The organism is Rhodococcus sp. BP-160 (assembly GCF_019836205.1).
Lineage (GTDB): Bacteria > Actinomycetota > Actinomycetes > Mycobacteriales > Mycobacteriaceae > Rhodococcoides.
The window spans coordinates 1-57,671 of record NZ_JABUEK010000001.1 but is presented as its reverse complement, the minus strand read 5'-3'; the positions used below and the strand labels follow the sequence as shown (position 1 = coordinate 57,671).

Below are 57,671 nucleotides of genomic sequence, written 5' to 3'. Positions count from 1 at the left end.
TGAAAGAGATCGGCACGGTGACCAGCGCATTCGGCACCGTTGCGGGTACGAAGCCCACCACGGCGAGGATGGCTGCCTGCGCCGCGATGGACCACCGGATCGGCCGGTGCACTCGGCGTTCGGCGCGTCCCGTCTTGATGACGTTGGCGATCGAGACACCGACCACGAACGCGAGGATCGGCCAGAGGTGTTGGGCCGCGTCCCGCCAGTGCGTCCGCGACACCTCGATCGCCAGGAAGATGACGTTGCCCGTCTGCGCGTTGGCGAAGACGCCGCCTCGGCTGACGTAGGTGTAGGCATCGAGGAACCCGCTCGCGGCGGTGACGAGGAGCGCGAAGCGCAGACTCGAGGCCGTCGCGGTCACCGGTCGTCCCTCGCGACGATGCGCCAGGCGTCGACCTTCGCCGCCGTGCTCAGGGCGGCATGGGCAGGGCTGGTGGACGGCAGACGGAACGTCTCGACGGGCCGGGACAGCGCCACGTGGCGAGCGAACAGCCGCGCCGCCGCGGCGCCGTTGAACACGATGCAGTCCAGGGTGGGGTGGGCCGTGAGCAGCGCGTCGATGTCGTTCGGCACCACCGTGTCGCTCTCGATGGCCGAGTCGAGACTGCCCTCGCGAGTGCACAGTTCGAGAACGTCCCACACCGCGACGCCCGCGGCCGTGAGTGCGCGCACGCGCTCCGCGTAACCGGCATCCCCGGGTAGGTGGAAGAGATGAGTCATGATGGGCCAGAACGCATTCCGCGGATGGGCGTAGTACTGCTCGGCCGTCAGCGACGCGACCCCCGGCATGGAACCGAGCACCAGCGTGTGAGGCGAGTCGCCGACGAGCGGGGCGAAGCCGTGCACCACCGTCATGCTGCGACACCGGCGACGACGAACAGCACCGACGCACCCAGTCCTGCGATCACGCGGACGTGGTTCCACCGGGTCCACCGAGTGAGGTACTCGGGCCACACGTCCTCCGCGGCAGCGAGCCGATCGTTGAGCGGCACGTTGACGGCGACGGTCACGCCGAGGCAGCCCGCGACGTAGAGCGCCGCCGCCGCTGCGACGAGAACGGCGGGTGTGCCAGGCTCGAGGAACGCGGTGACGGCGGCGAGGACCGATGCCGCCGCGGTACCGAACAGCAGGACCATGAAGACGGGAGCGACGATGACCACGTTCACGCGCGTCATCACCGCCGTGGCGGCGGACGCGGGCTGTACGCCCAGCGCCGGCATCACGGCGATGGAGAAGGCCAGCAGGACGCCGGCCACCGCAGCGGAACCGACACCCGCCGCGACGACGGCGGCGGAGAGCAGAACGGACACGACGGAGCCTTTCGATGATGCGGCGGTTCTGTCGTCCCATCAGATCACGGTGCCCACCGCCGGGGTCGTCCGATGATCGTCACGAGTGCCTTCTTCGCCGACTACGCGCGCCAGTCGGACCAGAAGCTCGACGTGCTCGGCGGCATCTGGGACTGGTGTGTGCTCCCGTCCCTCGCGCAGCCCGTCGAGGCCTACCTGGTGGTCCTGCTGCAGCGTGGCCCCGACGACGTGTCGGGTGAGCGGGTACGGGTGGAGATCACGGACGGCGAGGACGAGCCTCTGCACGTGTTCGAACTGCCCGTCGCCGGTCACCTCGAGGGGGAGCAGCAGGCTGTGGCGTTCCCGATCTCCTTCGCATGCCGACGGGTGGGGCGCCACGTGCTGCGCCTGACGACGGGGGCGGCCGATCCGGGATTCGCGCTCTCGCTGGACGTTCGATCGATGGCCTGAGCGGCTGCGGGGGAGATGTCCTGGTGCCCTCGGTGAGACTCGAACTCACACTGCACGGGTTTTGAATCCGTTTCCTCTGCCAATTGGGATACGAGGGCGAACCGCTCGCGGGGCGAGCTGGTGCGGTCACCGAGTGTAGAAGATCGGTGCCGGATGCGGTGCACCGGTACCCTGACGACGGCCCGGGCGCAGCGTCGAGAACGGCGCCGCCGCGGGGGAGCAGTGCATCGAGGGAGGGCGAGTCAGCGTGAACACACCGGCACCGTCGCAGCCACGTCGTGTGGTGGTCGCGGAGGACGAGTCACTCATTCGGCTGGACCTCGTGGAGATGTTGCGCGAGGAGGGGTACGACGTCGTCGGCGAGGCCGCGGACGGTCAGGAAGCGGTGGACCTCGTCCGCGCCCTGGTTCCGGATCTGGTGATCATGGACGTGAAGATGCCGCGTCGAGACGGTATCGACGCGGCCTCCGAGATCGCCGCGGCTCGGTTGGCTCCGGTCGTGATCCTTACGGCCTTCAGCCAGCGCGAACTCGTCGAGAGGGCCCGCGACGCCGGCGCCATGGCGTATCTGGTGAAGCCCTTCACGAAGGCGGACCTGGTGCCCGCCGTGGAACTGGCCGCCAGCCGGTTCACCGAGATCTCCGCGCTGGAGACCGAGATCGCGGATCTCCACGACCGCCTCGACACGCGCAAACTCATCGAGCGCGCCAAGGGTCTGCTGATGACGTCCCAGTCGCTCTCCGAGCCGGAGGCCTTCACGTGGATCCAGCGGGCCGCGATGGACCGCCGCACCACCATGAAAGCGGTCGCCTCCGTCGTCATCGAGACGCTCGGAGACGCCCCCGTCGCGTGACACCGAGTGCCGTGATCCGGCCTCGAAGACTGTGCCAGGCTACGGCTGCGTTAAAACTGGCTGCGTAGACGTCACAGTAAGGTCACAGGGCTTGTTCCACGGGTCGCGAACCGTCGGGGAGCGATAGGTTCTCCTTCACGAGCGTCACGGTATCGGGTGCGTGACGCACATATTTCTAGGAGACGACAGATGGCAAGACGAACCATCGTTCGGACGGCTGCGGTGGTGAGCGTCGCTTCGCTCGCCCTGTTCGGCTGTTCCTCGAGCGACGATTCGAGTTCCGGCAGCGAAACCAGCGCTGCCGGCGGCTCTTCCGCAGCTGCGGAGGCCACCGTGGACACCGACTGCACACCCGAGCAGGCAACTGCCGGCGCGACGCCGGTGACCACTCCGCTCAAGCTCGGCACACTGCTTCCCGAGACCGGTAGCCTCGCCTTCCTCGGCCCGCCCGAGGTCGCCGGCGTGCAGCTCGCCGTCAACGACGTCAACGGCGCCGGTGGCGTTCTCGACCAGCCGATGGAGCTCATCCCCGGCGACTCGGGCGACACCACCACGGACACCGCGAACAGCACCGTCGACCGCGAGCTCGCGGCCGGCGTCAGTGTCATCCTGGGTGCAGCGTCGTCCTCGGTGTCCCTCAAGGTCATCGACAAGATCGCCAGCGCCGGCGTCGTGCAGATCTCGCCGGCCAACACCTCCGACCAGTTCGTCTGCTACGCGGACAAGGGCCAGTACTTCCGCACGGCACCGACCGATGTGCTTCAGGCACAGGCGCTCTCGCAGCTCATCGCCGAGGACGGCGGCCAGCGCGTCTCCATCCTCGCGCTCAACGACCCGTACGGTACGGGCCTGGCGAGCAACACTGTCACCAACCTCGAGGACGCCGGCATCGCGTCCGACCAGATCCAGAAGATCATCTACGACCCCAACGCGCAGTCGTTCAACGCCGAGGTGGACCAGGTGAAGAACTTCAACCCGGACGCCGTCGCCATCATCGGCTTCGAGGAGTCGGCGAAGATCATCACCCGTATGCACGAGATCGGCATCGGACCGTCGGACGGCACCGCCGTCTACGGCGTCGACGGCAACATGGGCAACGCCCTCGGCGAGTCGGTCGGACCCGGCCTGCTCGACACCATGCGTGGCACCACGCCGCTAACCGACGTGGGCGCCGGTTTCCAGGACCGTCTCAAGGCCGTCAACCCGGCTCTGGTCGACTTCAACTACGCCGGTGAGTCCTACGACGCCGTCGTGATCTCCGCCCTGGCCGCGGAGCAGGCGAAGTCCACCGCGGGTGTCGACATCGCGGCGAACATCAACTCCGTCACCAAGGACGGAACGAAGTGCACCACGTTCCAGGAGTGCCTGCCGCTGGTGAAGGCCGGAACCGACATCGACTACGACGGTGTCACCGGTGAGCTCGCGTTCACCGACGGCGGCGAGCCGTCCGTCGGCTCGTACGGCAAGCTGGTCTTCGGACCGGACAACAAGCTCACCACCGAGGACTACATCGTCGTCGGCGGCTGATCTGCAGTAGCCCGGAACGGGCCCGACTCCACTGGAGTCGGGCCCGTTCTGCTGTCGTGCTCGGGGCTCCCCGTCCGCGAGTACGTCGACAGTGTTGTGAATACGGCTCGTTGCACGGCACTTCGGACGTACTCGCCGAGGGTGAGGGGCCGCAGACAGCGAGAAGGGCGCCCCGAGCGAACTCGGAGCGCCCCTGTCGGTGTGCGCGGGTACTACTTCTTCTCTTTGCTCCCCGCCAACGTGCCGAGGTACAGCTCGATGACCTTGGGGTCGTTCATCAGGTTCGTGCCGGTGTCGGTGTACGCATTCTTGCCCTGATCCAGCACGTAGCCGCGGTCACAGATCTGAAGGCACCGGCGAGCATTCTGCTCCACCATGATGATGGAGACGCCTGCCGCGTTGATCTTCTTGCAGCGAATGAACACCTCGTCCTGGAACATGGGGGACAGGCCCGCCGACGGCTCGTCGAGCAGCAGCACGGACGGTTCCATCATCAGCGCGCGGCCCATGGCGACCATCTGCCGCTCGCCACCGGACAGTGCGCCCGCCTTGATCTTGCGACGCTCCGACAGCAGCGGGAAAAGCTCGCTCACGAAGTCGAACCGTTCCTGGAACTTCTTCGGCCGCAGGTAGATCCCCATCTCGAGGTTCTCCTCGATGGTGAGCGAGGGAAACACGTTCTGGGTCTGCGGAACGTAACCGACGCCCTTCGTCACGAGCACGTGTGCCTCGGCGGAGGTGATGGTGTCGCCGCGCAGCGTGACGGATCCGCTGCGGATCGGGATGAGACCGAAGAGTGCCTTGAGCAACGTCGACTTGCCGGCACCGTTGGGGCCGATGATGCCGACGATCTCGCCGTCGTTCAGATAGAAGTTGCAGTCCTTCAGGATGTTCACGCCGGGGATGTATCCGGCCACCAGGTCGTCGGCACGCACGAGCGCGTCGGTGGCCAGGCGGCGGTGTTCGTCCGGTGTCGCCGCGAATTCTGCTGCGGTGAGCCCGGTTCCCCCGGATGTGGTCGCTCCGGATTCGGTCATGTCATGGTCCTCTTGTCCGTCCCGATCTCGGGTTCGGCCTCGGAGAGATCTCCGCCCGACTCGAGTGTCTCGACCTCGGCCTGCTCGAGCGCCTCGGCCAGTTCTGCCGTGGCGCCCACAGGATTTCCGTCGGCGTCGAACTCGAGCGCCTGATCGTGGTGGCTTCCCAGGTACGCGTCGACGACGGCCTCGTTGTCCGCCAACTGCGCGGGCGCGGACTCGGCGATGACGCTGCCCTGAGCCATGACCACGACCCAGTCACTGATGTCGCGGATCACGTCCATGTCGTGCTCGACGAAGACGACGGTCATGCCGTCGTCGCGCAGCGACTTGATGTGGCCCAGAAGGCTCTGCGTCAGTGCGGGATTGACGCCGGCCATGGGCTCGTCGAGCATGACGACGGCGGGATCGGTCATGAGCGCTCGCGCCATCTCGAGCAGCTTGCGCTGTCCGCCGGAGAGGGATCCCGCGAGGTCCTCGGACTTCGCGTCGAGTTTGAATCGCGCGAGCAGTTCCCGCGCACGCTCGGTCACCTCCCGCTCCTGCGCCTTCCACGTCCACGGCATGAGCGTGTTGAAGATCCGCTCACCCTTCTGTCCCGTGGCACCGAGCCGGACGTTGTCCAGCACGGTCAGCTTCGACAGTGCCTTCGTCAGCTGGAATGTCCGCACCACACCGTGGCGCGCCACCTGGTGCGGCGTCATCCTGCCCAGCGACTTGCCGTCCATCGACCAGGACCCGGTGTCCGGCTGGTCGAACCCGGTGAGCAGGTTGAACAAGGTCGTCTTGCCGGCGCCGTTCGGGCCGATCAGGCCGGTGATGCAGCCACGCTGGATCTCGAGGTGTGCCACGTCGACGGCCTTGAGGCCACCGAAGGTCCGGGACACGCCGTCGACCACCATGGTCGGGTCGGGCTTGGCGACGCCGGGGGTGTTCGCGACGTCGGCGAACAACGCCGCGCGCACCTCGGCGCTGAGCGGCTTGCGTGCCGCGATGGTGTTACTTGGCATCGAGCTGTACCTCCCGCTTGTTGCCCAGCAGTCCCTGCGGGCGGAAGATCATCAGCACCGCGATGAGGATGCCGAGGAGGACGAATCGTGTGGCGCCGACCTGCTGTTCGGTCATCGGAATGAGCGGGTCGTCGCCGGCGGCGGCCTGACGCAGCAGCACGTCGGGGATCGACAGGAAGAACCAGAAGAGCATGGCTCCGACGACCGGACCGAAGACCGTGGCCGCACCGCCGAGGATCAGTGCGCCGAAGGCGAAGAAGGTCTGCGCCGTCGAGTAGAAGTCGGGGTTGATCGACTTGGTCTGCAGAGCGTTGAACACGCCGCCCATACCGCCGATGACGCCACCGAGGACGAGGGCCTGCATCTTGTATACGAAGACGTTCTTACCCAGCGAGCGGGCGGCGTCCTCGTCCTCGCGCACCGCCTTGAGGACGCGTCCCCAGGGGCTGTGCGTGAGCAGGTACACGAGTCCGCACAGGATCAGCACCAGTGACCATCCGACCACCATCGCCCACAGGTCGTCGCCGTAGAACTTCACGCCGACGAACGAGTACTGCTTGCCCGAGTCGAACGGGCTGAGGTTGGTGAACGGATCGGCGAAACCGAAGAGGCCGTTGGTCGATCCGGTGACACCGTTCGACGCGGTGGACCGGAAGACCAGTCGCAGGATCTCCGACGCCGCGATGGTGACGATGGCGAGATAGTCCGCCCGCAGGCGCAGGGTGGGGATACCGAGCACGAGCGCGAGGAGACCGGCTGCCGCGAGTCCGACGAGGATGCCGAGCCACAGCGGCTGTTCGTACGTGATGGTCATGATGCCGACGCCGTATCCGCCCAGCAGGGCGAAGCCGATCTGACCGAAGTTGAGTAGTCCTGCGTAGCCGAAGTGCAGGTTCAGTCCGATGGCGAGAAGTGCGTAGAAGATCGCGGAGGGCCCGACGAGCTGGGCCAGCGATACCTGGATTGCTCCGATGATGTCCATGGTCAGCCGATCCTTTGCCGCGAGCCCAGGATGCCTTGCGGCCGGACGATGAGGATGACGATCAAGACGAGCAATCCTCCGATGTATTTGAGGTCGGGGTTGATCACGAGCGTCGACCACTGCACCAGCAGACCGACGATGACACAGCCGAGCAGGGCGCCGTACGCCGTACCGAGGCCACCGAGGGTGATGCCGGCGAACATGAGCAGGAGGAGCTTGAAGCCCATCTCCCACTGGACGCGTCCGCCGAGCTCGGAGAGCCCGAACAGCACGCCGCCCAGAGCGGCGAGACCGCCGCCCATGCACCAGACGAAGGTCACGACGCGCTCGACGTTGATGCCGGACGACGCGGCGAGATCGCGGTTGTCGGCGACGGCGCGCATGGCCTTGCCGATACGGGTCTTCTGCAGCATGAGCGCGACGAGCACGAGCACCACGACGCTGATGACGATGCAGGCGAGGTTGACGTCGGTGATGGCGAACGGCCCCCACTCACGCTGCACCTGCGCCTGGTAGTCCTTGTACGGCTCGGCGCGGTCGGAGAAGAAGATGAGGATCAGGTACCGCAGGGCGATCGCGAGACCGATCGAGACGACGAGTTGGCCGATGAGGCCCGTCTTGCGTCTGCGCAGCGGTCTCCAGAGTCCGGCGTTGTTCGCCCAGCCGACCGCCACACCGACGATCACCGCCAGGACGGTCGCCGGGATCAGCTGGATCCCGAGCTTCTGGTTGAAGACCCATGCCGCGACGGCGCCGAGCGTGACCAACTCGCCGTGGGCGAAGTTGGTGAGCCCGGTGGTGCCGAAGATGAGGCTCAGACCGATCGCGGCGAGCGCGATGACCAGTCCGAAGCGCAGCCCGTCGATGGTGGTGCGCAGAAACTTCTCGTAGAACGGGACGACCGTGGCGCTGCGTTCCTCACCGAAACTGAAGATGACGGTGTTGGCGCGACCTGCCTCCACGGTGCGTTCGACGTCGCCCTGCACGGAGACACCGTCGGGCAGGGTCTCGGGGTCGACGCGGAACGTGTAACTGCCGGGTGAGACCGGAAGTGTCCATCGCCCACCGGTTTCCGACGTGGTGCGAGCCACCTCGGACTCTCCGGAGTCGAGGGCCACGACGTCGACGCCGACGAGGCGTTCACCGGCGTTGTTCAGGCTGCCGCTGACGTTCACCGCGTCGGCGGGTGGAGCGGAGTCGGACTCGGAGCCGCTCGCGGGTGGGGAGCTCGAGCTCGGAGTGGGGGACGGAGTGGGTTCCTGGGCCAGGGCCGTTCCACCGAAGGTGGCTGCGGCGATGAGGCCGAGGAGTACGACGACGAGCGCGCGGACGAGGGCGGCGGTGGCCGTCGTTCGTCCGGGCCGTCGAGGACTCGAGGGGGGCACGGGGGTCCTCTCGGACGGTCGACTAACGCCGAGGAATCTCGGCTCTGCTTGCAATTGTCGGACTCTATCGGGCTCCGGGTATCGAGAACGGCCGCTTCGATTTCTTCGATGTTTCAGTCTTGTTTCGAAGCGGTCGACCGCCGACCACGCCCGTGTCGGTACGCCTCCCTAGACTGACCTGCGTGAGTCCAGTAACCGAGTCCTCGCCCCTCCTGATGCTGATCGACGGTCACTCGGTGGCGTACCGCGCCTTCTACGCCCTGCCCGCCGAGAACTTCAAGACCACCAGCGGGCAGACCACCAACGCGGTGTACGGGTTCACCTCCATGCTCATCAATCTGCTGCGGGACGAGTCGCCCACGCACGTCGGCGCGGCCTTCGACGTCTCTCGTCAGACCTTCCGGGCGGACAAGTTCCCGGAGTACAAGGCCAATCGCATCAAGACGCCCGACGAGTTCGCGGGCCAGATCGACATCACCAAGGACGTCCTCGGAGCACTGGGCATCCCGGTGATGGCCGAGCCGGGCTTCGAGGCGGACGACATCATCGCCACCCTCACCACGCAGGCGGTCGCGGCGGGGTACCGGGTGCTGGTGGTCACCGGCGACCGGGACTCGCTGCAGTTGGTCAACGACCAGGTGACCGTCCTCTACCCGCGCAAGGGCGTCTCCGACCTGACGCGGTTCACGCCGGCGGAGGTCGAGAGCAAGTACGGACTCACCCCGGCCCAGTACCCGGACTTCGCGGCCCTGCGCGGAGACCCCAGCGACAATCTTCCCGGCATCCCGGGGGTGGGGGAGAAGACCGCCACCAAGTGGATCCGGGAGTACGGCAGCCTCGAGGACCTGGTCGACAAGGTCGACACCGTGCGCGGCAAGGTCGGCGACGCGCTGCGCGCCAATCTCTCCAGCGTCGTCCTCAATCGTCAACTCACCGAGATGGTGCGCGACGTCCCTCTGCCGTACACACCGGATCAGCTGCAGCTGGCGCCGTGGGACCGCGAGCGCGTGCACGCGCTGTTCGACGATCTCGAGTTCCGTGTGTTGCGCGATCGGCTCTTCGCCACCCTCTCGTCGACCGAGCCGGAGGCGGAGGAGGGCTTCGAGGTGCGGGGCCGCGCGCTCGAACCGGGCGAGCTCGCCGAGTGGCTCGAGGCGCACACGCAGGACGGTGTCCGCACCGGGCTCTCCGTCGTGGGGACGCGGTCCCCGTTCGACGGTGACGCGTCGGCCGTCGCGTTCGCGTCGGCGGACGGGGAGGGTGCCTACGTCGAGACCATCGGGCTCACCGCCGAGGACGAGCAGGCGCTCGCGGCCTGGTTCGCGGACGAGTCGCGGCCCAAGGCTCTCCACGAGGCCAAGTGGGCGTTGCATGCGCTGCGCGGTCGCGGATGGCCCGTCGCGGGGCTGACCAGCGACACCGCACTCGCGGCCTACCTGGTCCGCCCGGGGCAGCGGAGCTTCGCGCTCGACGACCTGTCGCTGCGGTACCTCAAGCGCGAGTTGCGCATCGAGGACGCCGGCGACGCCCAGCTGTCCCTGCTCGACAGCGAGGACGAGACGCAGGCAGCGGTGGCCGAGGGGGAGATCCTGCGAGCGCAGGCGGTGCTGGATCTCGCGGACGCGCTGGACCGTGAGCTCGACGAGATCGAGTCCGCGCCGCTGCTCTCGGACATGGAGCTGCCGCTGCTCGGCGTGCTCGCCACCGTCGAGAACACCGGTATCGCGATCGATCTCGATCATCTGCACGACCTGCAGAGCCAGTTCGCCGGGGAGGTGAGCGTCGCCGCCGAGGCGGCCTACGCGGTGATCGGCAAGCAGATCAACCTCGGGTCACCCAAGCAGTTGCAGGTGGTCCTGTTCGACGAGCTCGACATGCCCAAGACCAAGCGCACCAAGACCGGCTACACCACCGATGCCGAAGCGCTGCAGTCGATGTTCGAGAAGACCGAGCATCCCTTCCTCCGGCACCTACTCGATCACCGGGACGCCACGCGGCTCAAGGTGACGGTCGACGGTCTGCTCAAGTCGGTCAGCGACGACGGGCGCATCCACACCACGTTCAACCAGACCATCGCCGCGACGGGTCGGCTGTCCTCCACCGAGCCCAACCTGCAGAACATTCCGGTCAAGACGTCCGCGGGCCGTCGCATCAGGGAGGGCTTCGTCGTCGGCGAGGGTTACGACTCGCTGATGACGGCGGACTACAGCCAGATCGAGATGCGGATCATGGCGCACGTCTCCAAGGACGAGGGGCTCATCGAGGCCTTCAACACCGGCGAGGATCTGCACAGCTTCGTCGGGTCGCGCGCTTTCGGGGTGCCCATCGACGAGGTGACGCCGGAGTTGCGCCGCCGGGTCAAGGCGATGTCGTACGGACTGGCGTACGGGCTCAGTGCCTACGGCCTCTCCCAGCAGCTCAAGATCTCCACCGAGGAGGCCAAGGAGCAGATGGAGGCGTACTTCTCCCGGTTCGGTGGGGTGCGCGACTATCTGCACGAGGTCGTGGAGGCGGCGCGCAAGGTCGGCTACACCTCGACTCTCTACGGACGTCGCCGCTACCTGCCGGATCTGACGAGCGACAATCGTCAGCGCCGCGAGGTCGCCGAGCGCGCGGCCCTCAACGCCCCCATCCAGGGCACCGCGGCCGACATCATCAAGGTCGCGATGATCGACGTCCAGCTCGGACTGGTCGAAACCGGGCTCACCTCGCGGATGCTCCTCCAGGTGCACGACGAACTGGTGCTCGAGGTCGTCGAGTCCGAACGCGCCGAGGTCGAGGCGTTGGTCCGAGACAAGATGGCGCACGCCATCGAGCTGTCGGTGCCGCTCGACGTCTCCGTGGGAACGGGTCGCACCTGGGACGACGCCGCACACTGAGGCGACCACACGACGACGACGGCGGGCGACGGAATCTCTTCCGTCGCCCGCCGTCGTGGTGCGGGTGTCAGCCCGCGGTGGTCACTCGGCCGCGGCCTGCTGCTCCGCGATCTGCTTGCGGACGTCGTCCATGTCCAGGCCCTTGATCTGGCCGACCAGGTCCTCGAGCGCCGCCTGCGGAAGTGCGCCGGGTTGCGCGAAGACGAGGACGCCCTCGCGGAACGCCATGAGCGTGGGGATCGAGCGGATGTTCGCGGCGGCGGCGAGTCCCTGCTCCGCCTCGGTGTCGACCTTGCCGAACACGACGTCGGGGTGCTGCTCCGAGGACTTCTCGAACGTCGGGGCGAACTGCTTGCACGGTCCGCACCAGTCGGCCCAGAAGTCGACCAGAACGACGTCGTTACCGGTGACGGTCTCGTCGAAGTTCTGCTGGGTGAGGGTCTGCGTTGCCACGAGGATCCTTTCGTCGTGAGTGCCGACCCACCTCGTGTGGGCTCCGGCATGGTGTTCTGTTCACCGTCAACAGGCGGACCCGCGCCGTCATTCCCGAATTCGATCAGACCGAGACGGGCGCCGCCCGGAAGGTGCGCCGGTAGGACTGCGGTGTGGTGCGGCGTAGCCGCAGGAAGTGCTGGCGCAACACCGCCGCGGAACCGAATCCCACGGTGTCCGCGACGGCGTCCACCGACAGGTCACTGGACTCGAGGAGTCGCTGCGCCTCGAGAACGCGCTGATCGCTGATCCAGCGTGCCGGGGTCGTGCCCGTCTCCGCCTGGAATCGGCGAGCGAAGGTGCGGGGCGACATCGAGACGCGTGCTGCCAGGACGTCCACGGTGAGGTCCTCGCGCAGGTTCTCGGCGATCCAGTCGATGAGCGGGGCGAGGGTGTCCGAGTCGCAGGTGGGGACGGGCACCGCGACGTACTGGGCCTGGCCGCCGTCACGGTGCGGGGGCACCACCATGCGTCGTGCGATGCCGTTGGCCACCGCGGCGCCCTGTGTGGACCGCACGATGTGCAGGCACAGGTCGATGCCGGCAGCGGTTCCCGCGCTGGTGTAGACGTTGCCGTCCTGGACGTAGAGCACGTTCGAGTCGACCGTGGCGCCGGGAAAGCGCTCGGCCAGGCGCGCCGCATGGCGCCAGTGGGTCGTGCACCGACGTCCGTCCAGCAGTCCCGCCTCGCCGAGAACGAAGGCGCCGGTGCACAGGCTCGCGACGCGCGCGCCTCTCGCCACGGCAGCGCGCAACTTCTCGGCCAGCGGCTCGAGGTCGTGGCCGTCACCGGTGCCGCAGGCGAACGTGCCGTCCGGCGCCGTCGCGGTACCACCCGCGGACATGATGATCAGATCCGCGTCGTCGAGTCGATCGAGGTCGTACGGGACGTCGATGGAGTAGCCGAACCGAGTGCGGATCGGGTCGGGGACGGCCGCGATCAGCGAGAAGTCGTAGACCGGCAGTCCGTCGTCCGACCGGTCGAATCCGAAGACCTCGCACGCGACACCCAGTTCGAACGCCTCGGTCAACGGCAGGAGCGGGACGACCACCTTCGTCAGCATGTCGCCCAGTATGGCAGGAAAACGACGAAATATGTCATTACTGCCACTGTTGGTGGAATCCGCTGCGACGGAGTATTTCTCGCATGACCTTCTTCCTCGTTCTCGCGACAGTCCTGCTCCTCCTCACTGTCCTCGCCGCCCTCGCACTCGCGGATCGGACACCCGACACCCATGCCGAGGTGACCCGCCACGGCGACTACCGTTTCTGATCGTGCTCGTACTGCAGTTCCTGGCCACCGCAGCGGTGTGGGGCGCGAGCTTCCTGTTCATGAAGGTGGGCCTCGAGGGGCTGAGCTTCGTCCAGGTGGTGCTGGCGCGACTCGTCCTCGGTGCGGCCACACTGTTCATCCTGTTGCGTCCCATGCATGTTCGACTCCCGCGGCGAGGAGTCGTGTGGCTCCACTCGACGTTCCTCGCGGTGGTGCAGTGCATCCTCCCGTGGCTGCTGTTCGCGTGGGCGGAGCAGGAGATCGACTCGGCGACGGCATCCATCGTCAACGCGACCACGCCGCTCATGACGACGGTGCTGGCCTTCGCCGTTCTTCCCGCCGAACGGCCGACTCTGCTGCGCGCCGCGGGCCTCCTGATCGGCTTCGCCGGCATCGTCGTGGTGTTCGCGCCGTGGGAGAGCGGTCTGAGTGGTAGCCCGCGTGCGCAGCTGGCGTGCCTCGGCGCCACCGCGTCCTACGGTGTCGCGCTGGTGTACCTGCGTCGGTTCGTCATCCCGCTGGGTGTGCCGTCGTTGGCGGTGGCGACGATGCAGATCGGTCTCGCCGCGATGATGATGCTGGTCGCGGCACCCGTGGTGGCGAGCGACGCGGTGCGTCTCGACGTGCCCGTCGTCGCGTCGATGCTCGCGCTCGGCTGTGCCGGCACCGGGCTGGCCTTCCTGTGGAACACCAACGTCGTGACGGGATGGGGACCGTCCGCCGCGTCGACCGTGACGTACCTCAGTCCCGTCGTCGGCATCGCGCTCGGCGCCCTCGTGCTCGACGAGTCGGTCACCGCGAACGCGGTGCTCGGTACCGCGCTCATCATCGTCGGGGTGGTGGTCACGACGAGGCGCCGAGCCGCCTCGGTGGCCGCGCCGCCTGTCACCCGATGAGCCAGTCGGCTCTCGCGTCGCCGTCCCAGCGACGGACGGCCGACACCTCGGCGTCGACGTCCTGAAGATCGGTCACGAGATGCGATGCCGCGGAACCGATGTCCTCGGGACGCGCGCGCATCGCCAGGGTGACGTGCGGAGTCCAGTGCCCGGGTTCGAGATGCGGGGGAATGCCGGGCGAGTCGGCGAGCGCCTCGTACACCCGCGCGTGCAGATCCAGGAGAGCCGCGGTCGGCACGACGGAGCGGGCCAGGACCGCCCGCGATCCGCCGAAGACCACCAGTCCGCCGAGGCGTACCGACTCGGGGAACCGCCACGACCCGGCGTCTCGTCCGTCGGCGATCAGAGCGGCGAGCCGGCGCTCGGCGACGTCGTCGATCCTCGACGCGACCGCGATGGTGACGTGCGGACGGTTGGACGCCCCCGCGTGCCGAGCTTGACTCGGCAGGCCCAGCTCGGCGAGGTAGTTCCACTCGCGCCGGATCGCATCGTCGCTGCGCTCGTCCAGGAGGAGTTCCACCGACTGCACCATGATGGGTAATGATGGCGGCCATGACGAGTGCAGCGCATCCCGGGGCCTCACAGTCCGACGACTCCGGTGCCGGTTCGCGCCGCGCACCGCACCGAATCGGTGTCCTGCACGGCGACGGCATCGGCACCGAGATCGTGCCCGGGACCGTACAGATAGTCGATGCGGCCGTGCAGGCCCTGGGTGCCACGCCCGTCGAGTGGGTGGAGCTGCCCTTCGGTCGTGCGGCACTCGACGAGTTCGGCGACGCGGTACCGCTGCGCACCCTGAGCGCGTTGGCAGAGTTGGACGCCTGGATCCTCGGACCGCACGACAGCGCGTCCTACCCCGAGGAGACGCGGGGGCAGCTGACGCCGGGTGGTCGCATCCGCAAGGAGTTCGATCTGTACGCGAACATCCGACCGGCACGCGCGTTGCCGGGCGTGCGGGCGACGAGTCCGGACATGGACCTGGTCGTCGTCCGGGAGAACACCGAGGGCTTCTACGCCGACCGCAACATGGCCGTCGGATCCGGGGAGTTCATGCCCACTCCCGACGTCGCCCTGGCCGTGGCGGTGTTCACCCGTCGAGCGTGCGAACGCATCGCCGAGCAGGCGTTCGCCCTCGCGGAGACTCGTCGGCGTCACGTGACCGTGGTGCACAAGACGAACGTGTTGCGATTGACGACGGGGCTGTTCAAGGACGTGTGCATGGAGGTGGCCGAGCGGCACCCGGACGTCGAGGTGGACCACGAGCACATCGACGCCCTCACGGCGAAGCTCGTGCGGTCGGGGGAGACCTTCGACGTCCTGGTGGCCGAGAACATGTTCGGAGACATTTTGTCCGACCTCACCGGCGAGTTGGCCGGGTCGCTCGGGACGGCACCGTCGATCAACGCCTCGGACACCAAGGTGATGGCTCAGGCCGCCCACGGCGCGGCCCCCGACATCGCGGGCCGCAACCGCGCCAACCCGACGGCGCTGCTGCTGTCGGTGGCCGCGATGCTCGAGCACCTCGCGGCGGGACCCGGGCCCGCCGATCACGCACGTGTGGGTGAGCGGATCCGCGCGGCGGTCGAGGCGACGATCGCCTCGGGAGTCGGTACCGCGGACATCGGGGGACTCGCGTCCACGAGCGAGTTCCTCGAGACGGTCGACGCCCACGTGGTGCGTGGTCTCTGACAGGTCAGGCGGTGCAGCAGAAGATCGCGGTGCCGGGGAAGAGCTCTCCACGCAACGGCGACCACTGACCCCACTCGCGATCGAGCCACTCCGGCCAGTCGGGTTCGACGATGTCGACCAGAGTCAGCCCGGCGGCGACGATCTCGCGAACGCGGTCGCCCACCGTGCGATGGTGCTCGACGTAGGTGGCGGTGCCGTCGGGATCGAACTCGGCGTACGGCGTGCGGTCGAAGTAGGGGATGGTGGCGGTCAGCCCGGCCGGGCCCGGATCGTCCGGGAAGATCCACCGCATCGGGTGGTTGACCGAGAACACCCACCGTCCGCCGGGGCGCAACACGCGCCGGACCTCACGCATGACTCCGGCGGAGTCGGCGACGAACGGGATCGCGCCGAAGGCCGAGCACACCACGTCGAAGGACGCGTCGGCGAACGGCAGGTTCTCCGCGGAGGCCTGGATCAGTGCGGGTGACGCACTGCCGGGGGACGATGCCTCGCGGGCCGCGATCGCCGCAGCGCCGTGCGCCAGCATTCCGGCCGAGATGTCGAGGCCCGTCGCGCGGGCACCGTGACTGGCCAACCAGCGCGAGCAGGGCGCGGATCCGCATCCGATCTCGAGCACGTCGCGCCCCTCGACGTCACCGAGCAGGTGCACGTCGCCCTCGTGCAGACCCTCGGGGCACCACACGAACTCGCCGGCCTCGCTCGTCACGCCGAGGAAGTCGCCGTGGGTGCGGTGGTACTCGTCGGAATCCTGGTCCCACCAAGACCGGGACGCCCGCTCGGAGGATCGGGAGTCGACGCGGCGGCGACCGGGCAGCGGCTCCGCGGGGGCCGCGTCGGCAGCGGGAGCGTGGCCGGGCGTGGACCCGGTCGGACGTGCCGGAACACCGAGATCGCCGGGGGTTTCTGTGGACACGCGCAACACGGTAACCGGGTTTGCTCGGTGCGCGGGGCACCGAGTAGTCTTCGATACGCGAATGTCTGTCTTCGCGTGCACGTGGTCGGACTCCCGCTCGTCGGCGAGGGTCCGTGGCGTGTCCGGGGGGACTGCGTCGTGTCTCGTCTCCCAGCGCTCAAGATACGGCAGCACGCGTGTCCTGTCCGCAGGAAGAACGAGTCTGTCCGACCGAACATCCATCCACCGACCCCAACCCGTCCGGAGCAACTCACCACATGGCCTCATCCACCGTCACCTCGCCGCAGGTAGCCGTCAACGACATCGGCTCCGCCGAGGATTTTCTCGCCGCGATCGACGCGACGATCAAGTACTTCAACGATGGCGACATCGTCGAGGGCACGATCGTCAAGGTCGACCGTGACGAGGTCCTGCTCGACATCGGTTACAAGACCGAAGGCGTCATCCCCTCTCGCGAGCTCTCCATCAAGCACGACGTCGACCCCAACGAGGTCGTCTCCGTGGGCGATGAGGTCGAAGCTCTCGTCCTCACCAAGGAGGACAAAGAGGGTCGTCTGATCCTGTCGAAGAAGCGCGCACAGTACGAGCGCGCCTGGGGCACCATCGAGGAGCTCAAGGAGAAGGACGAGGCCGTCAAGGGCACCGTCATCGAGGTCGTCAAGGGTGGACTCATCCTCGACATCGGTCTCCGTGGCTTCCTTCCCGCGTCGCTCGTCGAGATGCGTCGTGTCCGCGATCTCCAGCCGTACGTCGGCAAGGAGATCGAGGCCAAGATCATCGAGCTCGACAAGAACCGCAACAACGTCGTCCTCTCGCGCCGTGCATGGCTCGAGCAGACGCAGTCCGAGGTGCGCAGCGAGTTCCTGCACCAGCTCCAGAAGGGCCAGGTCCGCAAGGGCGTCGTGTCCTCCATCGTCAACTTCGGCGCGTTCGTCGATCTCGGCGGAGTCGACGGCCTGGTCCACGTGTCCGAGCTGTCCTGGAAGCACATCGACCACCCGTCCGAGGTCGTCGAGGTCGGCACCGAGGTCACGGTCGAGGTTCTCGACGTCGACCTGGACCGCGAACGTGTCTCCCTGTCGCTCAAGGCGACGCAGGAAGACCCGTGGCGTCAGTTCGCCCGTACCCACGCGATCGGTCAGATCGTCCCGGGCAAGGTCACCAAGCTGGTTCCCTTCGGTGCGTTCGTGCGCGTCGAAGAGGGCATCGAGGGCCTGGTCCACATCTCCGAGCTGGCCGAGCGCCACGTGGAGGTCCCGGACCAGGTCGTCACCGTGGGCGACGACGCGCTCGTCAAGGTCATCGACATCGACCTCGAGCGTCGCCGCATCTCGCTGTCGCTGAAGCAGGCCAACGAGGACTACAGCGCCGAGTTCGATCCGTCCAAGTACGGCATGGCCGACTCGTACGACGAGCAGGGCAACTACGTCTTCCCCGAGGGCTTCGATCCCGAGACCAACGAATGGCTCGAGGGCTTCGACAAGCAGCGCGAGGAGTGGGAAGGCCGCTACGCCGAGGCGGAGCGTCGCCACAAGATGCACACCGCGCAGATGGAGAAGACCGCAGCCGACGAGGCGCAGGAAGCTGCCAACGCAGCGGCCGGCTACTCCTCGGAGACCGGTACCCCGTCCGCACAGGGTGCACCGGCGGCAGCAGCTCCCGAGTCCACCGGCGGATCGCTCGCCAGTGACGCTCAGCTCGCCGCTCTGCGCGAGAAGCTGTCCGGCGGAGCCTGATTCGCCGACCCGGCGGAGCATGATCCGCTGATCGACCGCTGAACGAGAGAAGCCCCGAACCGCACAGGTTCGGGGCTTCTCCCGTTCGTGGCACCGGCACCCGACCGGCTCCACACACGAGAGAAGGCCCGATCCGCGCAGGATCGGGCCTTCTCTCGTGTGGTCGGTGGTGCGGTGGGTCAGCTCGCTGCGGCTGCATTCCAGCCGGTGCCCATCTGCACGCCGCGCTTGCGCATGGACGCGAAGCTGTGGCGGGCAGGGCTGATGAGCGAGGTGAACCAGTTGCGGCGATGTTCCGCCAGCGCATCGGCGACCTGAGGGATCAGGATGCAGTGGACGCCGTCGGACATGCCCAGGCGGTGCCGTCCGGACTGCATCCGACCGACTCCCTCTCCCGCAATGGTGTTCATGCCCGTCCTTTACCTGTCGAGTACCGTCTCGCGGAGCCTTCCGGAGAAAATACGAAAGCCTGTTGTGCGCCTCGAAGATAACCGACAGGTTGGGAAACATGGTGCATTTGAGACTGGTGATTCGCGGCGTGTTGATGCGCTGCGCGCCGGACTCGGCCACACTGGGTGCGTGTTGAGAATCGGATTGACCGGTGGAATGGGCGCGGGGAAGTCGACGGTGTCACGCACCCTCGCCGACCTCGGCGCCGTGGTGGTGGACGCCGACAAGATCGCGCGCGAGGTCGTGGAGCCGGGCACGCCCGGGCTGGCCGCTCTCGTCGAGCGCTTCGGCGGGGACATCCTGGCTGACGACGGCAGCCTGAATCGACCGGCGTTGGCGGCCAAGGCCTTCGGGGACGAGGAATCCCGCCTCGCCCTGAACGGCATCCTGCACCCCTTGATCGGGCAGCGCACGACCGAGCTCGTGAACAGCGCTCCGCCGGACTGCGTCCTGGTGCACGACATCCCGTTGCTCGTCGAATCTCGCACCGCCGCAGCCTTTCACCTCGTCGTGGTCGTCCACGTCGAGGCGGAGGAGAGGGTGCGACGGCTGGTGGCGTCGCGTGGGCTGAACGAGGACGACGCCCGCGCCCGCATCGCAGCCCAGGCGACGGACGAGCAGCGCCGCGCCGCCGCCGACGTGTGGCTCGACAACTCCGGGACACCGGAGGCGTTGGAGGCCACCGTCCGTGAACTGTGGGCCGATCGTCTCGAGCTCTTCGCGGCCAACCTCCGCTCGGAGACCGTGGCCCGGACCGCCCCCCGCGTGGTGCCGGCCGACCCGATGTGGCCGGCCGAGGCACAGCGCGTGATCGATCGTGTGCGCCTCGCCTGCGGCGACCGAGCGCTACGGATCGACCACATCGGATCCACCGCGGTTCCCGACTTCCCGGCGAAAGACGTCCTCGACATCCAGGTGACGGTGGCGGATCTCGCCACCGCGGACGCACTGCGCGATCCGTTGACGGCGGCCACCTTTCCGCGCATCGAACACATCACGGCCGACGACCCGAAGCCGTCGGCGGTGCCGGGGGAAGCCGATCCTGCACTGTGGGAGAAGCGTCTGCACGGCGCAGCCGACCCGGGCAGACCGGTGAACATCCACCTCCGGGTCGACGGGTACCCCGGACAGGTCTTCGCGCTCATGTTCCGAGACCGGCTTCGCGCCGACCCCGCCGCTCGGGAGGCGTACCTCGACGTGAAGACCCGTGCTGCCTCACGAGCCGCGGAACACGGCGAGTACGTGGACGCCATCGAGGCGTACGTGGGGGAGAAGGCGCCGTACTTCGACACTGTGTATCCCGAGGTCGTGGAGTGGGCGGCTCGGACGGGGTGGAAAGCCGACTGATCGCTCCTCAGCGATCCGCCCAGTGGGTCGTCATGCCGAGAGCGGCGAGCCATCCGTCGACGTCGTGGTTCGCCGCCGCGATTCCGTCCACGGCGTCGGACGCCCGACGGATGGCGGCCTCCGTCGTCCGCGCGTCGAGCAACCCGGTGCTGTGCGCGACGAGCAACTCGTCGACGTCCAGGAGCTCGGCGTCGCGGCCGGTACGGACGACGATGTCGAGGTAGTGGTCGACCGAGTGCCACACGTCCCCGTCGCGGACGAACTCGCCGATGTCGACGTAGTGATTCTGGTCGCGGACATGCGTGGGCAGGTAGTGGAAGATCGACGCGCGGATACCCAGGCTGGGGACGATCCACGACTCCAGGTAGTCGAAGGACGGATGGTCCGACGGACGGGCCATGTAGAGCCCCCAGTCGGTCGTCTCGTACACGTCGACCGGGCGGACGACACCTTTCGGATCGGTGTTGGTGCGTCCCGCGACGTCGAACACCTCGATTTTCGGTGGGTGCACGTGTGCCAGACCCGTCATGTTCCGCACCGTACCGCGCACCGTCACGGAGCGGGCGGCGCGAACATGCTGCGCACGCCGTCGAGCGTGTCGGCGTCCGCAGCCACCTTGTCGTCGCGGTAGCGGACCACGCGCGCGAATCGGAGTGCGATGCCGCCCGGATAGCGCGAGGAACGCTGCAGTCCGTCGACCGCGATCTCGACGACCTGCTCGGGCCGCACGTGCACCACGTGCGAGGTCCGTCCCGTCTCGAGAGCCAGGAACCGCTCCGTCTGCCAGGCGAGCATCTCGTCGGTCATGCCCTTGAAGGTCTTGCCCAGCATCACGAACCCGCCGGCAGGATCCACTGCGCCCAGGTGGATGTTGGACAGCAGACCGGACCGGCGACCGGATCCCCACTCGACTGCGAGCACCACCAGGTCGAGCGTGTGCACCGGCTTCACCTTGACCCAGGCGGCGCCGCGCCGTCCCGCGTCGTACGGCGCATCGAGGTTCTTGACGACCACACCCTCGTGACCGGACGCGACCGCCGAGGCCGCGAACGAGTCCGCGGCCTCGAGGTCGGCCGTCACCAGCCGCGGCACCCTGTTGCCCTCCGGGATCAGAGCGTCGAGAACGGCCAGCCGCTCGTGCAGCGCACGGTCCAGCAGGTCCTCACCGTCCAGGTGGAGGATGTCGAAGAAGAAAGGCGTCACGGTCACACCGGTCGACTGCGCCGTGCGGGACGCCGTCTCCTGGAAGGCCCGCGGACGTCCCTGTTCGTCCAGGGCCAGTGCCTCGCCGTCGAGCACCACGGAGGTGAGCGGCAGGGCGCGCACGAACTCGACGACCTCGGGCAGGCGTGCGGTGATGTCGTCGAGACTGCGGGTGCTGATCGAGACGTCTCCACCGCGACGGTGGACCTGCACACGGATGCCGTCCAGCTTGGTGTCGAGCGCCACGGCGCCGGCGGCGCCACCGGCCGCCTTCGCCACACCCTCGGCCACGGTGGGGGCGCTGGAGGCCAACATGGGGAGCACTGCTCTGCCCACGGTCAGTCCCAGCTCCGCGAGTGCCGCAGACCCGCCGGTGAACGCGGCCGTCGCGGCCGTCACCGTGGATCCCGACAGCATCGCGGCCCGGCGCACCTCGGGGAGCGGGACGTCGGCCGCGGCCGCCACGGCTTCCTGGACCAGCGCGTCGAGCGCACCCTGGCGGACCTCACCGGTGACCACGCCGCGCAGCCAGATCTGTTCCGTGTCGGTGGCGCTGCCGAACAGAGCGGACACCGCCGCCGCGCGTGCTGCCTGCGATCCCGGACCCGCCATCGTCGAGACGGCGTCGAACGCCGCGTCGACGGCGGCGACCGTCAGCGTCGGTGCGTCGGCGGCCGGGGGAAGAGTGGCGACGCTGCGCCACCCCAGGCCGGTACGGCGTTGACGCAGAGTGCCGGACGCGTAGAGCGTCACCAGGGCGACCTCCTCGGGAGCGCACTCGGACAGCAGCGCGGCGAGCGCCACGACCTTGGCCTTGCGGGACCGGGTGGCGGCCACCGTGGCCGAGGTCTCGACGACGCGTGCGAGCAGCATGGGCCCATTGTGACGCGCAGGTCCGACAGCGACGGTCGGTGTACCCGCGGCCGGGTCGTGTGACCCGCCGAACGGCGACTGTGTCGGTGGTCGGGCCTACTCTGGTGGTATGGCTTTTGCAGCTGAACAACCCGTCCTGGCGCACTCCGAGTTCCGTCCCGTGGGCGACATCGAGCGCAGCGATCGTCCCTTCGAGGTGGTCAGCGAGTACAGCCCTGCGGGCGATCAGCCGACGGCCATCGCGGAGCTGACCAAGCGGGTCCAGGCGGGCGAGAAGGACATCGTGCTCCTGGGCGCCACCGGCACCGGAAAGTCGGCCACCACCGCGTGGTTGATCGAGCAGGTGCAACGGCCCACGTTGCTCATGGCGCCCAACAAGACGTTGGCTGCGCAGTTGGCCAACGAACTGCGAGAGATGTTGCCCAACAACTCCGTCGAGTACTTCGTCTCGTACTACGACTACTACCAGCCCGAGGCGTACATCGCGCAGACCGACACCTACATCGAGAAGGACTCGTCGGTCAACGACGACGTCGAGCGGCTCCGTCACTCGGCGACGGCAAACCTGCTGTCCCGTCGCGACGTCGTGGTGGTCGCCTCGGTGTCGTGCATCTACGGTCTCGGCACGCCGCAGTCCTACGTGGACCGCTCGGTGCATCTCGAGGTGGGGCAGGAGGTCCCGCGCGACAAGTTCCTCCGGCTGCTGGTCGACGTGCAATACACCCGCAACGACATGGCGTTCACCCGCGGATCGTTCCGTGTGCGCGGCGACACCGTCGAGATCATCCCGTCCTACGAGGAACTCGCCGTCCGGATCGAGTTCTTCGGCGACGAGATCGAGGCGCTGTACTTCCTCCATCCGCTCACCGGCGACGTGGTGCGCCAGGTCGACAGCGTGCGCATTTTCCCGGCGACCCACTACGTCGCCGGGCCCGAGCGCATGGAGCGTGCGGTGCGGGACATCGAGGCCGAGCTCGAGGAGCGGCTCGCCGATCTGGAGGGCAAGGGCAAGCTGCTCGAGGCCCAGCGGTTGCGCATGCGTACGCAGTACGACCTCGAGATGATCAAGCAGGTCGGCTTCTGCTCCGGCATCGAGAACTACTCGCGCCACATCGACGGGCGACCTGCCGGGACGGCGCCGGCCACACTCATCGACTACTTCCCGGACGACTTCCTGCTCGTCATCGACGAGTCCCACGTGACGGTGCCCCAGATCGGTGCCATGTACGAGGGGGACATGTCGCGCAAGCGCAACCTCGTGGAGTTCGGCTTCCGGCTGCCGTCGGCCACAGACAATCGCCCCCTGACGTGGGAGGAGTTCACGCAGCGCATCGGGCAGACGGTGTACCTGTCGGCCACCCCCGGCAAGTACGAGCTGGGACAGAGCGGCGGTGAGGTCGTCGAGCAGGTCATCCGCCCGACCGGCCTGGTCGACCCCGAGATCGTCGTCAAGCCCACCAAGGGCCAGATCGACGACCTCGTGCACGAGATCCGCCAGCGCACCGAGAAGGACGAGCGCATCCTGGTCACCACGCTGACCAAGAAGATGGCGGAGGATCTGACCGACTACCTGCTCGAGCTCGGTATCCGGGTGCGCTACCTGCACTCCGACATCGACACTCTCCGACGCGTCGAGCTGCTGCGTCAGCTCCGGCTCGGCGAGTACGACGTGCTCATCGGCATCAACCTGCTCCGTGAGGGTCTGGACCTCCCGGAGGTCTCCCTCGTCGCGATCCTGGACGCCGACAAGGAGGGCTTCCTGCGCAGCGGGACCAGCCTGGTGCAGACCATCGGCCGTGCGGCCCGAAACGTGTCCGGCCAGGTGCACATGTACGCCGACAAGATCACCGACTCGATGCAGTACGCCATGGAGGAGACCGAGCGTCGTCGCGCCAAGCAGATCGCCTACAACGAGAAGATGGGCGTGGATCCGCAGCCGCTGCGGAAGAAGATCGCCGACATCCTCGACCAGGTGTACGAGGAGGCGGAGGACACCGAGGCCACCGTGGACATCGGTGGATCGGGCCGCAACGCGAGCCGTGGCCGGCGGGCGCCCGGCGAGGCGGGACGAGCCGGCAGCAGCGGTGTCGTGGAGGGGCGCGACGTCTCGACCATGCCGCGCGCCGAGCTGGCAGACCTGGTCAAGCAGCTCACCGATCAGATGATGAACGCGGCGCGCGAACTTCAGTTCGAGCTGGCAGGCCGTCTGCGCGACGAGATCCAGGACCTCAAGAAGGAGCTGCGCGGGATGGACGCCGCGGGCCTGTCCTGACCCGTCCTCGCACACGAGAAGGCCCGGCACCGACGGACACGGTGCCGGGCCTCGTCGTCAGCTCGTGATGTCCTTCGTCGCGAATCGTCGCCAGGCGATGATGCCGAAGATCGTGGCGTACGCGAGCGAGGAGAAGGCGCCGTCGAGCAGGTCGTTCCACGACAGCGTCGGTGACAGCACGCCCGTCCACGACGTCGAGTAGTGGCCGGGCAACAGGTTGCGCAGTGATCCCAGTGCCGTGATCTGATCGAGGATCTGGGCCACGATGGACACCATCACCGTGCCGCCGACCGCGCCCAGGGGCGCGTCGGTGGACACCGACAGGGCGAGTGCCAGCCCGGCCACCCACGTCAGATTGATCGCGATGAAGACGACGCCGATCGCGAGCCGCCCGATCGACAGCCCGAACGACAGGGCATCGCCGAAGGGTGACACCAGCGACCCCAGTCCGTACAGCACGCTGCCCAGGATCAGCGACACCCCCACGAGCGTGAGCAGCGCGGCGAGCGACAGGATCGCCGACACCAGGGCCTTCTGTCGCAGCAGCCGACCTCGCGGAACAGGAACCGCGAGCAGGTAGCGCAGACTCGACCACGATGCCTCGCTGGCGATCGCGTCGCCGAAGAACAGCGCCACCACCACGATCAGCAGGAATCCCACCGACACGAACAGGGCGAAGACGAGGAAGTTCACCCCGCTCTGCGTGCCCAGGTCGATGAGGCTCCCGCTGGCGGTGTCGGAGTCCGACCCGCCCACCGTGAACGCGATGGCCATGATGACCGGCAGCAACGCGAGGAAGCCCAGGGACAACTGGGTTCTCCGCCGCGTGAACTGCCGCGTCAGCTCGGTCCGTAGCGACAGCGTGCCCGCGGGGGTGTACCCCGCGACCCGGCCGTCCGGATGTGCCGCGGTGGTGGTCGTCGGTCGACTGTCGGCGCTCATGTGGTCGTTCCGTTCCCCGAGGATGCGTCCGCCGCATGACGGAGTCGGTCGGTGTCGTCGTGCACGAGGTCGAGGAAGACGTCCTCGAGTCGTGTCGATCGCGACGCGGAGGAGACGCCGATATCGGCGCCCACCAACGTCCGCACCACCATCGCGGGATCGAGCACTCCGAGCTGCGCCTTGATCGCGCCCTCGGGTTCCGCCTCGACGACCTCGCCCATGCCGTCGATGCCTCGCAGCACCGAGACGGCATCGGCGGGCCGATCGACACGGAACTCCAGCGGACCGCTCGCGCCGATCAGATCGTCGACCGTCCCGGAGCTGATGACGACGCCCTTGTTCATGACGACGACGTGCGTGCAGGTCTGCTCGACCTCCGCCAGCAGGTGGCTGCTGACCAGGACCGTGCGGCCCGTCTGCGCGTAGCGGATGAGGACGTCGCGCATGGTGCGGATCTGGGGCGGGTCGAGCCCGTTGGTGGGTTCGTCCAGGACCATGAGGTCCGGGAGTCCGAGCATCGCCTGCGCGATGGCGAGCCGTTGCCGCATGCCCTGGCTGTACGACCGGACCTTGCGGTGGATCGCCGTGCCGAGGTCGGCGATCTCGAGTGCCTCCTCGAGATGGGCGTCCTCCGCCGGTCGGCCGGTCGCCTTCCAGTACAGGTCCAGGTTCTCCATCCCCGAGAGATGGGGAAGGAATCCGGACCCCTCGACGAAGGAACCGAGTCGGGACAGGACCGGCGCCCCCGGAGAGACCAGGTGCCCGAAGACCCGGATCTCGCCGCTGGAGGGCGTGATGAGGCCCATCAGCATGCGCAGCGTGGTGGTCTTGCCGGCGCCGTTGGGGCCGAGGAGCCCGAGCACCTGCCCCGCGCCGACGCGGAACGACACGCCGTCCACCGCGCGGAAGCCGTTGGAGTAGCTCTTCGCGAGATCGGTGATCACCAGCGGGACGTCCACCAGCGACTCGTCCACCTCGGCGACGGTGCGACGCCGGGAGATGAACGATGCGAGAGCGACGAGGGCGGCGACCAGCACGGCGAGCCCCGCGATGCCCACGACGGGGACCCACGGGAACGTCGACTCCGCGTTCTCGGCGGGTACCTCGGGCAGCGCGAGCGTGGCGTCGGAGAGTGTGACCGACACCGCCGCGGGCTCGAGCGGGACGGCGTAGGCCTGGTCGGTGGTGGAGAACGCCACCTCGACGCGATTCCCGGCGGCGACCTGGTATGCCATGCCCGGCAACGTGACGCTCACCGTGGAGGGCTGGTCGGACGGGGGGACCCGCACCGCGGACACCAGGCCGTTGGGCAGAGTGCGTCGACCGTCGTCGGACACGTCGTACAGCTTGGCGAAGAGCACGGTGCCGCTCGGTGAGGTGGTCGGACCGACGGTGACGGACACCGACGACGTGCCGACGATCGTGTACGACGAGTCGAGCGGCTCCGTGACGAACGACGCGGTCTGTCCCGGGATGTCGCCCGTCAGGAGTGCGCTCGCGGCCCCGCCGAGCCCGGCCGCGGCGCCGCCGAGGACCGAGGCGGAGCCGACCCCGGGCAGAGACGTGAGAGCAGCCGGGGACCCACCGGGCGGCCGGACGACGGTCTGAGTGTCGTTGCCGGTGGCCGAGGTGAGCGGGAAGTCCTGGCGTTCGGTCGGAGTGGCGTCCGAGAGCCCCGGATACGCGGCGGCGGTGAGCTCGCGAGCCCGATCGCCCTGGTCGGTCGGATCGCCCGCCAACGCGTAGGTGAACGCCGAGTCGGCGCGCGCGGAGTCGGTACCGTCCCCGATCAGATGCTGCACCAGGAAGTCCGCGACCGCACCGTCCGCGGTGGCGTCGGTCCCGCCGGCATCGTGGCCGCCGTCGAACCACCGCACCTGGACCGAGCCACCGGCCGCCGCGATCTGCCGGGCGGTGGCGTCGGCCTGGTCGAGTCCGAAGAGGGTGTCGCGCTGACCCTGCACGAGCAGGGTGGGTGCGGTGATCGAGGAGGCGAACGACCGGGGTGAGCGCGCACGCAGCAGTTCGCTGGTGGCCTCGGACGGTTGTCCGCTCACCGCGGACTCCGCGTACGCGAGACACACCTGGAGGGCGAACCGGCCGCATGCTCCAGCGGGGGCGGTCGATGTCGGAGCGTCGCCGGCTCCACCGGGAGCGGGGGCCGCACCGGCGCCGAAGAAGATGCCGGCCCAGCCGCGCTTCAGGACGCCGGCGTCGCTGCCCTCGGACACGGCGGGTGTCGGTGCCTGCGACGACGGCTCGGCCACCGAGTAGTTGGGAAAGAGGGACTGGTTCAGGTCGTTCCACGTGATCGAGGCGGCGTCCGCGTCGATGCGAGGATCGGTTCCGGCCGCCATGAGCGCGAGCGCGCCGCCGTAGGAACCACCGGCGACGCCGACCCGAGGGTCACCCGGGGAATCGAGTTGCACCTCGGGGCGAGTGGCCAGGTAGTCGATCAGCCCGCGAGCGTCGGCCACCTCACGATCGGGATCGTTGAGGCCGATGCTGCCGGTGCTGAGGCCGAAGCCGCGCGCGCTGTACGCGAGGACGACGAGCCCTCGCGACGCGAGATCCCGTGCCTGGGCGGCCACCGAGTTCTTGTCGCCGCCGAAGCCGTGGGCCAACAACACCGCCGGCGCGGGCCCGTCCGTGTCCGGCAGGTACAGCGTCGTGTCGATGTCGACGGTGGCACTGCTGCCCGGACTCTCCGGCAGTGTGCGGACGGCGTCCTCCGTCCGCACCGACGACGCGGAACCGTTCGAGTCGCGCAGAAGTGCGAACGACGCCACGGCGAGGGCGAGGACGACGAGCACCGCGACGACGACGATCACCGGTCGTCCGAGCGTCGAGGCGCGTCCGGGCAACCGGAATCGGGGTCGTGGCATTACTTCAATGTATGCGAGGGGAGAGACACGTGCTTTCGACCGGAAGCCGCGTCGGGCGGTCGCCGCTGCGACTAATGTCTCGAATCGACACTCGATGATCGTCGGGACATGACCACTGGAGGAATGTATGAGCGCTTACCGCAACGTCGTCGTCGGAACCGATGGCTCCGATTCGTCACTGCGGGCCGTGGAGAAGGCGGCAGCGCTGTCGGGCGATTCCGCCGCGACGCTCTACATCGCGTGTGCGTACTACCCGGCGGACTCGAAGGCGTCCTCGCAGGACGCGGACGCACTGAAGGACGACGCGTACCAGATCACGGGATCCGCTCCGACACAGGAGATTCTGCGTGTCGCGCGGGAGCGTGCGGTGGCGGCCGGCGCCTCGTCGATCGAGGAGCGTCCCGTGGTGGGCAACCCCGTCGACTCGCTGCTCGAGCTCGTCGGCGAGGTGAAGGCGGATCTGCTCGTGGTGGGAAACCGTGGACTGAACTCGCTCACCGGCCGCCTGCTCGGCTCGGTTCCGTCCGATGCGGCTCGCAAGGCGCGCTGCGACGTGTTGATCGTGCACACCACGCACTGACGCTCGAACCACCGCTGGATGCCGTCACGGCACGATCCGTTCGTGCCGTGACGGCATCACTGCAGCACGGGGGCGATGGGTCCCATCACGTCCGGTAGCGGCGATGTGTGGACGATTCCCAGCCGTTGTGTCGCGCGCGTGAGCGCGACATACAGATCGTTCAGGCCGCGGGCCGAGTCGTCCACGATCCGTGCGGGTTCCACGATGAGCACCGAGTCGAACTCGAGTCCCTTCGCGTCGCGCACCGTGCACACCCGGACGTCGTCGGCCCCCAGGTGTGCGAGCCGCGCGGCGATGTCCGCGGGTGCCAGCACCGCCGACATCCCCGGGCGCGGATGCGCGGCGACGTGGCGTTCGACCGCCGACACCAGATCGTCCTCCGTGACTCGATGCGCCCACGGCGTCTCACCGTTGTCCCGCACCGACCGCGGGATCGATGCGGCCGGGTCGAGCGTCGAGAGAACTCGCCGGGCGATCTCCATGATCGCCGCGGGGGTGCGGTAGTTCACGGTGAGTTCGGTCAGCTTCCACCGTTGCGCCACATAGGGGCCCAGGACGTCCTGCCAGGACGAGGCACCCGCCGTGTCGCCCGTCTGGGCCACGTCGCCCACGAGGGTCATCCATCGATTGGGTATGCGGCGCATGACCATCCGCCACGCCATCTGCGAGAGTTCCTGCGCCTCGTCGACGATGACGTGGCCGTAGGTCCACGTGCGGTCGCCGGCCGCGCGTTCGGCCGCCGTCAACCGGCGTCCGTGCCCCTGACGCTGGGCGAGTCTGTCGGCGTCGATGAGGTCGTACGCCATGAGGATCTCCGGATCGAGTTCGTCCTCGAGATCCTGCGGTGCCGATCCGGTCAGGATGTCGAGAGCTCCCTGGGCGTCCTCGATCTGGGCGCGCCAGCGACGCTGTTCCCGTTCGCGTTCCGCGGCGTCGTCGATACCCAGGAGCTCGGCGAGCTCGTCGAGCAGGGGAGCGTCGGCACCGCTGAAGCGTCCGTCGTCCGACCGTTCGAGGGCGGCACGGTCCTCGGGGTCCCACCCCGGTGCGGCCGTCCGCAGCCGTTCGGCCGAGGCCAGCAGTCCGGCGAGAACGTCCTGGGCGGACAGCTCCGGCCACAGTGCGCCGATCGCACCCATGAGTTCGGGGCTCTCCCGCATCTCGTCGCGGATGTCGGCTATGTCGTCACGGCTCAGCAGATTCGACCCGTCGAGCACGTCACCGCCCACGATGGCGGCGAACTGGTCGGCGAGCAGATCGATCATGGTGGACACGAAGATCGGTCGAGCGAGGTTGTGGGGTCGACGCGAGGACCGCGCTCGTCCCCGTGCGCGCGTGACCATCTTGCGGTCGATCCGCAATGTGTAGGTGTCGAAGTCGACCGACACCGGCTCCGACGGAAGTTCCTGACGGTCGCGCACGGCGGCGATCAGGACGTCGACGATGTCGAGGGAGCCCTTGAGTTCCGCCGCGCGCGCGGAGTCCTGGCGGCTCGCGTCGACACCCGGGTACAGATCCCCGATGGTCGACAGCAGCACCCCCGTCTCGCCCAGGGAGGGCAGCACCTGGCCGATGTAGTCGAGGAAGGTGCTGTTCGGTCCGATGATCAGCACGCCGCTCTTGTCCAGCTGCTTGCGGTACGTGTACAGCAGGTAGGCGGCGCGATGCAGGGCCACCGCCGTCTTGCCGGTGCCGGGACCACCCTGCACCACCAGGACGCTGCGATGCGTGGACCGAATGATGTCGTCCTGCTCGCGCTGGATGGTCTCGACGATGTCGTTCATCTGTCCCGTGCGTGCGGCGTTGAGCGCGGACAGCAGAGCACTCTCACCGGCGACACCGTCCGATCCGGTGGCGACGCCGGCGTCCTGCGCCGTCCGGAGGTCCAGGTACTCGTCCGCCACCCCGGTGACGCGACGACTGCGCGTCCGGATGTGGCGACGGCGTACGACGCCCTCGGGGGCGGCGGGCGTGGCGAGATAGAACGGGCGGGCCAGCGGGGCGCGCCAGTCGTAGAGCAACGACTGGTAGTCGTCGTCCTCGTCGAGGATGCCGACACGGCCGATGTAGCGCGGCGCGTCGTCCTCGACGTCGATCCGGCCGAAGCACAGACCGTTCTCGGACGAGTCATACTTCGCGATGTCGTCGTTGTAGAGAGCCGAGTAGGACTCGCGTTCGCTGCGCGCCTGCGGTGTCCCGCCCGTCTGGAGCAGGACGGCGCTCAGCCGGGACCGTGCATAGGTCCGCAGAGCGTCGAGGCGGTCGTAGAGCAGGGTGACGCGCTGTTGTTCCTGATCGAGGTCGGCGTCGTGCAGATCTGTCGGGGTGCCCTGATCCGGCACATGGTCTCCTGTACGCGAGTGGGGCGGGGTGACGAGGGCGGTCGTGCACCTCTCGGCGGCGCACGGAAGCGCCAGAAAAGTCTACGGGCTCCCGACGGCAACGGCCGGTGCCCCCGATCTCTCGGGAACACCGGCCGTGTGCTGCGGGGAAAAGATCAGAGGTACTGGTGCACCGTGCCCTCGACGCGGGCCCGTGCCTCCTTGGCGCGCTTCTCGGCGTCCTCGAGCGAGGCCTGCAACTGCTTCTGCGCGTCCTTGCTGGTGGACTTGTACTGCTTCTTGTACTCCTTGCGCGCTGCGTCGAACTGCTTGCGCGCGTCCTTGCCGGACTTCTTAGCCTGCTTGCGGGCCTTCTTGCCGTACTTCTCCGCCAGATCGCTGCCGTCGGCCTTGGCCTTCTCGGCCAGCTCGGCACCGCGGGACGCGGCGATCTCGGCGTACTTGCTGCCGCGATCCTGGGCGACGTCGGCGAACTCGGATGCGCGTGCAGCGGCCAGATCGGCCCACTTGGCACTGCGCTCCTTCGCCAGCTCGGCGAGCTTGCCGCCGCGATCCTGGGCGACGTCCGCCAGCTCGGCGCCACGCTGCGAGGCGATCTCGACGAGCGGCTGTGCGCGCTCGGCGGCGACGCCCGCGAGCTCCTTGGCGCGCTCGCCGGCGTGGGCGAGTGTCTCGGAGCTGTCCGAGGAGGACACCAGCGGGAGGGCGCCGGCGACGGCGACCTTGGCCGACTTGGCCGCCTTGCGACCGCGCCAGGCGACGGACGGCTTGCCCTCGGTGTCGACGGCGGCGATGAGCAGGCCGCCGAGGAGGCTGACGTTCTTGATGAACTGGGTGCGCTGCAGCGCCTTCGCCTGCGGGTCCGTCTCGTTCCAGAAGGAGTGACCCGCGAGGGTCGTCGGGACGAGGCTGCCCGCGAGCACGGTGGACGCGAGGCGCGGCGCCCGACCGGTCGCGAGAAGGAATCCGCCGCCGATCTGCACCGCGGCGTTGATCTTGACCAGCGTCTCGGGGTCGGAGGGAACGTTCTGCGTCACCTCGTCGGGAAGGGCGTCCTGGCTCTTCTCGATCAGAGGCTTCGCGGCCTGAGCCCTTCCGGCGGGGTTGCGCAGCGCATCCACGCCTCCTGCGATGAAGATGGATGCGAGCATCGGTCGGGCGATCCGGCGGACAATCACTGAGCCTCCTGCGTTGCGGCTGTGGTGTGGGGGACTGCTCTGGCTGCACGAGTGCGGTTGTTCACGCCCATGACATGCATGTGACGCTCTCGAACTGTATCCATACCCCCCGCCCCGGCGATTGAATCGCGGGGCGGGGGGGCACCGGATCGTGGTGACGGATCACCAGCCGCGGGTCCGCCATTCGTGAAGGTGAGGACGTTCTGAGCCCAGCGTCGTGTCCTTGCCGTGGCCCGGGTAGACGACCGTTCGATCGTCGTAGCGACCGAAGATCCGCGATTCCACGTCGTCCAGCAGCGACACGAAGTTCGCCTCTCCGTCGGTCTTGCCGACGCCGCCGGGGAAGAGCGAGTCGCCGGTGAACAGGTGCACGACGCCGCTCTCGGGGTCCGTGAGCGCCAGCGCGATCGACCCGGGAGTGTGGCCGCGGAGGTGGATCACGTCGAGGGTGACGTCGCCGACCTGCACGGAGTCGCCGTCGTCGAGCAGGCGGGTGGGGGCGACGGGGAGCGGTTCCGCATCGAGCGGATGTGCCGCCGACGGGGCGCCCGTCGCCGACGCGACGTCCTCGAGTGCCTGCCAGTGGTCGAAGTGCTGGTGCGTCGTGACGATCAGCGAGACCTCGGGTGCCACGCGGTCGACGACGGCGCGCAGCGTCGGAGCGTCGTTCGCGGCGTCGACGAGCAGCGATCGGCCCGTCCGGGAACAGACGACGAGGTAGGCGTTGTTGTCCATCGGGCCCACCGAGGTCTTCACGATCGTGGCGTGCGACAGGGTGCGGCGCTGCGAGCCCGTCCCCACGGACACCTCGCCGGTGTAGTCGTCGGAGATTGTCGGTGCATTCTCGGTCATGAGCGTGAGATTACCCACGACGACCGGTCGTGAGCCGGGCGCGGAGCCCGTCGGCCGGTCGAGTCTGTCGGACCTCGGGCATATGGTCGTCGAAGCCTGTCGTGTCCGAACACGACATGTCCGACGAAGAGTGGGCAGTTCACGCGGTCGACGAGAGAGTCGATGCAGCACGTTGCACGGCCGTGGGCCGTGACGAAGGAGAGGACAACCGTGGCGGATCGCCTGGTAGTGCAGGGCGCACGCGAACACAATCTCAAGGGCGTCGACATCGATCTGCCCCGGGACAGTCTCATCGTGTTCACCGGTCTGTCCGGGTCGGGCAAGTCGAGCCTGGCGTTCGACACCATCTTCGCCGAGGGGCAGCGCCGGTACGTCGAGTCGCTCTCGGCCTACGCGCGCCAGTTCCTGGGCCAGATGGACAAGCCGGACGTCGACTTCATCGAGGGCCTCTCGCCCGCGGTCTCGATCGATCAGAAGTCGACCAACCGCAACCCGCGGTCCACGGTCGGCACCATCACCGAGGTCTACGACTACCTGCGCCTGCTCTACGCACGCGCCGGCACGGCGCACTGCCCGCAGTGCGGTGAGCGCATCGCCAAGCAGTCGCCCCAGCAGATCGTCGACCAGGTGCTCGCGATGGAGGAGGGCCTGCGTTTCCAGGTGCTCGCTCCCGTCGTGCGCACCCGCAAGGGCGAGTTCGTCGATCTCTTCGAGCAGCTCAACACGCAGGGTTACTCGCGTATCCGCGTCGACGGCACCGTGCACCAGCTCACCGATCCGCCCAAGCTGAAGAAGCAGGACAAGCACGACATCGAGGTGGTGGTCGACCGCCTGACCGTCAAGGCGTCGTCCAAGCAGCGGCTCACCGACTCGGTGGAGACCGCGCTGCGCCTCGCCGACGGCATCCTGGTGCTCGACTTCGTCGACCGCGAGGAGAACGCCGCCGACCGTGAGCGCCGGTTCTCCGAGCGTCTGGCGTGCCCCAACGGGCACCCGCTGTCCGTCGACGAACTCGAACCCCGCGCGTTCTCGTTCAACTCGCCCTACGGCGCGTGCCCCGAGTGTGCGGGACTCGGCATCCGCAAGGAGGTCGACCCCGAACTGGTGGTTCCGGACCCCGATCTGAGCCTGGCGGACGGCGCCATCGCGCCGTGGTCCATGGGTCAGACGTCCGAGTACTTCGGCCGGCTGCTGTCCGGGCTCGCCGACGCCATGGGCTTCGACATCGACACCCCGTGGCGGAAGCTGCCGGCCAAGGTGAAGCGTGCCGTCCTCGAGGGCAGCGAGCATCAGGTGCACGTCCGCTACAAGAACCGGTACGGACGCACCCGGTCCTACTACGCCGAGTTCGAGGGCGTCATGCCCTTCCTGCACCGTCGGATGGATCAGACCGAGTCGGAGCAGATGAAGGAGCGCTACGACGGCTACATGCGGGAGGTCGACTGCCCGGTGTGCGAGGGTGCCCGCCTGCGCCCCGAGATCCTGTCCGTGACCATCGCCGCGGGCGATTTCGGGGACAAGTCCATCGCCGACGTGTGTGCACTGTCCATCTCGGAGTGCTCGAACTTCCTCAACACGCTGACGCTCGGTCCGCGTGAGGAGGCCATCGCCGGCCAGGTGCTCAAGGAGATCCAGGCCCGCCTCGGCTTCCTGCTGGACGTGGGACTCGAGTACCTCACGCTGTCGCGCGCGGCAGGAACGCTGTCGGGCGGCGAGGCGCAGCGCATCCGCCTGGCGACGCAGATCGGCAGTGGTCTCGTCGGAGTCCTGTACGTGCTGGACGAGCCGTCCATCGGCCTCCACCAGCGGGACAACCGCCGGCTCATCGACACGCTCACGCGGCTGCGCAACCTCGGCAACACGCTCATCGTCGTCGAGCATGACGAGGACACCATTCGCACGTCCGACTGGGTCGTCGACATCGGCCCGCTCGCCGGTGAGCGCGGCGGACGTGTCGTGCACAGCGGAACCTACGAGACGCTTCTCACCAACGCGGAGAGCCTCACCGGGGCGTACCTCTCGGGTCGCTCGGCCATCGATGTCCCGGCGGTACGTCGCCCGATCGATCCCAAGCGCAAGATCTCCGTGATCGGTGCCCGGGAGCACAACCTGCAGGACATCGACGTCAGCTTCCCGCTGGGAGTGCTCACTTCCGTGACGGGGGTGTCGGGATCGGGCAAGTCCACGCTGGTCAACGACATCCTGGCGACGGTGATGGCGAACAAGCTCAACGGCGCTCGTCAGGTACCCGGTCGGCACACCCGCGTCAACGGCCTCGACCAGCTGGACAAGCTGGTCCGGGTCGACCAGTCACCCATCGGCCGTACGCCGCGGTCCAACGCGGCCACCTACACCGGGGTGTTCGACAAGATCAGGACACTGTTCGCCGCGACGACCGAGGCCAAGATCCGCGGCTACCAGCCGGGTCGGTTCTCCTTCAACGTGAAGGGCGGCCGGTGCGAGGCGTGCTCGGGTGACGGCACCCTGAAGATCGAGATGAACTTCCTGCCGGACGTATACGTGCCGTGCGAGGTGTGCCACGGTGCCCGGTACAACCGGGAGACGCTCGAGGTCCACTACAAGGGCAAGACCATCGCCGAGGTGCTGAACATGCCCATCGAGGAGGCGGCCGACTTCTTCGAACCGATCACCTCGATCCACCGGTACCTCAAGACGCTGAACGAGGTGGGCCTGGGCTATGTCCGTCTGGGGCAGCCGGCCACCACGCTGTCCGGCGGCGAGGCGCAGCGTGTGAAGCTGGCCGCAGAGCTGCAGAAGCGCTCCATGGGACGCACGGTGTACATCCTCGACGAGCCGACCACGGGTCTGCACTTCGAGGACATCCGCAAGCTGTTGCTGGTGATCAACGGTCTGGTGGACAAGGGCAACACCGTCATCGTCATCGAGCACAACCTGGACGTCATCAAGACGTCCGACTGGGTCATCGACATGGGACCCGAGGGCGGATCCGGCGGCGGAACGATGGTGGCCGAGGGCACTCCCGAGCAGATCGCCGCCGTGCCCGAGAGCTACACCGGCAAGTTCCTGCAGGAGTCTCTTGACGCCGCCTCGACCCCACCGGTCCCGGTCAAGCGGACCCGCAAGCGCAAGCCTGTCGCGGTCTCCTGACCGGGCCGTCGCGTGACGGTCAGTGGACGGGCCCGGTGTACTTCTCGCCGGGCCCGGCGCCGGGCGCGTCCGGGTGCGCCGACTGCTCGCGGAACGCCTTCTGCAGCGCCTGCAGCCCTTCGCGGATGGGGCCGGCGTGCGGCCCCAGGTACTCCACGGAGGCCGTGACCAGTCCGGCGAGTGCGGTGATCACGCGTCGCGCCTCGTCGAGGTCGAGGTGGGGGCTGTCGGACGGATCCGCGTCGGAGAGTCCCAGCTTCTCGGCGGCGGAGCTCATGAGCATCACCGCGGCGCGGCTGATGACCTCGATCGCAGGGACGTCGGCCAGTTCACGCACGTCCGGCTCGAGCTGCGGCGCATCGCCCTCCACCTGTGGAGCACCGGCCTGAACGGCATCATCGGGGGTCGTCATGACATCAGACGATGCCACGATGTGCCGACACCGACGTCCCCGCCCGGTGCGTGACCGGACGGATTCGGTCCGCGAGGGCACCTGGTGTTATTCTTCTTCCCACGACCGCCTTCAGGTGTGTCCGTGTCGGCGCGTGAGTGCCGGGCACGGATGCGGAACCCGAAGGCAGCAAGTGGAGTCCGACTCCCACCACCGCACGGTTCGCCGGGCAGTGGTTCCGGTCCTTCCCAGCCACATCGGGAAGTGGTGCGCTTCGTCGACGAGACGGGGTGGCCCGCGGATGGTGACATCCGTCGACCGGTCGGTACCGGACCCCGCTGCTCGCGATCTCGATCGTGAGCGACGGGGTTTTCGTCGTTCGGAAGGTTCCCGCGGGAACAAATCGGGTGGCCACGGTGTCGAGGTAGACGGAGAGCACGAGCGCCGGTGTGGAGCGCGTAGGACGGCGCACCGCATCGGGTCGAGCACCACCATCCGTCACCGCACTACCGAGGAGGCCCCATCAGCACTGAGACCCGCATCAACGATCGCATCCGAGTTCCCGAAGTCCGACTCGTCGGACCTGGCGGTGAACAGGTGGGGATCGTGCGTGTTGAAGATGCACTCCGCCTGGCTGTCGAAGCCGATCTCGACCTCGTCGAGGTCGCACCCGACGCCCGTCCGCCGGTCTGCAAGATCATGGACTACGGCAAGTTCAAGTACGAAGCCGCGCAGAAGGCTCGTGAGTCGCGTAAGAACCAGACGCTCACGGTCATCAAGGAGCAGAAGCTTCGTCCCAAGATCGACGACCACGACTACGAGACGAAGAAGGGCCATGTCGTCCGCTTCCTCGAGGCCGGGTCCAAGGTCAAGGTGACCATCATGTTCCGTGGACGCGAGCAGTCGCGGCCCGAACTCGGTTACCGCCTCCTGCAGCGCCTGGGCGCCGACGTCGCCGAGCACGGCTTCGTCGAGACCTCGGCCAAGCAGGACGGCCGCAACATGACGATGGTCCTGGCTCCGCACAAGGGCGCCAAGACCAGGGCGAAGGCAGCGGAGGCGTCCAACGCACCGCGCGCCACTGTGCCGCCGCCGGCCTCCGCGCCGACTGCTGCACCCGCCGCCGAGGCGACACCGCCGGCACCCGCTGCTCCGCAGACGCCGGCGACGCCGCAGGCACCAGCCACACCGAGCGCCTGAGCGCTCGGATCCACCAGCACCACCGACCGAAGTAACAGAACTGAGGACTCATGCCCAAGTCGAAGACTCACAGCGGCACCGCGAAGCGATTCAAGGTGTCCGGTAGCGGAAAGATCCTGCGCCAGAAGGCCGGCCGCCGCCACCTGCTCGAGCACAAGTCCTCGCGCGTGACGCGTCGCCTCGACGGCAAGGCCGTCGTCAGCCCCAACGACGTTCCCCGCGTCAAGCGGCTTCTCGGTCTCTGATCTCTTTCCCACCCGGGCCCTAGGCCCCTCTACGACAGGATTCACCAGTGGCACGCGTGAAAAGGGCGGTCAACGCCCAGAAGAAGCGTCGTTCGATTCTCGAGGCGTCCAGCGGATACCGCGGGCAGCGTTCGCGTCTCTACACCAAGGCGAAGGAGCAGCAGCTCCACTCGCTCACCTACGCGTACCGCGATCGCCGCGCTCGCAAGGGTGACTTCCGCAAGCTGTGGATCACGCGTATCAACGCGGCAGCTCGGGCGAACGACATCACGTACAACCGTTTCGTGCAGGGTCTGAAGATCGCCGAGGTCGAGGTCGACCGCAAGATCCTCGCCGAGCTCGCGGTCTCCGACGCTGCGGCGTTCACCGCACTCGTCGAGATCGCGAAGGCGGCACTGCCTGCCGACATCAACGCACCGGCCGGAGAAGCAGCCTGATCAGGCGCTTCGACGACACTCCGTCACGACCCGCGGCGCCGCTCACCGAGCGGACTCCGCGGGTCGTTTCGGCTGTCAAGCTGCAGCGCGGCGTCGAACGTCGGCGAACCGGCCTCTTCCTCGCGGAGGGCGAGAACGCGGTGACCGAGGCGGTCGCCGCCGGTGTCGTGCGCGAGGTGTTCGCCACCGAGCGCTGGTTCGACGAGCACCGCGGACTGCTCGAGGCGTCGGCCGCGGCCGGTGCGCAGCCGCAGCTGATGACCGAGCGCGCGGCGAAATCGCTGTCGGGCACCGTGACGCCGCCGGGAATCGTGGCCGTGTGCACGTCCGTCGTCGTCTCCCTGGCCGAGGCGTTGGCCGCGAACCCGTCACTCGTGACGGTCGTCGTCGACATCTCCGAGCCGGGCAACGCGGGCACCATCCTGCGCGTCTCGGACGCCGCCGGCGCCGGCGCGGTGATCTTCGCCGGGGACAGTGTCGATCCGCTGAACGGCAAGAGCGTCCGCGCGTCCGCCGGAAGTCTCTTCCATCTCCCCGTCGCACGGGAGCGTTCGGTGACGGCGGTACTCGACGCGGTCCGTGCGACCGGCGCCAGTCTGCTGGCGACGACCGTCGACGGTGAACTGGACCTCGACGACGCCGACGACGCGCTGGCCGGGCCCACCGCCTGGGTGTTCGGCAACGAGGCGCACGGGCTGTCCCGCAAGGTCGCGGCAGCTGCGGATCACCGGGTGCGCATTCCCATCCACGGCCGCGCCGAGAGTCTCAACCTCGCCACCGCGGCCGCCGTGTGTCTGTACGCCGGTGCTCGGGTGCAGCGCCGCCGGGACACCGCCTAGGCTTTCCCCGCCGGGTTCTGCCCGGCGACCGTGAGGGGCACCCCGACAGAGGTGCTCGCCGATCGAGACGATGGAGTGTGTGGACGTGGAGCGCAACGAGGGTGAAGCGCAGGCCGATCAGGCCGCTGCCGACGCGGAGGCGCTGACCGACGCGGCGCTGGACGCAGCCGTCACCGAGGCCGAGTCCGCCTTCGCCGCCGCGTCCGACATCGACGCTCTGTCCGAGGCCAAGATCCACCACATCGGGAACAAGGCGCCCCTCGCGCTCGCACAGCGCGCGTTGGGCTCGCTGCCGAAGACCGAGCGGGCCGACGCCGGCAAGCGGGTCAAGGTGGCGCGTGACCGCGTGCGGATCGCGTTCGACGATCGTCGTGAGGTGCTGCTCGCCGAACGTGACGCGGCCGTGCTCGTCGCCGAGGCGATCGACGTGACCCTGCCGTCCGTCCGCCGCCCGGTGGGTGCCCGCCATCCCATCACCGTCATCGCCGATCAGGTCGCCGACGTCTTCGTGGCGATGGGGTGGGAGGTGGCCGAGGGCCCGGAGGTGGAGACCGAGCACTTCAACTTCGACGCGCTCAACTTCCTGCCCGACCATCCCGCGCGGACGATGCAGGACACGTTCCACGTCGCGCCCGAGGGGTCTCGTCAGGTGCTGCGCACGCACACCTCGCCGGTGCAGGTGCGGTCGATGCTCGAGCGCGACCTGCCGATCTACGTGGTGTGCCCCGGGCGCACGTTCCGTACGGACGAACTCGACGCGACGCACACGCCCGTCTTCCATCAGGTCGAGGGACTCGCCGTGGACAAGGGGCTCACGCTCGCCAATCTCCGCGGCACGCTCGACGCGTTCGCGCGTGCGCTGTTCGGCCCGGAGACGCGGACCCGTATGCGCCCCAACTACTTCCCGTTCACCGAGCCGTCCGCGGAGGTGGACGTGTGGTTCCCCCGCAAGAAGGGTGGAGCGGGCTGGGTCGAGTGGGGTGGCTGCGGCATGGTGAATCCGAACGTGCTGCGCGCCTGTGGCGTCGACCCGGAGATCTACAGCGGGTTCGCCTTCGGTATGGGCCTCGAGCGAACGCTGCAATTCCGCAACGACATTCCCGACATGCGCGACATCGTCGAGGGCGACGTGCGGTTCAGCCTGCCCTTCGGCGTGGCCGGCTGACGCTCGGCCCCTGCAGACAAGCATTCAGACAGAGAGAGTGGAGAAGTCGTGCGAGTGCCCCAGTCCTGGTTGACCGAGGTCGTCCGGAAGGCCGCTCCCGAGTGGAGCGTCACTGCTGACGAGCTCGACGCGGGGTTCGTGTCCGTCGGCTTCGAGATCGAGGACGTCATCCCCCTTCCTGCGATCACGGGCCCGTTGGTCGTCGGCCGTGTGCAGTCCATCGAGGAGTTGACCGAGTTCAAAAAGCCGATCCGCTTCTGCCTGGTCGAGGTGGGTGAGGCGGAGCCCCGCGGAATCGTGTGCGGTGCACGGAACTTCGCGGAGGGCGACCTCATCGTGGCCGCACTTCCCGGCAGTGTTCTGCCCGGCGGGTTCGCCATCGCCGCGCGGTCCACGTACGGGCGCACGTCCGACGGCATGATCTGCTCGGTGTCCGAGCTCGGTATCGGTTCGGATCACTCCGGCATTCTCGTGCTGCCTGCCGGCACGGCCGAGCCCGGCGACGACGCACTCGCCGTTCTGGGCATGGACGACACCGTGTTCGACGTCAATGTGACGCCCGATCGCGGATACGCCCTGAGCGTGCGCGGTCTCGGCCGCGAACTGGCGTGCGGTTTCGACGTGGACTTCGTCGATCCCGCCGACGCCCCGCAGCCCGTCGTGTCCGCGGCCGCCTCCGAGGGCGAGGCGTGGCCCGTCGACGTCCGTTCCGAGTCGGGTGCCACCCGTTTCGCCGCGCGCCGCGTCGTGGGCATCGATCCGGCGGCGGTGACCCCCTGGACGATCCAGCGGCGGCTGCTGCTGTCCGGGGTGCGACCCATCTCGCCCGCGGTCGACGTCACCAACTACGTCATGCTCGAACTGGGCCAACCACTCCACGCGTTCGACGCTTCCGCGCTCTCGGGCGGGTTGGTGGTCCGCCGGGCCGAGGCGGGGGAGACGCTCCGCACCCTCGACGACACCGTGCGCACCCTCGACCCGGAGGACGTCGTCATCGCGGACGAGTCCGGCGTGGTGTCGTTGGCCGGTGTCATGGGTGGCGCATCCACCGAGGTGGGCGACGAGACCACCGACATCCTGCTCGAGGCGGCCATCTGGAGCCCGCTCGCCGTGTTCCGCACCGCGCGCCGTCACCGGCTGCCCAGTGAGGCCAGCCGTCGCTACGAACGAGTGGTGGACTCCGCTCTCCCGGTGCGCGCGCTCGACCGTGCCGCCGCACTGCTGGCCTCGATCGCGGGCGGCCGGGTGGAGCCGCTGCTCACCGACATCGGTGCACCGACGGTGTCCGACACCGTGACCATGGATCTCGACCTGCCGGACCGGGTGGCGGGTGTGACCTATCCGAGCGGAACCGCGGTGCGCCGCCTCACCCAGGTCGGGTGCGAGGTCGTCGTGGACGTGTCCGAGGCCGGGCGCGGGGTGGCCGTAGTGACGCCGCCGACGTGGCGTCCCGACCTCCGTCAGGCCGCCGACCTGGTCGAGGAGGTGCTGCGACTCGAGGGACTGGAGTCCATTCCGTCCGTCCTGCCGCACGCTCCCGCGGGCCGCGGACTCACCGCCGCCCAGCGTCGTCGCCGGGCGGTGGGTCGGGCACTGGCCTACACGGGGCACGTCGAGGTCCTCGCTCCCGTGTTCCTGCCGGCCGGGGTCTTCGACGTCTGGGGACTCGACGCGGACGATCCGCGCCGGGTGACCACGCGGGTGCTCAATCCGTTGGAGGCGGACCGACCCGAACTGGCGACCACTCTCGTCCCGGGTCTCCTGGAGATCGCCCAGCGCAACGTCTCGCGCGGACAGCGGGATCTGGCGCTGTTCGCCGTCGCGCAGGTCGTCGAACCGGGCGAGGGCACGCGCCCGATCGATGCGCTCGCCGTCGACCGTCGTCCCACCGAGGACGAGATCGACGCTCTGAAGCAGTCGTTGCCGGTGCAGCCGCTGCACGCTGCCGTCGTCCTGACCGGTGCGGTGACGGCACCCGGGCCGTGGGGCCCCGGCCGTCCTGCCGACGCCACCGATGCCTTCAGCGCAGCGAGGACGATCGCGAGCGCGTCCGGTGTCGAGGTGGAACTCCGGTCCGCCCAGTACCTTCCGTGGCATCCGGGCAGGTGTGCCGAAGTCGTTGTCGACGGTGTCGTGGTCGGGCACGCGGGTGAGCTGCATCCCGGTGTCCTCGAGCGCGCCGGTCTGCCGCCGCGGACCTGCGCGGTGGAGATCGACCTCGATCGCGTTCCCACCCTCGAGCCGCTGCCGTCGCCGTCCATCTCGCCGTTCCCCGCCGTGCTGCAGGACGTCGCGGTCGTCGTCGACGAGTCCGTCCCGGCCGCCGCCGTGCAGTCGGCTCTGGTGTCCGGGGCGGGCCCACTCCTCGAGGACATTCGTGTATTCGACGTGTTCTCCGGCGATCAGGTCGGTGCCGGCCGGAAGTCGCTGGCTTTCGCCCTGCGGTTCCGAGCGGCCGACCGTACGTTGACCGAGGACGAGGCGAGTGCCGCTCGCGATGCCGCCGTCGCGGCAGCGGCGACGGCGGTGGGAGCCGAACTCCGACACTGACGGTGCGCCGCTTTTGAATGAGCTTGCACCGTCATGCATAATCATCGTATGGACAGTGCATCGACATCGACGGGCACCCGGGTGGCCGTCGCGGGCGCCAGTGGCTACGCGGGTGGCGAGATCCTGCGTCTGCTGCTCGGACACCCGGCAATGCTCGACGGCCGGATGACAATCGGCGCCCTGACGGCCGGTGGAAACGCCGGAACCACGCTGGGGCAACACCATCCGCATCTCGTTCCGCTCGCGGACCGCGTGCTGGTGGACACGGACGCCGCGGCCCTGGAGGGGCACGACGTCGTGTTCCTCGGGCTCCCGCACGGGAAGTCAGCCGCCCTCGCCGAACAGCTGTCGGACTCCACGCTGATCATCGACTGCGGTGCAGACTTCCGGTTGACCGACGCCGCCGCCTGGGATCGCTGGTACGGCGGGGAGTACGCCGGACACTGGCCCTACGGCATGCCCGAGTTGCCCGGTGGTCGGGACGCCCTGGTCGGAGCGACGCGCATCGCTGTTCCCGGGTGCTATCCCACGGCCTCGTCGCTGGCTCTGGCGCCCGCGTTCGCTGCCGGCATGGTCGAGCCCCGCGTGACCGTGGTGGCCGTGAGCGGCACCTCCGGCGCCGGTCGCGCGGCGAAGCCGGACCTGTTGGGTTCCGAGGTCATGGGGTCGGTCCGTGCCTACGGCATCGCCGGCGCGCATCGCCACACGCCGGAGATCACGCAGAACCTCTCCGCCATCGCCGGCACCGACGTGATCGTGTCGTTCACTCCTGTGCTGGCTCCGATGCCGCGCGGCATCCTGGCGACGTGCACCGCTCCGACGACAGTGTCGGCCTCCGAGGCGCGTGCGGTCTACGAGAAGTACTGCGCCGACGAACCTTTCCTTCACCTTCTCCCGGAGGGGCAGCTGCCGCAGACGGGGTCGGTGCTCGGGTCCAACGCGGTCCACCTGCAGGTGGCGGTCGACGAGGACGCGGGCTTGCTGGTGGTCCTCGCCGCCATCGACAATCTGACGAAGGGCACCGCCGGTGCCGCGGTGCAGTCGATGAACATCGCTCTCGGACTCCCCGAGAGCGCCGGACTCTCCACGGTGGGAACAGCACCATGACCGACCACAGCCAGTCCTCTCCCGGCGCCCCCACGCGCGCTCCCGGGGTTCTCGTCCGCACACAGGGTGTGACGTCGGCAGCGGGATTCCGGGCCGCCGGGGTCGAGGCCGGTCTCCGGGCCAAGGGGGGCCTCGACGTCGCCCTCGTGGTCAACGAGGGCCCCGATCTGGCAGCGGCCGGTGTCTTCACCCTGAACAAGATCAAGGCTGCGCCCGTCCTGTGGTCGCAGCAGGTGCTGACCTCCGGTCGGCTCCGCGCCGTCGTCCTGAACTCGGGCGGCGCCAACGCCTGCACCGGTGCGCCCGGATTCCAGGACACGCACCGTACCGCCGAGCACCTCGCATCGACCCTCAGCGACTGGGGAACCGAGACGGGCGCCGGCGAGATCGCCGTGTGTTCGACCGGACTGATCGGCGACCGGTTGCCCATGGACAAGGTGCTTGGCGGTGTCACCGAGGTGGTGCACGAGCTCGCCGGAGGCATCTCGGGCGGCACCGATGCGGCCTACGCGATCATGACGACCGACACCCGGCCGAAGCAGGCCGCGATCCACCACGAGAACGGCTGGAACGTGGGCGGCATGGCCAAGGGCGCCGGCATGCTGGCGCCCTCGCTGGCGACGATGCTGTGTGTCGTCACCACGGACGCCGTGGCGAGCGCCGATCAGCTCGATCGCGCCCTCCGACACGCGACGGCACAGTCCTTCGACCGACTCGACGTGGACGGCGCGACCTCCACGAACGACACGGTGCTGCTCCTCGCGTCCGGTGCCAGCGGCATCGAGGCGACACAGGAGGAACTCGACGCCGCTGTCCTCGCGGTGTGCGACGACCTCGCGGATCAGCTGATGGCCGATGCGGAGGGCGTGACCAAGCGGATCATCGTCAGGGTCGGTGGTGCCGAGTCCGAACAGGACGCACTCGTGGCGGCGCGAACCATCGCACGCGATTCCCTCGTCAAGACGGCGCTGTTCGGCTCCGATCCCAACTGGGGCCGCGTTCTCGCCGCTGTGGGCATTGCGCCGGTCGCGCTCGATCCCGATCGCATCGTCGTGTCGTTCAACGGCGATCCCGTGTGCGTCGACAGCATGGGTGTGCCCGGCGCTCGTGAGGTCGATCTCTCGGCCGTCGACATCACGGTCGAGGTGGACCTCGGTGTCGGCTCCGCGTCGGCGTCGATCAGGACCACGGATCTGTCGCACGCCTACGTCGAAGAGAACTCGGCGTACTCGTCATGACGTCGTCCGAGCCCGTGTCCGCACACGACACCGCACGCATCCTCGCCGGCGCCCTCCCGTGGCTCCAGCAGTGGACGGGCAAGGTCGTCGTGGTCAAGTACGGCGGCAACGCCATGATCGACGATCGACTCAAGGCCGCGTTCGCGGCCGACATGGCGTTCCTGCGCACCGTCGGTATCCACCCGGTGGTCGTGCACGGCGGCGGTCCCCAAATCACCGCCATGCTCACTCGACTCGGACTGGTGGGGGAGTTCCGCGGCGGCTTCCGCGTGACGACGCCCGAAGTGATGGACGTCGTGCGCATGGTCCTGTTCGGGCAGGTCGGTCGCGAGCTGGTCGGACTGATCAACGCCCACGGCCCCTACGCTGTCGGCATCTCCGGCGAGGACGCGCACCTGTTCACGGCGACTCGACGCACCGTGACCGTCGACGGTGTCGCCACCGACATCGGTCTGGTGGGGGACGTGACGACGGTGAATCCCGCAGCGGTGCACGACCTCATCGAGGCCGGGCGCATCCCGGTCGTCTCGACCATCGCTCCCGACGCGGACGGCGTCGTGCACAACATCAATGCGGACACCGCTGCCGCGGCCCTCGCGGAGGCGCTCGGCGCGCAGAAGCTCGTCGTCCTCACCGACGTCGAGGGGCTCTACACGAACTGGCCGGACCGCGGGTCGCTCGTCTCGGAGATCGAGGCGGACGTCCTCGCCGAACTGCTGCCCGGCCTGGACGCCGGCATGGTCCCCAAGATGGAGGCGTGTCTGCGCGCGGTGCGCGGGGGAGTTCCCAGCGCCCATGTCATCGACGGTCGACTCGAGCACTCCGTGCTCCTGGAACTGTTCACCGGCGAGGGCATCGGCACGATGGTGCACGACGGCAGTACGAGAGGACGGGCATGACCAGCACGGAGCAACTGCAGCAACGCTTCTCGAATGCGCTGATGAACAACTACGGCGTGCCGCGCGTGGCGCTGGTCGGCGGTTCGGGAGCCGTGGTGACGGACGCCGACGGCAAGGAGTACCTCGATCTCCTCGCCGGGATCGCGGTCAACATCCTCGGCCACGGACATCCTGCCGTCGTCGAGGCGGTCTCCGCCCAGCTGACGACGCTGGGCCACACGTCCAACCTCTACGCGGCGCCGCCGTCGATCGAACTGGCGGAGCACCTCCTCGAGCACCTCGGTCACGCGGCCGGCGGCGACGCTCGGGTGTTCCTCTGCAACTCCGGCACCGAGGCCAACGAGGCCGCCTTCAAGATCGCGCGTCTCACGGGTCGACCGAACATCATCGCGGCGGAGAACGCGTTCCACGGTCGGACCATGGGAGCCCTCGCGCTCACGGGGCAGGCGGACAAGCGGGCTCCGTTCGAGCCCATGCCCGCCGGTGTGTCGCACGTTCCCTACGGCGACATCGCCGCGCTCGAGGCGGCGGTCGACGAGAACACGGCCGCCGTCTTCCTCGAACCGATCATGGGTGAGGGCGGAGTCGTCGTCCCGCCGGAGGGCTATCTGCCCGCAGCGCGCGAGATCACTGCGCGCCACGGCGCCCTGCTGATCCTCGACGAGGTCCAGACTGGCATCGGCCGTACGGGGTGGTTCTACGCCCATCAGCGGTTCGGCATCGTCCCGGACGTCATCACCCTGGCGAAGGGGCTGGGCGGGGGACTGCCCATCGGCGCCTGCATCGGCATCGGCCCGGCAGCCGCCATGCTCACCCCGGGCAAGCACGGGACCACGTTCGGTGGCAACCCGGTGTGTTCGGCGGCGGCCCTGGCGGTGCTGCGCACTCTCGCGTCCGAGGATCTGCTCTCGCACGCCGACCGGCTGGGCAAGATCCTGCGACACGACATCGAGGCGCTCGGACATCCCCTCGTCGATCGCGTACGGGGTGCGGGCCTTTTGCTGGGCATCGTCCTCACCGAGCCGGTGGCGGCCGATGTCGAGACCGCGGCCCGCCACGCAGGCTTCCTGGTGAACGCGGCGCAGGCGAACGTCCTGCGTCTGGCGCCGCCCCTGATCATCACGGACGAGCAGGCAGCATCGTTCGTCCGTGCACTTCCCGCGGTCCTCGACGAGGCGCGGCCGACAGCAGAGGCGACCTCGTGACACTGCGGCACTTCCTTCGAGACGACGATCTCTCCCCCGAGGAGCAGGCCGAGATCCTCGCTCTCGCAGCCGAACTCAAGAAGGCGCCGTTCTCGCGGCGCCCGTTGGAGGGTCCGCGCGGCGTCGGCGTCATCTTCGAGAAGAACTCGACGCGCACCCGCTTCTCGTTCGAGATGGGCATCGCGCAGCTCGGCGGCCACGCAGTGGTCGTCGACGGCCGCAGCACGCAGCTCGGACGCGAGGAGACGCTGCAGGACACCGGGCGCGTGCTGTCCCGCTACGTCGACGCCGTCGTGTGGCGCACGTTCGGGCAGAAGCGCCTCGAGCAGATGGCGACGGGGGCGAGCGTGCCCATCGTCAACGCGCTGTCCGACGATTTCCACCCCTGCCAGGTGCTGGCCGATCTCCAGACGCTCGCCGAGCGCAAGGGATCGTTGAGAGGTCTGCGCCTCTCGTACTTCGGTGACGGCGCGAACAACATGGCGCATTCCCTCATGCTCGGCGCCGTCACCGCCGGCGTCGATGTCACGATCGCCGCCCCGGAGGGCTTCGTGCCGGATCCGTCGGTGCTGGCCGCCACGCAGGAGCGCGGTGAGCGGACGGGAGCGAGCGTGACCGTCACGAACGATCCGATCGCCGCCGCGACCGGAGCCGACGTGCTGGTCACCGACACGTGGACGTCGATGGGGCAGGAGAACGACGGCCTCGACCGCGTCGGACCCCTGCGCCCGTTCCAGATCAACGAGTCGCTGCTCGACCGTGCCGACTCGGAGGCTCTCGTTCTGCACTGCCTCCCGGCCCACCGCGGCGAGGAGATCAGCGACACGGTGCTCGACGGCCCTCGCAGCGTCGTGTGGGACGAGGCCGAGAACCGGTTGCACGCACAGAAGGCCGTCCTGGTGTGGCTGCTCGAGCAGGCGGCATCGGGACGACGGACGCCGTGACCGCCGAGTCGCAGGGCCCGGTGACGTCGTCGACGCGCGCCGGGCGCCAGGCGCGCGTCGTGGCCCTGCTCTCCACCCACCAGGTCCGGTCGCAACAGGAACTCCAGTCGCTGCTCGCGGCGGAGGGGATCGAGGCCACCCAGGCCACTCTCTCCCGCGACCTCGACGAGTTGGGCGCCGTCAAACTTCGCGCCGCCGACGGTGGTGCGGGCGTCTACGTCGTTCCCGAGGACGGCAGCCCGGTCCGCGGGGTCGCGGGCGGCACCGATCGGCTCTCCCGGCTGCTCGGCGAGTTGCTCGTCTCCACCGACGCCAGCTCCACGATGGCGGTTCTCCGCACGCCGCCCGGAGCCGCGCACTATCTCGCCAGTGCACTGGACCGGGCGGCACTGCCCGAGATTGTGGGAACGGTCGCGGGGGATGACACCATCTTCGTGATCGTCCGCGATCCGCTGTCCGGACGCGAGCTCGCCGACCGCATCGAGAATCTCGCGCGCTGAACCACCAGACCGAATCCCAGAACGTCAGAATCACACGAAGGAGCACACACCCCATGGCCGAACGCGTCATCCTCGCCTACTCCGGCGGTCTCGACACCTCTGTCGCCATCAGCTGGATCGGCCGCGAGACCGGCAAGGAGGTGGTCGCCGTGGCGATCGACCTCGGCCAGGGTGGCGAGGACATGGAGGTCATCCGGCAGCGCGCACTCGACTGCGGCGCTGTCGAGGCCGTCGTCGTGGACGCCCGGGACGAGTTCGCGGACGAGTACTGCCTGCCGACCATCCAGTCGAACGCCCTCTACATGGACCGCTACCCGCTGGTGTCGGCCATCAGCCGTCCCCTCATCGTCAAGCACCTCGTCGAGAATGCGCGCTCGCACGGCGGCACCGTCGTGGCTCACGGGTGCACCGGCAAGGGCAACGACCAGGTCCGCTTCGAGGTCGGCTTCAACACGCTCGCGCCCGAGCTCGAGGTGCTGGCCCCGGTGCGCGACTACGCCTGGACCCGCGAGAAGGCCATTGCCTTCGCCGAGGAGAACAGCATCCCGATCAACGTCACCAAGAAGTCGCCGTTCTCGATCGACCAGAACGTGTGGGGTCGCGCCGTGGAGACCGGGTTCCTCGAGGATCTGTGGAACGCCCCGACCAAGGACGTCTACGACTACACCGAGGATCCGACGGCCAACTTCAACGCGCCGGACGAGCTGGTCATCACGTTCGACAAGGGACGCCCGATCGCCATCGACGGCCGCCCGGTCTCGGTGCTGCAGGCGATCCAGGAACTGAACACCCGTGCGGGCAAGCAGGGTGTCGGCCGCCTCGACGTGGTCGAGGACCGGCTCGTCGGCATCAAGAGCCGTGAGGTCTACGAGGCTCCCGGCGCCATGGTCCTGATCCGTGCCCACGAGGAGCTCGAGCACGTCACCCTCGAACGCGAGCTCGGCCGCTACAAGCGGCACACGGACCAGAAGTGGGCCGAGCAGGTCTACGACGGCCTGTGGTTCTCGCCGCTCAAGGGTGCACTCGACACCTTCGTCCAGCACACCCAGGAGCACGTGTCCGGTGAGATCCGCCTGGTGCTGCACGCCGGCACCGTCGTCGTGAACGGTCGTCGCAGCGGGGAGTCGCTGTACGACTTCAACCTCGCGACCTACGACGCGGGCGACACCTTCGATCAGTCGTCGGCCAAGGGCTTCGTGCAGCTGCACGGCCTGTCGTCCAAGATCGCCGCCAGCCGTGACCGTGGCGCGGTGGCGGCGCAGGGACAGTCGGACCTGTGACGTCACCCGCGCACGGCACCAACGCGGGCGCTCTGTGGGGTGGGCGCTTCGCGTCGGGTCCCGCGGAAGCCATGGCGGCGCTGAGCAAGTCGACCCACTTCGACTGGGTGCTCGCCCCGTACGACGTCCGTGCCTCCAAGGCTCACGCACGTGTGCTCAACTCGGCCGGCCTGCTGACGGCGGGCGATCTCGAAGCGATGCTCACCGGCCTCGATCAGCTCGCCGCCGACGTCGACTCGGGTGCGTTCGGTCCCGCAGAGTCCGACGAGGACGTGCACGGCGCACTCGAGCGCGGGCTGATCGACCGGGTCGGACCCGAGCTCGGCGGCAGGTTGCGTGCCGGCAGGTCGCGCAACGACCAGGTCGCGACCCTGTTCCGGATGTGGCTGCGGGACGCGGTGCGGCGGGTGTCGGCGGGCGTGCTGGACGTGGTCGAGGCCCTCACCGCGCAGGCGCAGGCACATCCCGATGCGGCGATGCCGGGCAAGACGCACTCGCAGGCCGCGCAGCCGGTCCTGCTCGCGCATCATCTGCTCGCACACACCCATCCGCTGCTGCGGGACGTGCAGCGCTTCCGGGACTTCGACGGCCGCGCCGCGGTGTCGCCCTACGGTTCGGGCGCCCTGGCGGGCTCGTCGCTCGGACTCGACCCGGAGAAGATCGCCGCGGAGCTCGGGTTCGACGGTTCCGCAGAGAACTCGATCGACGCGACGAGTTCGCGCGACTTCGCCGCCGAGGCGGCGTTCGTCCTGGCCATGACTGCCGTCGACCTGTCGCGTCTCGCGGAGGAGATCGTGTCGTGGAGCACCCCGGAGTACGGCTACGTGACACTCGCCGACGCATGGTCGACGGGCAGTTCGATCATGCCGCAGAAGAAGAACCCGGACGTCGCGGAGCTCACGCGCGGCAAGACCGGGCGACTGATCGGCAATCTCACCGGTCTGCTCGCGACGCTCAAGGCTCAGCCCCTCGCGTACAACCGTGATCTGCAGGAGGACAAGGAGCCCGTCTTCGACTCGGTGCTCCAGCTCGAGATGCTTCTGCCTGCCCTGACCGGGTTGGTGTCCACCCTCACCTTCCACACCGACCGGCTGCGCGAGCTGGCGCCGGCGGGATTCACGCTGGCGACGGACATCGCCGAGTGGCTCGTCCGCAACGGTGTGCCGTTCCGGCACGCCCACGAGGTGGCAGGCGACTGCGTGCGACGTGCGGAGTCGCGCGGTGTGGGTCTGGACGAACTGACCGACGAGGAGTTCGCGACGATCGACCCGGCGCTCACACCGGAGGTCCGCTCGGTGCTCACCGTCGACGGATCCATCGGCTCGCGGGACAGCCGCGGCGGTACCGCGCCCGCGCGGGTGGCGGAGCAGATCATCGTGGTCCAACGCACCGCGGGCGAGCTCAGGACGTGGATCACGGCCTGACGGGACGACCCGATCCGAGCGGTCGGAGTGGTGTGAGACGCTGTGTCCTCATCGGTCGACGAGTCGTGGACCACACCGACCGAATCGATGCCGCCTTCGAGGAGTGCAGTTGCTGGGAATCGACACCGGGTCGGTCGCGACGTCGTTGCGGCGTGTGGTCGCCACGGCGCAGAACGGGCTCGAGGTCATCCGTCTCGGGGGACTCGAGACGGATGCCGTTCCGTCTCCCTTCTCGGTGGTCGCGCGCGATCGTATGTACCGGCTGCGTCGGTACTTCCCGGAGTCCGAGCAGACGGGTCCGCCCGTCGTGCTCGTACCGCCGATGATGATGTCGGCCGACGTCTACGACGTCACCCGCGACCAGGGCGGCGTCGGTATCCTGCACGAGGCGGGGATGGACCCCTGGGTGGTCGACTTCGGTTCGCCGGCCACCGAGGAGGGCGGGTGGAACCGGACGCTGGCGGACCACATCGTCGCGATCAGCGAGATCATCGACATCGTCGCCGAGCGAACGGGTCGCGAGGTCCACCTCGGTGGGTACTCGCAGGGCGGCATGTTCTGTTACCAGGCCGCCGCATACCGCTCGAGTCGCGACATCGCCAGCATCATCACGTTCGGCAGTCCGGTGGACACCCTCGCGGCGCTCCCTCTCGGGATCCCGGCGAACGTGGCCACCAAGGGTGCCGAGTTCCTCGCCGAGCACGTGTTCACGCGTCTCGCGGTGACCGACTGGATGGCCCGCACCGGGTTCCAGTTGCTCGACCCGGCCAAGACCGTCAAGTCGCGCATCGACTTCCTGCTCCAGCTCCACGACCGGGACGCGCTCCTGCCCCGCGAGTCCCAGCGCCGGTTCCTCGCGATGGACGGGTGGGTCGCCTGGTCGGGCCCGGCGGTCGCGGAACTGTTGACGCAGTTCGTCGTGCACAACCGCATGATGACGGGTGGGTTCTCCATCCGCGGCAAGGTCGTCTCGCTCGCGGAACTGACCATGCCGATCCTCGCGTTCGTGGGGGAGGTCGACGACATCGGCCAACCGCTCGCGGTGCGCGGCATCCGCAAGGCGGCTCCGCGGGCCAAGGTGTACGAAGCAGGGCTCCGCGCCGGGCACTTCGGACTGGTGGTGGGGAGCACCGCGGCCACGCAGACGTGGCCGAGCACGGCGGGGTGGATCCGGTGGCGCGAGGGCCTGGGGCCGCGGCCGGTCGAGGTGCACGCCATGGGGTACGACGAGCACCCGGCCTCGGAGAGCGGCGTGTCGGTGGGAAATCGTCTCGTCCACACCGCGGCCACCATCGCCGAGGTCGGCCTGGGTCTCGGTCGCGGCATCGCCTCGGCGGCGGCCGGGGCCGTGAAGGGGTCTCGTGAGATCTCGTCCGAGGCCGCTCGCACACTGCCCCGTCTCGCCAGACTCGGCCAGCTGCAACCTCATTCGCAGGTATCCCTCGGTCGTCTGCTCGGTGAGCAGGCTCGGCGCGCGAGTGCCGGTGAGTGCTTCGTGTTCGACGACCGTGTGTACTCCTACGCCGCCGTGGATCAGCGCATCGACAACGTGGTGCGCGGCCTGATCGTCAACGGTGTACGCCCCGCGATGCACGTCGGCGTGCTGATGGAGACACGTCCGAGCGCACTCGCCGCCGTCGCCGCACTGTCCCGCATCGGTGCGGTGGCCGTCATGCTGCAGCCCACCAGCGATCTCTCGGCGTCGCTGCGACTCGGGCGCGTCGAACTGCTGATCGTCGACCCCGACAATCTGGCCGGATCCGTCGACCACGGACTGGACGTGCTGGTCCTGGGCGGCGGCGAGTCCCGCTCGCTCGACATCGAGGACTCCGACCTGGTCGTGGATCTCGAGCAGGTCGACCCGTCGACCGTGGAGTTGCCGGGGTGGTACGTCCCCAACCCCGGGCGCGCACGGGAACTCGCCTTCGTGCTGTTCAGCGGGAACGACGACACTCTGGACGCCAAGTTCATCACCAACTACCGCTGGGCTCTGTCGGCCTTCGGTACGGCCAGCTCCGCAGGTCTGTCCCGCGGCGACACCGTGTACTGCCTGGCGCCGCTGCACCATTCGGCCGGACTGCTCGTGGCGGTGGGCGGCGCGTTGGCGGGCGGGTCCCGCATCGCGCTGTCGCGCGGTGTCGAGCCCGAGCGCTTCGCGGACGAGGTGCAGCGCTACGGCGTCACGGTCGTGTCCTACACGTGGACCATGATGCGGGACATCCTGACGTCGGAATCCCTTCCGCACCGAGGACAGCACGCCGTACGGCTCCTCATCGGATCGGGCATGCCCACCAACCTGTGGCGGCACACGCTCGAACGACTGGCACCTGCGCGGGTACTCGAGTTCTACGCGTCCACCGAGGGCGACGTCGTCCTCGCGAACGTGGCGGGAACGAAGATCGGGGCAAAGGGTCGCCCGCTGCCGGGCAGTGCACGGGTGGAACTCGCGGCATACGACGCCGTCTCGGGTCGGTACCTCGTGGACGAGCAGGGATTCGTCCGACACTGCGAGACCGGCGAACCCGGCCTGTTGCTCGGCCGCCCCGGACTGGACGACTCCAGCGGCGCGTTCATGCGTGGTGTCTTCAGTGCCGGCGACGTGTGGACTCCGACCAACCTGCTGTTCCGTCGGGACGAGGGCGGTGACTACTGGTTGCTCGGGCACAAGCGCTCGGTGATCACCACCGCACGCGGACCCGTCTACCCGCAGCCGATAGCCGACGCGATCGGCGAGGCGGAGCCGGTGGACCTGGCCGTGGCGTACGGCATCGGGGAGCACGGTGACCAGTGGTCGGTGTGCGCGGTGACCGTGCGGGCGGGTCAGAACCTTACGGCGTCGATGGTGTCGGATGCGCTGTTGGTGTTGGATCCGGCCGAGCGACCCGACGTCGTGCACGTGGTCGCGGACATCCCGCTGAGCCGCGCGTTCCGACCGCTCGACGACACGCTGCGCGCTGCCGGACTGCCCGGTCCGGGGGTCAAGACCTGGTATCTGGCGTCGACGTCCGGCGAGTACAAGCGCATGACGAAGGCAGTGGCGGCGGAGCGCTTCACCGCGCATCAGTAGGGTGAGACCGCGTCGGAAGACCGACGCGACGACGGAACGAGGAGTCCTCTTGAGCGTCGATGCTCGCTTGCACAGCATTCTCGCCTGCCCGCAGGACAAGGGTCCGCTTCTGCTGATCCAGGACGAGCTGCTCTACAACCCCCGGCTGCGCCGTGTCTACCCCATCGAGAACGGCATTCCGGTGCTGCTCATCGACGATGCGCGTGACGCCACCGACGCCGAGCACGAGGACATTCTGGCTCGGGCGACCGCGCCCGCTCCGATCGCGGAGTGACGGGAGCGACTGCGACTCGTCGATCGCCGACATGACCGGCCCCGTACTGCCGTCCGAACGACTTCTCGGGTCCGCGACTCCCGTCGACGCGGCGACGCGTCTGCTCGGCGCCAGTCTGACCTGCGCCGGCGTCACGCTCCGCATCGTCGAGGTGGAGGCGTACGGCGGAGATCCCGGCGGACCCTGGCCCGACCCCGCGGCGCACTCGTTCCGAGGCCCCACACCGCGCAACTCGGTCATGTTCGGGCCGCCCGGTCGCCTGTACGTCTATCTCAGCTACGGGATGCATCTGTGCGCGAACATCGTCTGTGGTCCTGACGGAACAGCCGGCGCCGTCCTGATCCGCGCGGGTGAGGTCGTCGACGGTCTCGCGGTCGCCAGGACGCGGCGGCCCCGCGCACCGGAGTTCGGTATGGCGCGCGGACCTGGCAACGTCGGGAGTGTTCTCGCACTGTCGTTGGCCCACAACGGTGTTCGTGTCTTCGCCGAGAGCGCGGAAGTGTCGGTGACGCTGTCGGACGAGACGGCGTCACCGGTACAGTCAGGTCCTCGTGTCGGCGTGTCCACCGCTCCCGACCGTCCGTGGCGTTTCTGGATTCCCTCGGTGGCCGTGTCTGCCTATAGACGGAGCCCGCGAGCTCCGACAGACCCCGCCGGGGAGCCCGGTACTCAGGCCTGAGGGCGCCGTCGGGTGACGTGCGTGCATGCGAAAGAATCAGCGGTGTGAGCATCATCGAGGACCTGACCTGGCGTGGACTGATAGCCCAGTCGACAGACATCGAGGCACTGACAGCGGCGACCACCGCGGACGGCCCGATCACCCTCTACGCGGGATTCGATCCGACGGGACCGAGCTTGCACGCAGGGCACCTCGTTCCGCTGCTGGTCCTGTCACGTTTCCAGCGTGCGGGTCATCGTCCGATCGTGCTGGCCGGCGGAGCCACCGGACTCATCGGTGATCCGCGTGACGTCGGCGAACGCGTCATGAACTCGAGTGACACGGTGGCCGAGTGGGCCGATCGCATCAAGGGTCAGCTCTCTCGCTTCGTCGACTTCGAGGGTGCCGGCGGTGCGGTCATCGCGAACAACCTCGACTGGACCGCGTCGCTGTCGGCCATCGACTTCCTCCGCGACATCGGCAAGCACTTCTCCGTCAACGTGATGTTGGCGCGGGACACGGTGAAGAAGCGCCTCGAATCGGACGGGATGTCCTACACCGAGTTCAGCTACATGTTGTTGCAAGCGCAGGACTACCTGCACCTGCATCGGCAGCACGGTTGCACTTTGCAGGTCGGCGGATCGGATCAGTGGGGGAACATCGTCGCGGGCATCGATCTCACCCGACGTATGGACGGCGACGCCGTGCACGGACTGACCGTTCCTCTGGTGACTGCGGCGGACGGCACGAAGTTCGGTAAGTCCACCGGTGGCGGAAGCCTGTGGCTCGACCCCGAGATGACGTCGCCGTACGCCTGGTACCAGTACTTCGTGAACACGGCCGACGCCGACGTCGTGAAGTACCTGCGCTGGTTTACGTTCCTCGATCGTGACGAGCTGACGGAACTCGAGGCGGCGACGGCAGAACGACCCCAGGCCCGCGCGGCGCAGAAGCGACTGGCGGCGGAGATGACGACGCTGGTGCACGGCGCGGACAACACCGCGGCCGTCGAACTTGCCAGCTCCGCCCTGTTCGGCCGGGGAGAGCTTCGCGACCTGGACGCGGGGACACTGTCGGCCGCGCTGTCGGAGACCGACGTCGCCGAGCTGCCGGCAGGGGAGGAGCGCACGATCGTCGACCTTCTTGTCGACACGTCGCTGTGCGAGTCGAAGGGCGCCGCCCGTCGTGTGGTGAAGGAGGGGGGAGTGTCGGTCAACAACCAGAAGATCGCTGCCGAGGACTGGACTCCCTCCGCGGACGACTTCCTGCACGGTGAGTGGCTGGTGCTGCGTCGGGGTAAGAAGAACATGGCCGGCGTACGGCGCTCGGTGTGAGCCACGCGTGCGCGGGGTCACAGTCGGGGTTCGAGCACTCGAAGGCCCGCGAGGCGCCGGAGCGGCGCGCTGACCTGCATGGTCGCGAGCCCGTCGTGTGGCCGACCTGCGGATTTGACGCACTGTTATCCGTCGCGTAACTTTTGTCGAGTCAGAGCGACACGGACACGGACCGAGACCGCAAGGCCTCGATCACCGGCTCCGTAGATCATCTGACATCCTGGTCACCGAAGAGTTCGAGTCTTGACTCGGCTCCGTGCGGCTGGCTAGGCTGGAACGGTTGCCCCGGATCCTCCTGCTTCGTGTGGGTGGTGGTGGTGTGTGCGTGTTCTTTGAGAACTCAACAGTGTGTCGATGAATGTCAGTGCCAATATTTTGTTTTGGTTTGCTGGTTCTTCTCCTTCTTCCCGTCGGGGAGGGACCG

50 protein-coding genes and 1 tRNA gene (1 of these 51 running past the window's edge) are annotated in these 57,671 nt (G+C 68.5%); 30 read left to right on the top strand and 21 right to left on the bottom strand.

The features are described from left to right. The 3 genes in view from HQ306_RS00250 to HQ306_RS00240 are tightly spaced (each overlapping or abutting the next) and all read right to left on the bottom strand, a layout consistent with a single transcriptional unit that may run on beyond the window. Positions 1-364: the 5' portion of a YoaK family protein gene (locus HQ306_RS00250; protein WP_056447941.1), read on the bottom strand. Its footprint begins 296 nt before the window's first position; 364 of the gene's 660 nt are visible here — the first part of the coding sequence; the start codon lies at positions 362-364; its stop codon lies off the left edge, out of view. Continuing rightward, positions 361-858 carry a DNA-deoxyinosine glycosylase gene (locus HQ306_RS00245; protein ID WP_222627033.1) on the bottom strand — a complete coding sequence of 166 codons (498 nt, stop codon included), beginning with the start codon at positions 856-858 and terminating at the stop codon, positions 361-363. Before HQ306_RS00245 ends, HQ306_RS00250 begins: the two co-directional genes overlap by 4 nt. After that, positions 855-1,313: an anthrone oxygenase family protein gene (locus HQ306_RS00240; protein WP_308115500.1), complete on the bottom strand. Its 459-nt coding sequence runs from the start codon at positions 1,311-1,313 to the stop codon at positions 855-857. Before HQ306_RS00240 ends, HQ306_RS00245 begins: the two co-directional genes overlap by 4 nt. A 72-nt stretch (positions 1,314-1,385) precedes the next feature. Here HQ306_RS00240 and HQ306_RS00235 point away from each other — a divergent pair, with 72 nt between their 5' ends. Beyond that, positions 1,386-1,763, top strand: a complete 378-nt coding sequence (locus HQ306_RS00235) for a hypothetical protein (RefSeq protein WP_027506774.1) — start codon at positions 1,386-1,388, stop codon at positions 1,761-1,763. A 21-nt stretch (positions 1,764-1,784) separates the two neighbouring features. On the opposite strand, the gene HQ306_RS00230 is transcribed toward HQ306_RS00235, so the two are convergent. Further along, positions 1,785-1,861, bottom strand: a tRNA-Leu gene (locus HQ306_RS00230). A 149-nt stretch (positions 1,862-2,010) separates the two neighbouring features. On the opposite strand from HQ306_RS00230, the gene HQ306_RS00225 reads away from it, so the two are divergent. Then, complete coding sequence (locus tag HQ306_RS00225) at positions 2,011-2,616, top strand: ANTAR domain-containing response regulator (protein WP_027506773.1); 606 nt, start codon at positions 2,011-2,013, stop codon at positions 2,614-2,616. 189 nt (positions 2,617-2,805) lie between these two features. Further along, entirely contained in the window at positions 2,806-4,143 is a 1,338-nt protein-coding gene (locus HQ306_RS00220; protein WP_027506772.1) for an ABC transporter substrate-binding protein, read from the top strand. Positions 4,144-4,355: 212 nt separating this feature from the next. Here HQ306_RS00220 and HQ306_RS00215 read toward each other — a convergent pair whose 3' ends face one another. From HQ306_RS00215 to HQ306_RS00200, 4 genes are read right to left on the bottom strand one after another with little or no spacing between them, the layout of a single operon-like run. Beyond that, positions 4,356-5,180 (bottom strand): ABC transporter ATP-binding protein, encoded by an 825-nt coding sequence (locus tag HQ306_RS00215; RefSeq protein ID WP_027506771.1) that lies wholly within the window; start codon positions 5,178-5,180, stop codon positions 4,356-4,358. After that, positions 5,177-6,190, bottom strand: coding sequence for an ABC transporter ATP-binding protein (locus HQ306_RS00210; protein WP_222627031.1), 1,014 nt, complete (start codon positions 6,188-6,190; stop codon positions 5,177-5,179). Before HQ306_RS00210 ends, HQ306_RS00215 begins: the two co-directional genes overlap by 4 nt. Beyond that, entirely contained in the window at positions 6,180-7,172 is a 993-nt protein-coding gene (locus HQ306_RS00205; protein ID WP_027506769.1) for a branched-chain amino acid ABC transporter permease, read from the bottom strand. The genes HQ306_RS00210 and HQ306_RS00205 overlap by 11 nt, the downstream gene beginning before the upstream one ends. A 2-nt stretch (positions 7,173-7,174) precedes the next feature. After that, positions 7,175-8,557, bottom strand: a complete 1,383-nt coding sequence (locus HQ306_RS00200) for a branched-chain amino acid ABC transporter permease (protein ID WP_027506768.1) — start codon at positions 8,555-8,557, stop codon at positions 7,175-7,177. 215 nt (positions 8,558-8,772) lie between these two features. On the opposite strand from HQ306_RS00200, the gene polA reads away from it, so the two are divergent. Continuing rightward, entirely contained in the window at positions 8,773-11,436 is a 2,664-nt protein-coding gene (gene polA, locus HQ306_RS00195) for a DNA polymerase I (protein ID WP_222628453.1), read from the top strand. Between the two features lie 81 nt (positions 11,437-11,517). Here polA and trxA read toward each other — a convergent pair whose 3' ends face one another. Both trxA and HQ306_RS00185 read right to left on the bottom strand, forming a co-directional pair. Beyond that, on the bottom strand, positions 11,518-11,889 hold the full coding sequence (gene trxA, locus HQ306_RS00190; RefSeq protein ID WP_027506766.1) for a thioredoxin: 372 nt from the start codon (positions 11,887-11,889) through the stop codon (positions 11,518-11,520). Positions 11,890-11,992: 103 nt separating this feature from the next. Further along, positions 11,993-12,991, bottom strand: coding sequence for a GlxA family transcriptional regulator (locus HQ306_RS00185; RefSeq protein ID WP_027506765.1), 999 nt, complete (start codon positions 12,989-12,991; stop codon positions 11,993-11,995). An 83-nt stretch (positions 12,992-13,074) separates the two neighbouring features. On the opposite strand from HQ306_RS00185, the gene HQ306_RS21955 reads away from it, so the two are divergent. Both HQ306_RS21955 and HQ306_RS00180 read left to right on the top strand, forming a co-directional pair. Next, positions 13,075-13,200, top strand: coding sequence for a hypothetical protein (locus tag HQ306_RS21955; RefSeq protein ID WP_261769712.1), 126 nt, complete (start codon positions 13,075-13,077; stop codon positions 13,198-13,200). A 2-nt stretch (positions 13,201-13,202) separates the two neighbouring features. After that, complete coding sequence (locus HQ306_RS00180) at positions 13,203-14,096, top strand: DMT family transporter (protein WP_308115501.1); 894 nt, start codon at positions 13,203-13,205, stop codon at positions 14,094-14,096. On the opposite strand, the gene HQ306_RS00175 is transcribed toward HQ306_RS00180, so the two are convergent. Next, a complete protein-coding gene (locus HQ306_RS00175; RefSeq protein WP_027506763.1) occupies positions 14,086-14,628 on the bottom strand; it encodes a 2'-5' RNA ligase family protein in 543 nt (180 codons plus the stop codon). The genes HQ306_RS00180 and HQ306_RS00175 overlap by 11 nt on opposite strands. A 20-nt stretch (positions 14,629-14,648) precedes the next feature. On the opposite strand from HQ306_RS00175, the gene HQ306_RS00170 reads away from it, so the two are divergent. After that, a complete protein-coding gene (locus HQ306_RS00170; RefSeq protein WP_222627030.1) occupies positions 14,649-15,785 on the top strand; it encodes an isocitrate/isopropylmalate dehydrogenase family protein in 1,137 nt (378 codons plus the stop codon). Positions 15,786-15,789: 4 nt separating this feature from the next. Here HQ306_RS00170 and HQ306_RS00165 read toward each other — a convergent pair whose 3' ends face one another. Then, positions 15,790-16,602 carry a class I SAM-dependent methyltransferase gene (locus HQ306_RS00165; RefSeq protein ID WP_037186791.1) on the bottom strand — a complete coding sequence of 271 codons (813 nt, stop codon included), beginning with the start codon at positions 16,600-16,602 and terminating at the stop codon, positions 15,790-15,792. 356 nt (positions 16,603-16,958) lie between these two features. On the opposite strand from HQ306_RS00165, the gene rpsA reads away from it, so the two are divergent. Continuing rightward, positions 16,959-18,437 (top strand): 30S ribosomal protein S1, encoded by a 1,479-nt coding sequence (gene rpsA / locus HQ306_RS00160; RefSeq protein ID WP_027506761.1) that lies wholly within the window; start codon positions 16,959-16,961, stop codon positions 18,435-18,437. A 179-nt stretch (positions 18,438-18,616) separates the two neighbouring features. Here the strand turns inward: rpsA and HQ306_RS00155 are convergent, their stop codons facing one another. Next, positions 18,617-18,847 carry a hypothetical protein gene (locus tag HQ306_RS00155; RefSeq protein WP_374197719.1) on the bottom strand — a complete coding sequence of 77 codons (231 nt, stop codon included), beginning with the start codon at positions 18,845-18,847 and terminating at the stop codon, positions 18,617-18,619. A gap of 169 nt (positions 18,848-19,016) precedes the next feature. On the opposite strand from HQ306_RS00155, the gene coaE reads away from it, so the two are divergent. Next, a complete protein-coding gene (coaE, locus tag HQ306_RS00150; protein ID WP_222627028.1) occupies positions 19,017-20,234 on the top strand; it encodes a dephospho-CoA kinase in 1,218 nt (405 codons plus the stop codon). A 7-nt stretch (positions 20,235-20,241) separates the two neighbouring features. On the opposite strand, the gene HQ306_RS00145 is transcribed toward coaE, so the two are convergent. Both HQ306_RS00145 and HQ306_RS00140 read right to left on the bottom strand, forming a co-directional pair. Further along, positions 20,242-20,763 (bottom strand): DUF402 domain-containing protein, encoded by a 522-nt coding sequence (locus HQ306_RS00145; RefSeq protein ID WP_222627027.1) that lies wholly within the window; start codon positions 20,761-20,763, stop codon positions 20,242-20,244. Between the two features lie 23 nt (positions 20,764-20,786). Then, positions 20,787-22,310 carry an ATP-dependent DNA ligase gene (locus HQ306_RS00140; RefSeq protein WP_222627025.1) on the bottom strand — a complete coding sequence of 508 codons (1,524 nt, stop codon included), beginning with the start codon at positions 22,308-22,310 and terminating at the stop codon, positions 20,787-20,789. A 109-nt stretch (positions 22,311-22,419) separates the two neighbouring features. Between HQ306_RS00140 and uvrB the strand changes: the two genes are divergently transcribed. Continuing rightward, positions 22,420-24,582 (top strand): excinuclease ABC subunit UvrB, encoded by a 2,163-nt coding sequence (uvrB, locus tag HQ306_RS00135; RefSeq protein ID WP_027506756.1) that lies wholly within the window; start codon positions 22,420-22,422, stop codon positions 24,580-24,582. Positions 24,583-24,639: 57 nt separating this feature from the next. Here the strand turns inward: uvrB and HQ306_RS00130 are convergent, their stop codons facing one another. Beyond that, the gene (locus HQ306_RS00130; protein WP_027506755.1) at positions 24,640-25,524 is read right to left on the bottom strand and encodes an ABC transporter permease; all 885 of its coding nucleotides are present in this window, start codon (positions 25,522-25,524) and stop codon (positions 24,640-24,642) included. Beyond that, positions 25,521-28,409 carry an alpha/beta fold hydrolase gene (locus tag HQ306_RS00125; protein WP_222627023.1) on the bottom strand — a complete coding sequence of 963 codons (2,889 nt, stop codon included), beginning with the start codon at positions 28,407-28,409 and terminating at the stop codon, positions 25,521-25,523. Before HQ306_RS00125 ends, HQ306_RS00130 begins: the two co-directional genes overlap by 4 nt. Positions 28,410-28,536: 127 nt before the next feature. On the opposite strand from HQ306_RS00125, the gene HQ306_RS00120 reads away from it, so the two are divergent. Next, positions 28,537-28,989 carry a universal stress protein gene (locus HQ306_RS00120; RefSeq protein WP_027506754.1) on the top strand — a complete coding sequence of 151 codons (453 nt, stop codon included), beginning with the start codon at positions 28,537-28,539 and terminating at the stop codon, positions 28,987-28,989. 56 nt (positions 28,990-29,045) lie between these two features. Here HQ306_RS00120 and HQ306_RS00115 read toward each other — a convergent pair whose 3' ends face one another. The 3 genes from HQ306_RS00115 to HQ306_RS00105 form a co-directional block, all read right to left on the bottom strand. After that, the gene (locus tag HQ306_RS00115; RefSeq protein WP_222627021.1) at positions 29,046-31,331 is read right to left on the bottom strand and encodes an ATP-binding domain-containing protein; all 2,286 of its coding nucleotides are present in this window, start codon (positions 31,329-31,331) and stop codon (positions 29,046-29,048) included. A 155-nt stretch (positions 31,332-31,486) separates the two neighbouring features. Then, positions 31,487-32,509 carry a DoxX family protein gene (locus tag HQ306_RS00110; RefSeq protein ID WP_222627019.1) on the bottom strand — a complete coding sequence of 341 codons (1,023 nt, stop codon included), beginning with the start codon at positions 32,507-32,509 and terminating at the stop codon, positions 31,487-31,489. 162 nt (positions 32,510-32,671) lie between these two features. Next, positions 32,672-33,361, bottom strand: coding sequence for an MBL fold metallo-hydrolase (locus tag HQ306_RS00105; protein ID WP_222627017.1), 690 nt, complete (start codon positions 33,359-33,361; stop codon positions 32,672-32,674). 210 nt (positions 33,362-33,571) lie between these two features. On the opposite strand from HQ306_RS00105, the gene uvrA reads away from it, so the two are divergent. Beyond that, entirely contained in the window at positions 33,572-36,490 is a 2,919-nt protein-coding gene (uvrA, locus tag HQ306_RS00100) for an excinuclease ABC subunit UvrA (RefSeq protein ID WP_222627015.1), read from the top strand. Between the two features lie 19 nt (positions 36,491-36,509). Here the strand turns inward: uvrA and HQ306_RS00095 are convergent, their stop codons facing one another. Next, entirely contained in the window at positions 36,510-36,902 is a 393-nt protein-coding gene (locus tag HQ306_RS00095; protein ID WP_231476444.1) for a DUF1844 domain-containing protein, read from the bottom strand. 501 nt (positions 36,903-37,403) lie between these two features. On the opposite strand from HQ306_RS00095, the gene infC reads away from it, so the two are divergent. The 18 genes from infC to tyrS all read left to right on the top strand — a co-directional run bounded on the left by infC (position 37,404) and on the right by tyrS (position 57,247). Then, positions 37,404-38,081: a translation initiation factor IF-3 gene (infC, locus tag HQ306_RS00090; protein ID WP_082544654.1), complete on the top strand. Its 678-nt coding sequence runs from the start codon at positions 37,404-37,406 to the stop codon at positions 38,079-38,081. 50 nt (positions 38,082-38,131) lie between these two features. Then, the gene (gene rpmI, locus HQ306_RS00085; RefSeq protein WP_027506747.1) at positions 38,132-38,326 is read left to right on the top strand and encodes a 50S ribosomal protein L35; all 195 of its coding nucleotides are present in this window, start codon (positions 38,132-38,134) and stop codon (positions 38,324-38,326) included. A 47-nt stretch (positions 38,327-38,373) separates the two neighbouring features. Further along, positions 38,374-38,763, top strand: a complete 390-nt coding sequence (gene rplT, locus HQ306_RS00080) for a 50S ribosomal protein L20 (RefSeq protein WP_027506746.1) — start codon at positions 38,374-38,376, stop codon at positions 38,761-38,763. Continuing rightward, the gene (locus HQ306_RS00075; protein WP_222628433.1) at positions 38,763-39,602 is read left to right on the top strand and encodes an RNA methyltransferase; all 840 of its coding nucleotides are present in this window, start codon (positions 38,763-38,765) and stop codon (positions 39,600-39,602) included. The genes rplT and HQ306_RS00075 overlap by 1 nt, the downstream gene beginning before the upstream one ends. Before the next feature lie 85 nt (positions 39,603-39,687). Further along, complete coding sequence (pheS, locus tag HQ306_RS00070; RefSeq protein ID WP_027506744.1) at positions 39,688-40,767, top strand: phenylalanine--tRNA ligase subunit alpha; 1,080 nt, start codon at positions 39,688-39,690, stop codon at positions 40,765-40,767. 48 nt (positions 40,768-40,815) lie between these two features. Continuing rightward, a complete protein-coding gene (gene pheT, locus HQ306_RS00065; protein WP_222627013.1) occupies positions 40,816-43,317 on the top strand; it encodes a phenylalanine--tRNA ligase subunit beta in 2,502 nt (833 codons plus the stop codon). Positions 43,318-43,365: 48 nt separating this feature from the next. Beyond that, the gene (argC, locus tag HQ306_RS00060) at positions 43,366-44,424 is read left to right on the top strand and encodes an N-acetyl-gamma-glutamyl-phosphate reductase (protein WP_222627011.1); all 1,059 of its coding nucleotides are present in this window, start codon (positions 43,366-43,368) and stop codon (positions 44,422-44,424) included. Continuing rightward, complete coding sequence (gene argJ / locus HQ306_RS00055) at positions 44,421-45,662, top strand: bifunctional glutamate N-acetyltransferase/amino-acid acetyltransferase ArgJ (protein WP_222627010.1); 1,242 nt, start codon at positions 44,421-44,423, stop codon at positions 45,660-45,662. Before argC ends, argJ begins: the two co-directional genes overlap by 4 nt. After that, complete coding sequence (gene argB, locus HQ306_RS00050; RefSeq protein ID WP_027506740.1) at positions 45,659-46,561, top strand: acetylglutamate kinase; 903 nt, start codon at positions 45,659-45,661, stop codon at positions 46,559-46,561. Before argJ ends, argB begins: the two co-directional genes overlap by 4 nt. Further along, positions 46,558-47,766 carry an acetylornithine transaminase gene (locus HQ306_RS00045; protein ID WP_222627008.1) on the top strand — a complete coding sequence of 403 codons (1,209 nt, stop codon included), beginning with the start codon at positions 46,558-46,560 and terminating at the stop codon, positions 47,764-47,766. Before argB ends, HQ306_RS00045 begins: the two co-directional genes overlap by 4 nt. After that, positions 47,763-48,710 carry an ornithine carbamoyltransferase gene (gene argF, locus HQ306_RS00040; RefSeq protein WP_027506738.1) on the top strand — a complete coding sequence of 316 codons (948 nt, stop codon included), beginning with the start codon at positions 47,763-47,765 and terminating at the stop codon, positions 48,708-48,710. The genes HQ306_RS00045 and argF overlap by 4 nt, the downstream gene beginning before the upstream one ends. After that, on the top strand, positions 48,707-49,210 hold the full coding sequence (locus tag HQ306_RS00035; RefSeq protein ID WP_308115502.1) for an arginine repressor: 504 nt from the start codon (positions 48,707-48,709) through the stop codon (positions 49,208-49,210). Before argF ends, HQ306_RS00035 begins: the two co-directional genes overlap by 4 nt. Positions 49,211-49,263: 53 nt before the next feature. Beyond that, positions 49,264-50,490, top strand: a complete 1,227-nt coding sequence (locus HQ306_RS00030) for an argininosuccinate synthase (RefSeq protein WP_056447988.1) — start codon at positions 49,264-49,266, stop codon at positions 50,488-50,490. Next, positions 50,487-51,914: an argininosuccinate lyase gene (argH, locus tag HQ306_RS00025; RefSeq protein ID WP_027506735.1), complete on the top strand. Its 1,428-nt coding sequence runs from the start codon at positions 50,487-50,489 to the stop codon at positions 51,912-51,914. Before HQ306_RS00030 ends, argH begins: the two co-directional genes overlap by 4 nt. A gap of 109 nt (positions 51,915-52,023) precedes the next feature. Next, positions 52,024-54,981 (top strand): AMP-binding protein, encoded by a 2,958-nt coding sequence (locus HQ306_RS00020; RefSeq protein WP_056448110.1) that lies wholly within the window; start codon positions 52,024-52,026, stop codon positions 54,979-54,981. A gap of 49 nt (positions 54,982-55,030) precedes the next feature. After that, entirely contained in the window at positions 55,031-55,255 is a 225-nt protein-coding gene (locus tag HQ306_RS00015) for a Trm112 family protein (RefSeq protein ID WP_027506733.1), read from the top strand. A gap of 31 nt (positions 55,256-55,286) precedes the next feature. After that, positions 55,287-55,934: a DNA-3-methyladenine glycosylase gene (locus HQ306_RS00010; protein WP_222627006.1), complete on the top strand. Its 648-nt coding sequence runs from the start codon at positions 55,287-55,289 to the stop codon at positions 55,932-55,934. A gap of 44 nt (positions 55,935-55,978) precedes the next feature. After that, on the top strand, positions 55,979-57,247 hold the full coding sequence (gene tyrS, locus HQ306_RS00005; RefSeq protein ID WP_222627003.1) for a tyrosine--tRNA ligase: 1,269 nt from the start codon (positions 55,979-55,981) through the stop codon (positions 57,245-57,247). Positions 57,248-57,671: the final 424 nt, after the last annotated feature.

Bases quoted from the DNA above. Each gene is read 5' to 3' on its own strand.
- HQ306_RS00185 (WP_027506765.1), bottom strand. From the start codon at position 12,991: ATGCTGACGAAGGTGGTCGTCCCGCTCCTGCCGTTGACCGAGGCGTTC.
- HQ306_RS00220 (WP_027506772.1), top strand. From the start codon at position 2,806: ATGGCAAGACGAACCATCGTTCGGACGGCTGCGGTGGTGAGCGTCGCT.
- rpsA (WP_027506761.1), top strand. From the start codon at position 16,959: ATGGCCTCATCCACCGTCACCTCGCCGCAGGTAGCCGTCAACGACATC.
- HQ306_RS00010 (WP_222627006.1), top strand. From the start codon at position 55,287: ATGACCGGCCCCGTACTGCCGTCCGAACGACTTCTCGGGTCCGCGACT.
- HQ306_RS00125 (WP_222627023.1), bottom strand. From the start codon at position 28,409: ATGCCACGACCCCGATTCCGGTTGCCCGGACGCGCCTCGACGCTCGGA.
- HQ306_RS00215 (WP_027506771.1), bottom strand. From the start codon at position 5,180: ATGACCGAATCCGGAGCGACCACATCCGGGGGAACCGGGCTCACCGCA.
- argB (WP_027506740.1), top strand. From the start codon at position 45,659: ATGACGTCGTCCGAGCCCGTGTCCGCACACGACACCGCACGCATCCTC.
- argJ (WP_222627010.1), top strand. From the start codon at position 44,421: ATGACCGACCACAGCCAGTCCTCTCCCGGCGCCCCCACGCGCGCTCCC.
- HQ306_RS00095 (WP_231476444.1), bottom strand. From the start codon at position 36,902: ATGACGACCCCCGATGATGCCGTTCAGGCCGGTGCTCCACAGGTGGAG.
- HQ306_RS00120 (WP_027506754.1), top strand. From the start codon at position 28,537: ATGAGCGCTTACCGCAACGTCGTCGTCGGAACCGATGGCTCCGATTCG.
- HQ306_RS00170 (WP_222627030.1), top strand. From the start codon at position 14,649: ATGACGAGTGCAGCGCATCCCGGGGCCTCACAGTCCGACGACTCCGGT.
- HQ306_RS00245 (WP_222627033.1), bottom strand. From the start codon at position 858: ATGACGGTGGTGCACGGCTTCGCCCCGCTCGTCGGCGACTCGCCTCAC.
- uvrB (WP_027506756.1), top strand. From the start codon at position 22,420: ATGGCTTTTGCAGCTGAACAACCCGTCCTGGCGCACTCCGAGTTCCGT.
- HQ306_RS00210 (WP_222627031.1), bottom strand. From the start codon at position 6,190: ATGCCAAGTAACACCATCGCGGCACGCAAGCCGCTCAGCGCCGAGGTG.
- HQ306_RS00145 (WP_222627027.1), bottom strand. From the start codon at position 20,763: ATGACGGGTCTGGCACACGTGCACCCACCGAAAATCGAGGTGTTCGAC.
- HQ306_RS00140 (WP_222627025.1), bottom strand. From the start codon at position 22,310: ATGCTGCTCGCACGCGTCGTCGAGACCTCGGCCACGGTGGCCGCCACC.
- HQ306_RS00155 (WP_374197719.1), bottom strand. From the start codon at position 18,847: ATGAACACCATTGCGGGAGAGGGAGTCGGTCGGATGCAGTCCGGACGG.
- HQ306_RS00045 (WP_222627008.1), top strand. From the start codon at position 46,558: ATGACCAGCACGGAGCAACTGCAGCAACGCTTCTCGAATGCGCTGATG.
- HQ306_RS00235 (WP_027506774.1), top strand. From the start codon at position 1,386: ATGATCGTCACGAGTGCCTTCTTCGCCGACTACGCGCGCCAGTCGGAC.
- HQ306_RS00205 (WP_027506769.1), bottom strand. From the start codon at position 7,172: ATGGACATCATCGGAGCAATCCAGGTATCGCTGGCCCAGCTCGTCGGG.
- polA (WP_222628453.1), top strand. From the start codon at position 8,773: ATGCTGATCGACGGTCACTCGGTGGCGTACCGCGCCTTCTACGCCCTG.
- rpmI (WP_027506747.1), top strand. From the start codon at position 38,132: ATGCCCAAGTCGAAGACTCACAGCGGCACCGCGAAGCGATTCAAGGTG.
- HQ306_RS00130 (WP_027506755.1), bottom strand. From the start codon at position 25,524: ATGAGCGCCGACAGTCGACCGACGACCACCACCGCGGCACATCCGGAC.
- HQ306_RS00175 (WP_027506763.1), bottom strand. From the start codon at position 14,628: ATGGTGCAGTCGGTGGAACTCCTCCTGGACGAGCGCAGCGACGATGCG.
- HQ306_RS00105 (WP_222627017.1), bottom strand. From the start codon at position 33,361: ATGACCGAGAATGCACCGACAATCTCCGACGACTACACCGGCGAGGTG.
- HQ306_RS21955 (WP_261769712.1), top strand. From the start codon at position 13,075: ATGACCTTCTTCCTCGTTCTCGCGACAGTCCTGCTCCTCCTCACTGTC.
- HQ306_RS00030 (WP_056447988.1), top strand. From the start codon at position 49,264: ATGGCCGAACGCGTCATCCTCGCCTACTCCGGCGGTCTCGACACCTCT.
- argC (WP_222627011.1), top strand. From the start codon at position 43,366: ATGGACAGTGCATCGACATCGACGGGCACCCGGGTGGCCGTCGCGGGC.